General features: G+C 70.0%; 38 protein-coding genes. 27 read left to right on the forward strand and 11 right to left on the reverse strand.

All coding sequences use genetic code 11. The annotated features are described in order from the left end of the window. Positions 1 to 150 precede the first annotated feature (150 nt). From D7W81_RS07430 to trmB, 3 genes are all read right to left on the reverse strand, one after another. Positions 151 to 564: a hypothetical protein gene (locus D7W81_RS07430; RefSeq protein WP_120554630.1), complete on the reverse strand. Its 414-nt coding sequence runs from the start codon at positions 562 to 564 to the stop codon at positions 151 to 153. A 50-nt stretch (positions 565 to 614) separates the two neighbouring features. After that, positions 615 to 1,658, reverse strand: coding sequence for a diguanylate cyclase (locus D7W81_RS07435; protein ID WP_120554631.1), 1,044 nt, complete (start codon positions 1,656 to 1,658; stop codon positions 615 to 617). A 176-nt stretch (positions 1,659 to 1,834) separates the two neighbouring features. Next, the gene (gene trmB, locus D7W81_RS07440) at positions 1,835 to 2,455 is read right to left on the reverse strand and encodes a tRNA (guanine(46)-N(7))-methyltransferase TrmB (protein ID WP_120554632.1); all 621 of its coding nucleotides are present in this window, start codon (positions 2,453 to 2,455) and stop codon (positions 1,835 to 1,837) included. Between the two features lie 79 nt (positions 2,456 to 2,534). Here trmB and D7W81_RS07445 point away from each other — a divergent pair, with 79 nt between their 5' ends. The 6 genes from D7W81_RS07445 (at position 2,535) to D7W81_RS07470 (ending at position 10,887) form a co-directional block, all read left to right on the forward strand. After that, the gene (locus D7W81_RS07445; protein ID WP_120554633.1) at positions 2,535 to 3,461 is read left to right on the forward strand and encodes a bifunctional riboflavin kinase/FAD synthetase; all 927 of its coding nucleotides are present in this window, start codon (positions 2,535 to 2,537) and stop codon (positions 3,459 to 3,461) included. 229 nt (positions 3,462 to 3,690) lie between these two features. After that, positions 3,691 to 5,391 carry a type IV-A pilus assembly ATPase PilB gene (gene pilB, locus D7W81_RS07450; protein ID WP_120527973.1) on the forward strand — a complete coding sequence of 567 codons (1,701 nt, stop codon included), beginning with the start codon at positions 3,691 to 3,693 and terminating at the stop codon, positions 5,389 to 5,391. Positions 5,392 to 5,436: 45 nt separating this feature from the next. Then, complete coding sequence (locus D7W81_RS07455) at positions 5,437 to 6,549, forward strand: type IV pilus twitching motility protein PilT (protein WP_120554634.1); 1,113 nt, start codon at positions 5,437 to 5,439, stop codon at positions 6,547 to 6,549. 54 nt (positions 6,550 to 6,603) lie between these two features. Further along, entirely contained in the window at positions 6,604 to 7,860 is a 1,257-nt protein-coding gene (gene pilC / locus D7W81_RS07460) for a type IV pilus assembly protein PilC (RefSeq protein ID WP_120554635.1), read from the forward strand. Between the two features lie 4 nt (positions 7,861 to 7,864). After that, positions 7,865 to 9,457 carry a two-component system sensor histidine kinase NtrB gene (locus D7W81_RS07465; RefSeq protein ID WP_438503352.1) on the forward strand — a complete coding sequence of 531 codons (1,593 nt, stop codon included), beginning with the start codon at positions 7,865 to 7,867 and terminating at the stop codon, positions 9,455 to 9,457. Continuing rightward, complete coding sequence (locus D7W81_RS07470) at positions 9,454 to 10,887, forward strand: sigma-54-dependent transcriptional regulator (protein WP_120554636.1); 1,434 nt, start codon at positions 9,454 to 9,456, stop codon at positions 10,885 to 10,887. Before D7W81_RS07465 ends, D7W81_RS07470 begins: the two co-directional genes overlap by 4 nt. 24 nt (positions 10,888 to 10,911) lie before the next feature. Here the strand turns inward: D7W81_RS07470 and D7W81_RS07475 are convergent, their stop codons facing one another. The 4 genes from D7W81_RS07475 to D7W81_RS07490 form a co-directional block, all read right to left on the reverse strand. Further along, positions 10,912 to 11,679: an ABC transporter permease gene (locus tag D7W81_RS07475; RefSeq protein ID WP_120554637.1), complete on the reverse strand. Its 768-nt coding sequence runs from the start codon at positions 11,677 to 11,679 to the stop codon at positions 10,912 to 10,914. Further along, positions 11,676 to 12,656 carry an ABC transporter ATP-binding protein gene (locus D7W81_RS07480; RefSeq protein WP_120554638.1) on the reverse strand — a complete coding sequence of 327 codons (981 nt, stop codon included), beginning with the start codon at positions 12,654 to 12,656 and terminating at the stop codon, positions 11,676 to 11,678. The genes D7W81_RS07475 and D7W81_RS07480 overlap by 4 nt, the downstream gene beginning before the upstream one ends. Next, positions 12,653 to 13,558 carry a pilus assembly protein PilG gene (locus D7W81_RS07485; protein ID WP_120554639.1) on the reverse strand — a complete coding sequence of 302 codons (906 nt, stop codon included), beginning with the start codon at positions 13,556 to 13,558 and terminating at the stop codon, positions 12,653 to 12,655. The genes D7W81_RS07480 and D7W81_RS07485 overlap by 4 nt, the downstream gene beginning before the upstream one ends. Positions 13,559 to 13,682: 124 nt before the next feature. After that, the gene (locus tag D7W81_RS07490; protein ID WP_120554640.1) at positions 13,683 to 14,306 is read right to left on the reverse strand and encodes a type IV pilin protein; all 624 of its coding nucleotides are present in this window, start codon (positions 14,304 to 14,306) and stop codon (positions 13,683 to 13,685) included. 229 nt (positions 14,307 to 14,535) lie between these two features. Here D7W81_RS07490 and D7W81_RS07495 point away from each other — a divergent pair, with 229 nt between their 5' ends. The 18 genes from D7W81_RS07495 to D7W81_RS07580 all read left to right on the forward strand — a co-directional run bounded on the left by D7W81_RS07495 (position 14,536) and on the right by D7W81_RS07580 (position 40,081). Beyond that, entirely contained in the window at positions 14,536 to 15,546 is a 1,011-nt protein-coding gene (locus D7W81_RS07495; RefSeq protein WP_120554641.1) for a prepilin peptidase, read from the forward strand. Positions 15,547 to 15,568: 22 nt separating this feature from the next. Further along, positions 15,569 to 16,687 (forward strand): sensor histidine kinase, encoded by a 1,119-nt coding sequence (locus D7W81_RS07500; RefSeq protein WP_120554642.1) that lies wholly within the window; start codon positions 15,569 to 15,571, stop codon positions 16,685 to 16,687. 35 nt (positions 16,688 to 16,722) lie between these two features. Continuing rightward, positions 16,723 to 18,135, forward strand: a complete 1,413-nt coding sequence (locus D7W81_RS07505) for a sigma-54-dependent transcriptional regulator (RefSeq protein WP_120554643.1) — start codon at positions 16,723 to 16,725, stop codon at positions 18,133 to 18,135. Between the two features lie 226 nt (positions 18,136 to 18,361). After that, positions 18,362 to 19,444 (forward strand): type IV pilus assembly protein PilM, encoded by a 1,083-nt coding sequence (pilM, locus tag D7W81_RS07510; protein WP_014399064.1) that lies wholly within the window; start codon positions 18,362 to 18,364, stop codon positions 19,442 to 19,444. 30 nt (positions 19,445 to 19,474) lie between these two features. Next, positions 19,475 to 20,167 carry a PilN domain-containing protein gene (locus D7W81_RS07515; protein ID WP_120554644.1) on the forward strand — a complete coding sequence of 231 codons (693 nt, stop codon included), beginning with the start codon at positions 19,475 to 19,477 and terminating at the stop codon, positions 20,165 to 20,167. Positions 20,168 to 20,189: 22 nt separating this feature from the next. Next, on the forward strand, positions 20,190 to 20,798 hold the full coding sequence (locus D7W81_RS07520) for a type IV pilus inner membrane component PilO (protein WP_120554645.1): 609 nt from the start codon (positions 20,190 to 20,192) through the stop codon (positions 20,796 to 20,798). A 44-nt stretch (positions 20,799 to 20,842) separates the two neighbouring features. Then, positions 20,843 to 21,409, forward strand: coding sequence for a pilus assembly protein PilP (locus D7W81_RS07525; protein ID WP_167508039.1), 567 nt, complete (start codon positions 20,843 to 20,845; stop codon positions 21,407 to 21,409). Positions 21,410 to 21,467: 58 nt separating this feature from the next. Continuing rightward, the gene (locus D7W81_RS07530) at positions 21,468 to 24,260 is read left to right on the forward strand and encodes a type IV pilus secretin PilQ (protein ID WP_120554647.1); all 2,793 of its coding nucleotides are present in this window, start codon (positions 21,468 to 21,470) and stop codon (positions 24,258 to 24,260) included. 32 nt (positions 24,261 to 24,292) lie between these two features. Then, positions 24,293 to 24,988, forward strand: a complete 696-nt coding sequence (locus D7W81_RS07535) for a hypothetical protein (RefSeq protein WP_120554648.1) — start codon at positions 24,293 to 24,295, stop codon at positions 24,986 to 24,988. Beyond that, positions 24,989 to 25,351 carry a roadblock/LC7 domain-containing protein gene (locus D7W81_RS07540; protein WP_120554649.1) on the forward strand — a complete coding sequence of 121 codons (363 nt, stop codon included), beginning with the start codon at positions 24,989 to 24,991 and terminating at the stop codon, positions 25,349 to 25,351. Positions 25,352 to 25,501: 150 nt separating this feature from the next. Further along, a complete protein-coding gene (efp, locus tag D7W81_RS07545; protein WP_120554650.1) occupies positions 25,502 to 26,083 on the forward strand; it encodes an elongation factor P in 582 nt (193 codons plus the stop codon). Positions 26,084 to 26,121: 38 nt separating this feature from the next. Next, positions 26,122 to 26,709, forward strand: a complete 588-nt coding sequence (gene accB, locus D7W81_RS07550) for an acetyl-CoA carboxylase biotin carboxyl carrier protein (protein ID WP_120554651.1) — start codon at positions 26,122 to 26,124, stop codon at positions 26,707 to 26,709. Positions 26,710 to 26,791: 82 nt separating this feature from the next. After that, positions 26,792 to 28,177 (forward strand): acetyl-CoA carboxylase biotin carboxylase subunit, encoded by a 1,386-nt coding sequence (accC, locus tag D7W81_RS07555; RefSeq protein WP_120554652.1) that lies wholly within the window; start codon positions 26,792 to 26,794, stop codon positions 28,175 to 28,177. A 191-nt stretch (positions 28,178 to 28,368) separates the two neighbouring features. Continuing rightward, on the forward strand, positions 28,369 to 31,554 hold the full coding sequence (gene sgmX, locus D7W81_RS07560) for a type IV pili formation protein SgmX (protein ID WP_120554653.1): 3,186 nt from the start codon (positions 28,369 to 28,371) through the stop codon (positions 31,552 to 31,554). 26 nt (positions 31,555 to 31,580) lie between these two features. Continuing rightward, complete coding sequence (locus D7W81_RS07565) at positions 31,581 to 32,522, forward strand: ExeA family protein (RefSeq protein WP_120554654.1); 942 nt, start codon at positions 31,581 to 31,583, stop codon at positions 32,520 to 32,522. Between the two features lie 4 nt (positions 32,523 to 32,526). Beyond that, positions 32,527 to 36,453: a translocation/assembly module TamB domain-containing protein gene (locus D7W81_RS07570; protein WP_120554655.1), complete on the forward strand. Its 3,927-nt coding sequence runs from the start codon at positions 32,527 to 32,529 to the stop codon at positions 36,451 to 36,453. Positions 36,454 to 36,467: 14 nt separating this feature from the next. Next, on the forward strand, positions 36,468 to 39,536 hold the full coding sequence (locus D7W81_RS07575; protein WP_120554665.1) for a POTRA domain-containing protein: 3,069 nt from the start codon (positions 36,468 to 36,470) through the stop codon (positions 39,534 to 39,536). Between the two features lie 14 nt (positions 39,537 to 39,550). Beyond that, the gene (locus D7W81_RS07580) at positions 39,551 to 40,081 is read left to right on the forward strand and encodes a hypothetical protein (protein WP_120554656.1); all 531 of its coding nucleotides are present in this window, start codon (positions 39,551 to 39,553) and stop codon (positions 40,079 to 40,081) included. A 10-nt stretch (positions 40,082 to 40,091) separates the two neighbouring features. On the opposite strand, the gene D7W81_RS07585 is transcribed toward D7W81_RS07580, so the two are convergent. The 3 genes from D7W81_RS07585 to D7W81_RS07595 are packed head-to-tail and all read right to left on the reverse strand — an operon-like array spanning position 40,092 to position 43,218. Then, positions 40,092 to 41,210 carry an Ig domain-containing protein gene (locus D7W81_RS07585; protein ID WP_120554657.1) on the reverse strand — a complete coding sequence of 373 codons (1,119 nt, stop codon included), beginning with the start codon at positions 41,208 to 41,210 and terminating at the stop codon, positions 40,092 to 40,094. Beyond that, positions 41,207 to 41,968 carry a hypothetical protein gene (locus D7W81_RS07590; protein ID WP_120554658.1) on the reverse strand — a complete coding sequence of 254 codons (762 nt, stop codon included), beginning with the start codon at positions 41,966 to 41,968 and terminating at the stop codon, positions 41,207 to 41,209. Before D7W81_RS07590 ends, D7W81_RS07585 begins: the two co-directional genes overlap by 4 nt. Next, complete coding sequence (locus D7W81_RS07595) at positions 41,965 to 43,218, reverse strand: hypothetical protein (RefSeq protein WP_120554659.1); 1,254 nt, start codon at positions 43,216 to 43,218, stop codon at positions 41,965 to 41,967. Before D7W81_RS07595 ends, D7W81_RS07590 begins: the two co-directional genes overlap by 4 nt. A gap of 128 nt (positions 43,219 to 43,346) precedes the next feature. On the opposite strand from D7W81_RS07595, the gene D7W81_RS07600 reads away from it, so the two are divergent. Together D7W81_RS07600 and D7W81_RS07605 are read left to right on the forward strand one after the other, a co-directional pair. Further along, on the forward strand, positions 43,347 to 43,976 hold the full coding sequence (locus tag D7W81_RS07600; RefSeq protein ID WP_120554660.1) for an RNA polymerase sigma factor: 630 nt from the start codon (positions 43,347 to 43,349) through the stop codon (positions 43,974 to 43,976). Further along, positions 43,973 to 44,746, forward strand: coding sequence for an anti-sigma factor (locus D7W81_RS07605; RefSeq protein ID WP_120554661.1), 774 nt, complete (start codon positions 43,973 to 43,975; stop codon positions 44,744 to 44,746). The genes D7W81_RS07600 and D7W81_RS07605 overlap by 4 nt, the downstream gene beginning before the upstream one ends. Before the next feature lie 99 nt (positions 44,747 to 44,845). Here the strand turns inward: D7W81_RS07605 and D7W81_RS07610 are convergent, their stop codons facing one another. Then, positions 44,846 to 46,771: a S8 family serine peptidase gene (locus D7W81_RS07610; RefSeq protein WP_120554662.1), complete on the reverse strand. Its 1,926-nt coding sequence runs from the start codon at positions 46,769 to 46,771 to the stop codon at positions 44,846 to 44,848. 214 nt (positions 46,772 to 46,985) lie between these two features. Between D7W81_RS07610 and D7W81_RS07615 the strand changes: the two genes are divergently transcribed. Beyond that, a partial coding sequence (locus D7W81_RS07615; RefSeq protein WP_120554663.1) for a lysophospholipid acyltransferase family protein occupies positions 46,986 to 48,075 on the forward strand: 1,090 nt, incomplete at its 3' end.

The following is a 48,075-nucleotide window of genomic DNA, read 5'->3' on the forward strand; positions in this document are numbered from 1 at the left end:
GGGGTGGGGGCAGTCGAGGACGGAGTCACCGGGCTGCCGGGCGTCGAGCCCGGTCGCCGGATGACTTCGACTGCGGGGAGCACCCGCCGTGTCTTCCTGTCGTTCACGGTTGTACGTTACCTGATGCGCGGGGTCCGGGCATGCCCGGGCTCACGGCTGGGGGGATGCTGAAAAGTCCACCTTCCACCCGGATGGCTCCCTCACCATCCGGACCTCGCCCGACCTTCCCGCCGAGCGCACGACCAAGGTCGCCACGTCGCCCTCCTGACGGAGCAGCGAAACCTCCTGAACATCCGGCGGCACGGGAACATTCGCGAAGAACAACGCGAGCGGTTCTGGCTTCACCATGCCCCCTGACGCGTCGCTCACCTGCTGAGCCCGCGTCTTCAGGACCTGCTGGGTCGGTTGCGACAACACCGCGTAGGCCTTGGGCAGCTCTCCGCGCTGCACGTGCCGGTGGAACGTCTGGTAGGCCCCCACGGGGGAGTCCGGCTGGAGCCGGCTGCAGCCGCCCAGGGCGAAGAGGGCGAACAGCAGCCAGGTCGTCGTCGCGAGCGGGCGCATGGGGGCTCCGGTTTAGGTCAAACCGCCGCCGTGGGGAAGCGCGAGGTGTGTCACGCCGCGTGCTGGTGGACGCGATTTCGGCCCGTCCCCTTGGCTGAGTACAGGCTCGCGTCCGCCGCGCGCAGCAGCGCCTCCGTGCCGGGCAGGTCGTCCGCGGGCACCGTCGCCACGCCCAGCGACGCGGTCAGCTTCACCTCCTGCGACATTCCGTCCGGCGTCTTCCAGGTCAGCTCCAGCTGCTCGATGGCCTCGCGCACCCGCTCGCACGCCCGGAGCGCGTCCTGGGGGGCGGCCTCCGGCAGCAGGGCGATGAACTCCTCGCCGCCGTAGCGGGCCAGCAGGTCCACCTCCCGGAGCGTCGCGCGCGCCGTCTGCGCCACCGCGCGCAGCACCTCGTCCCCGAAGGGGTGGCCGAACGTGTCGTTGATGCGCTTGAAGTGGTCGATGTCCAGCATCACCAGCGACAGGGGGGAGCGGTACCGGCGCGAGCGCATGAACTCCTCGCCCAGCCGCTCCTCGAAGTAGCGCCGGTTGTACAGCCCCGTGAGCGCGTCCGTGCGGCTGAGCGCGAGCAGCTCCTGCCGGCGGCGGTCCAGCTCCCGGTTGGCCCACTCCAGCTCGCGGTTCTTCTCCAGGAGTGCGTCCTGCAGCGCCTTGAGCCGCAGCATGGACTTCACGCGCGCGCCCAGCTCCAGCATGTCGAAGGGCTTCACCAGGTAGTCGTCCGCGCCCAGCTCCAGCCCCTCCACCTTGCCCGCCGCCTGCCGCGCCGTCATCAGGATGACCGGGATGAAGCCGAAGCCGCCCTCGCCCGCGTTCGCCTTGACGATGCGGCACACCTCCACGCCGCCCAGGCCCGGCATCTCCACGTCCATCACGATGAGGTCCGGCCGGCCCGCGCGGATGGCGGACAGCGCCTGGGCCCCGTCCAGCGCTTCCTTGAACACGTAGCCGTGCGGGGCCAGGCCCTCGCGCACGTGCTTCACCTGCGCCGGATCATCGTCCACGATGAGCACGGTGCGCCCGGAGAAGTCGTTCGCGGGTCCACTCCTGCGCGCGCTCTCCGGCATCCGCTTCCTTTCGGCTTCCGGCATGAAGCGCCCACCCCCAACAGGATGCGGTCGTGGCCCACGTCGCGAGTGTCCCCCGGGTCGGGAACCCCATGGGTGGATTCTCCTCCGGGTGAAGGGGCGCTGCCAAGGGCCCTCGCGGGCACCCGCGGACACCGGGACCGCCGGGCGTCCAGGGCCGAACAGGCGCCGGCCAGCGGCTAGGGCGCGGCTTTCACCAGCCGTGCGCGGTAGACGGGTTCTCCGGACGACAGGTAGCGCCGCTCGCGGGTGGAGGGCACCTCCTCCGGGTCGTACGGGTGGAACACGCCCGCGCCCAGCGGGTTGTGGAAGCCCGCGCCCTCCAGGATCTCCAGCATGGCCAGCGCGCGGTCCTGCACGTCGGTGCGCATGTCGAAGCGGCCGCCGGGCTTGAGCAGCCCCAGCATCAGCTTCGCGAAGTCCGGCTGCACGACGGCCCGCTTGGCGTGCGAGCGCTTCCACCACGGGTCGGGGAACTGCAGGTGGATGACGTCCAGCGACCCGGGCGCGAAGATGCGCGGCACCACGAAGCGCGCGTCGGATTCGATGACGCGCAGGTTCTTCAGGCCCGCCTTCTCCCCGCGCATCTGCGTGTCGCGCGCGTACTTCTTGCGCCACTCGAAGGCCACGAAGCGCACGCCGGGATTCCTGCGGCAGTACTCCAGCGCGTGACCGCCGGCGCCGGAGCCGATCTCCAGCTCCAGCGGTCCCGTGAAGCCGAACTCCGCGTCCCAGTCCGGGGGCGCTTCCAGGGGGACGAACTTGAGGCCGACCGGATCAGGGAGCAGGGCAGGGCGCATGGCGGGAGCGGCGCCTCTAACCATGGAGCCGCGTGGGTTGGCCAGGGCAAAAGCGCGCGGGGTGCTATAGGGAAGGGCCATGAAGGTCTTCCAGTCCGTGTCCGAGGCGGGCCGCCAGCTTCAGGGGCAGGCCCTCGCGTTGGGCAACTTCGACGGCGTGCACGTGGGCCACCAGGCCCTCTTCGCCGAAGCGCTGCGCCACGCCCCCGCGAACGCGCTCACCTTCCAGCCCCACCCGGGCAAGGTGCTCCAGCCGGACCTGGCCCCCAAGCTCATCACCCTCCTGCCGCGCAAGCTGGAGCTGCTCTCCGCCTGCGGCCTCGCCCACGCGGTGGTGCAGCCCTTCAGCCGCGACTACGCGCGCTCCACCCCCCAGGACTTCGAGGCCGCCCTCTTCGACAGCCTGGGCGTGGGCCACGTCGTCGTGGGCAGCGACTTCACCTATGGCGCCCAGCGCGCCGGCACCGTCACCTCGCTGCGCGAGGCCGCGGGCAGGCGGGGCGCCCAGGTGCACGTCGTGCAGCCGGTGCACGTGGACGGCGTCGTCGCGTCCTCGTCGCGGATCCGTGAATACATCCTGGAAGGCAGGGTGGGCGCGGCCAGGCGTCTGCTCGGCCGCCCGTTCGACCTGGACGGCACCGTCGTTTCCGGCGCGGGCCGGGGGCGCACCATCGGCTTTCCCACCGCCAACGTGGACACGCAGAACGAGCTGCGGCCCGCACCCGGCGTGTACGCCATCCGCGTGCGCCTCCAGGCGGAAGCGGGCGGCCCGTGGCGGCCGGGGGCGGCGAACATCGGCGTCAAGCCCACCTTTGGCGGCACGGAGGTCACCATCGAGGCGCACCTCCTGGACTTCACCGGCGATCTCTACGGCCAGGAGCTGCGGGTGCAGTTCCTGGAGCGGCTGCGGCCCGAGCAGCGCTTCGGCTCCGCCGCGGAGCTGGTGGGTCAAATCAAACGCGACGTGGAGGCCGCCCGCACCGTGGTGGCCCGCGGCGACGGGTAGGACCCCAAGGCTCCGGCGCCGCCCTGGCGGCCTCGGATGCAAAGGCGGCGCCGGACAGCAAGGGAGCACGCCAGGGCGCCTTGACAGGCCGCGCATCGGTTTCCTCTAATCCGGGAGGATCCGTGCCAGGGCTTCAGGCCCCTGTCGCACGGTCTCTTCCCCCCGCGGGTCCCGCTGACAGCCGGGGCTCTGGCTGTTCCCTCCTCACGCTCAAAGAGGCATCCCAGAAATGTCCGGTCGACTCGGTGAATTGCTGGTGCGCGAGAACCTCATCTCCGTCCAGCAACTCCGCAAGGCGCAGGAGGAGCAGCAGAAGAGTGGTGCGCGCATCGGTACGGCGCTCATCAAGACGGGCGCCATCGAGGAGTCGAAGCTCACCGACTTCCTGTCGAAGCAGTACGGCGTGCCGGCCATCAACCTGAAGGACTTCGACATTGATCCGGACATCATCAAGCTCGTGCCCAAGGAAGTGGCCGAGAAGCACCTGGTGATCCCGGTCAACCGCGCAGGGCCCTCCCTCATCGTGGCCATGTGCGACCCGTCCAACATCTTCGCCGTGGACGACCTGAAGTTCCTCACCGGCTACAACATCGAAGCCGTCGTCGCGTCCGAAATCTCCATCCGCGAATCCATCGAGCGCTACTACGCGGAGAAGGGCCCCTCGCTGGAGGACATCGTCGGCGACGTGGGCGACGACATCGAGGTCGCCAAGGAGGAGCAGGAGAACGTGGATGAGATGGCCAAGGCCGCGGATGACGCGCCCGTGGTCAAGCTGGTGAACCTCATCCTCATGGACGCCATCAAGAAGCGCGCGTCCGACATCCACATCGAACCGTACGAGAAGGACTTCCGGGTCCGCTTCCGCATCGACGGCGTGATGTACGAGGTGATGCGCCCGCCCATGAAGCTGCGCAACGCCATCACCAGCCGTCTGAAGATCATGGCGTCGCTGGACATCTCCGAACGGCGCCTGCCGCAGGACGGCCGCATCAAGATCAAGATCGGCGGCGGCAAGGAGATGGACTTCCGCGTGAGCGTGTGCCCCACGCTCTTCGGCGAGAAGGTCGTGATGCGCTTGCTCGACAAGAGCAACCTGCAGCTGGACATGACCAAGCTGGGCTTCGACGCGACGCCCCTGGCCTGGTTCAAGGAGGCCATCGACCGGCCCTACGGCATGGTGCTGGTGACGGGCCCCACGGGCTCCGGCAAGACGACGACGCTGTACTCGGCGCTCTCCAGCCTCAACGACGTGGGCACCAACATCTGCACCGCGGAGGACCCGGTCGAGTTCAACTTCGCCGGCATCAACCAGGTGCAGATGCACGAGGACATCGGCCTGAACTTCGCGGCCGGCCTGCGCTCCTTCCTCCGCCAGGACCCGGACATCATCATGATCGGTGAGATCCGCGACTTCGAGACGGCGGAAATCGGCGTGAAGGCGGCGCTCACGGGCCACCTGGTGCTCTCCACGCTGCACACCAACGACGCCCCGGGCACGGTCAGCCGTCTGCTCAACATGGGCATCGAGCCGTTCCTCGTGACGGCGTCGCTCAACCTCATCCTCGCCCAGCGTCTGGCGCGCCGGCTGTGCCCCGCGTGCAAGCGCCCCGCGGAGAAGGTGGACGAGCAGGCCCTCATCGACGCGGGCATCCCGCCGGACAAGATGGGCACCTTCACCATGTACGAGAAGGTCGGCTGCCGCGACTGCAACGACCGCGGCTACCGAGGCCGCGTGGCCATCTACGAGGTCATGCCCTTCTGGGACGGCCTCAAGGAGCTGGTCATCAACGGCGCCTCCGCCGCGGAGCTCAAGCAGGAGGCCATCCGCCTGGGCATGAGCAGCCTGCGCATGAGCGCGCTCAAGAAGCTCATGGACGGAATGACGACGCTCGAAGAGGTCGTGGGCAACACCGCGCCGGACCGCTTCTAGTCACCCCCTTCCTCCACCACTTTTCCCCCGACAGGACACGCATCCGTGGCCAACCTGCACCAGCTCCTCAAGGCGATGGTCGAGAAGGGCTCTTCCGACCTCCACATCACCACCGGTTCGCCGCCGCAGCTGCGCGTGGACGGTGAGCTCGTCCCGCTCAAGACGGCGCCGCTCACGCCCGTGGAGACCAAGCAGCTCTGCTACTCCATCCTCACGGACGCCCAGAAGCACAAGTTCGAGGAGGAGAACGAGCTGGACCTGTCGTTCGGCGTGAAGGGCCTGTCGCGCTTCCGCGCGAACATCTTCATGCAGCGCGGCGCCGTCGCCGGCGCGTTCCGCACCATTCCGTTCAAGATCCTGACGTTCCAGGAGCTGGGCCTGCCGCCGGTGGTGGCGGAGCTGGTGAAGAAGCCGCGCGGCCTCATCCTGGTGACGGGCCCCACGGGCTCCGGCAAGTCCACCACGCTGGCCTCGATGATCGACAAGATCAACACCGAGCGTCATGAGCACATCATGACCATCGAGGACCCCATCGAGTACCTGCACCCGCACAAGAACTGCCTGGTCAACCAGCGCGAGGTCGGTGCGGACACGCGCAACTTCAAGACGGCCCTCAAGTACATCCTGCGCCAGGACCCGGACGTGGTGCTCGTCGGCGAGTTGCGCGACCTGGAGACCATCGAAGCGGCGCTCACCATCGCGGAGACGGGCCACATCTGCTACGCGACGCTGCACACCAACAGCGCGGTGCAGACCATCAACCGCATCCTGGACGTGTTCCCGCCGTACCAGCAGCCCCAGGTGCGCGCCCAGATGTCCTTCGTGCTGGAGGGCGTGATGAGCCAGTCGCTGGTCGCCAAGGCCGGTGGGCCGGGCCGTGTGCTGGCCCTGGAGGTCATGGTGCCCAACCCCGCCATCCGGAACCTCATCCGCGAGGACAAGGTCCACCAGATCTACTCCTCCATGCAGGTGGGCCAGGCGAAGTACGGCATGCAGACGTTCAACCAGGCGCTGGCCGCGCTTCTGGCGCGCCGGCTCATCTCCCAGGATGAGGCCTTCGGCCGTTCTTCCGACCCGGAAGAGCTGCGCAACATCCTCGCGACGGGCGCCGGGCAGGGTGGAGCCCAGCGGCCGGCCGGGGGAGCGGGTGCCCGTTAGTTTTCCGTCGTGAATTTCGCGGGTTAGACTCGCGCCCTCCCCGGAGGTCCAGGTATGGCAGCACCGGCAGTGCAGCAGAAGGCGACAGCGTCCAAGAAGAACACGGCCCAGTTCCTCTGGGAGGCGAAGACCAAGAGCGGGGAGAACAAGAAGGGCGAGATGGAGGCCTCGGACATCGAGGCCGTCAACGCGCGCCTGAAATCCCTGGGCCTCAACCCGACGAAGGTGCGCAAGAAGAGCGCCCTCGACGGGGAGATCACCCTGCCCGGCATGGGCGGCGTGACGGGCAAGGACATCCTCATCTTCACCCGCCAGTTCGCGACGATGATCGACGCGGGCCTGCCGCTGGTGCAGTGCTTGGACATCCTCGCCAGCCAGATGGACAACCCCGCCTTCAAGAAGGTGGTGTTCGCCATCAAGGGCAAGGTGGAGCAGGGCAGCACCTTCGCGGACGCGCTGAAGGAGCACCCCAAGGTCTTCGACGAGCTCTACGTGCAGCTGTGCGCCGCGGGCGAGGTGGGCGGTATCCTCGACACCATCCTCAACCGGCTCGCGGCCTACCGTGAGAAGAACGAGAAGCTCAAGGCCAAGGTCAAGGGCGCCATGACCTACCCGTCGGTGGTCATCCTGGTGGCCATCGGCGTGACGGCGCTGCTGCTCCTCAAGGTGACGCCCGTCTTCGAGAAGATGTTCGCGGACTTCGGTTCGCAGCTGCCTGGCCCCACGCAGGTCGTCGTGGACATGTCGAAGTTCGCCCAGGCGTACTTCCTCCACTCGGTCGTCGGCATCGCCGCGCTGGTCTTCTCCTTCACCTGGACCTACCGCCAGCCCAAGGGCCGCAAGTTCTGGGACAAGACGTTCCTCAAGCTGCCCCTGTTCGGCGACGTCTTGCGCAAGGTGGCCGTGGCGCGCTTCACGCGCACGCTGGGCACGATGATCTCCTCCGGCGTGCCCATCCTGGACGCGCTCGACGTGACGGCGAAGACGGCCGGCAACCGCACGGTGGAAGAGGCCATCTACTACGTGCGCGGGAAGATCTCCGAAGGCAAGAACATCGCGGGCCCCCTGCTGGAGACCAAGGTGTTCCCCTCCATGGTGGTGCAGATGATTGGCGTCGGTGAAGCGACGGGCGCCATGGACACCATGCTCAACAAGATCGCCGACTTCTACGACGACGAAGTGGACGCGGCCATCGGCAACCTGACGTCGATGATTGAACCCATCCTGATGGTGTTCCTCGGCGGCGTGGTCGGCGGCTTCCTCATCGCCATGTACCTGCCCATCTTCTCGCTTGCCGGCGCGATCAAGTAACGCGGTGTCGGGAAGCACGGCGCGAAGCGTGGCCCCGGGGCTGCGCTCGCGCCTGGTGTGGCTGGTGTTGTTCCGCACCGTCGCGGCGAGTCTGTCGCTCGTCGTGACGGTGGTGCGGTTGATGACCCAGCCCGCGCAGGAGCCCAGCCGCGCGGATTCGCTGTCGTTCGCGGTCATCGCGGGCGCCTACCTCCTCACCGTGGTGACGGGCCTGCGGCTGCGCCGGGGCACGGCCGGGCGCCTGGACGCCACGGTGCAGGTGGTGGGCGACGTGCTCATCGCCACCGGGCTCGTCTACCTGAGCGGCGGCGCGGACTCCCCGCTCACGTTCCTCTACAGCCTGGCCGTCATCGGCGCGGCGGTGGTGCTGGACTGGCGTGGCGCGCTGGTGGCCGCGGCCGTGTCCACGTTCGCCTTCACCGCGCTCATGCTGGTGATGCGGCTCACTACGCCCGCGGGCAGCATCATGGTGTCGCCCTCGCGGGTGCTCTTCGTGCTGGGCAGCAACGCGCTGGCGCTGGTGCTCATCGCCGTCCTGTCCGGCTACCTGTCGCGCCAGCTGTCCGCCACCGGCGGCGCGCTGTCCCAGAGCGAGGCGGACCTGCGCCGGCTGGGGCGGCTCCAGCAGCTCATCCTGTCCTCCATGCCGTCGGGGCTCGTCACCTGCGACGTCCACGGGCGCGTCACCTTCCTCAACACCGCGGGCAGCGGCATCCTCCAGGAGGACGCCCTCGCGTGCGTGGGGCAGCCCCTGGAGAAGCTGCTGCCGGGCGTGTCCGCGCTGGCGCCGCGCTCCATCCGGGGCGAGCTGCGAGTGCAGACGCCGGGCGGCAAGCGGGTGCTGGGCCTGTCGGTGTCACCCCTGGAGGGTGAAGCGGGCGCGCTGCTCATCGTCTTCCAGGACCTCACCGACCTGCGGCGCATGGAGGAAGACCTCAAGCGCACGGACCGGCTGGCCAGCCTGGGCACGCTCTCCGCGCAGCTCGCGCACGAGCTGCGCAACCCGCTGGCCTCCATGCGCGGCTCCGCGCAGCTGCTGGCCCAGGAGCAGTCGCAGGACGCGGTGGTGCAGCGGCTCACCGGCATCCTCACGCGCGAGTCGGACCGGCTGGCGCGGCTGGTGGAGGACTTCCTGCGCTTCGCCCGCCCGCCCCAGCCGCAGCGCCGCCCGGTGGCGCTGGACACGCTGGTGTCGGAGACGGTGGACATGCTGCGCGCGGACCCCCTCACGCGCGAGGTGACCCTGGAGGTGCGGGTGCCCCAGCCGCTGACGGCGCCGGTGGATCCGGATCAGCTGCGCCAGGTGCTCATCAACCTGGTGCGCAACGGCTGTCAGGCGGCGGGGGCGCGGGGCACGGTGCGCGTGGCCCTGGCACGGGCGGACGATGAAGCGCAGATTCGGGTCTGGGACTCGGCCGGCAGCATCACGGAGGAGATGATGGGACACCTGTTCGAACCGTTCTTCACCACGCGGAGCGGTGGCACCGGGCTGGGCCTGTCCACCGCGCACTCCCTCATCCACGCGCACGGCGGCACCATCCGCGTGACGTCGCACCCGGCCGAAGGCACCGAATTCCGGGTGGGGCTGCCGCTGTGAGCGCGCTCCATGAGGGCAGCCCGCGCGGCCATGTGCTGGTGGTGGACGACGAGCTGTCCATGCGCGAGTACCTCGAAATCCTGCTCGTGCGGGACGGCTACGCGGTGACGAGCGTGCCCGCGGTGGCGGCCGCTTGCGAGGTGCTGGCCCGGGACTCCGTGGACCTGGTCATCTCCGACATGAAGCTGGGCCCCGGCGGCAGCGGGCTGGACGTGCTGCGGGCGGCCCGCTCGCGCAAGGAGCCGCCGGAGGTGGTGCTCATCACCGCCTTCGGCACCCCCACCTCCGCGGTGGAGGCCATGCGCGAGGGCGCCTACGACTACATCTGCAAGCCCTTCGACAACGAGGAGCTGCGGCAGCTGGTGCACAAGGCGCTGGAGAAGCGCGCGCTGCGCCAGGAGAACAGCACGCTGAAGGAGCGGCTGCTGCCCGGCATGGGCGGGCTGATGGTGGGAAACAGCCCCCGCATGCGCGCGCTGTGGCACCTGGTGGAGAAGGTGGCCCCGGGGCGCAGCACGGTGCTGGTGACGGGGGAGAGCGGCACCGGCAAGGAGCTGGTGGCCCGGGCCATCCACCTGCGCGGCCAGCGCGCCGCCCAGCCCTTCCTGCCCTTCAACTGCGGCGCCCTCAACGAGGGCGTGCTGGAGAGCGAGCTGTTCGGCCACATGAAGGGCTCCTTCACCGGCGCCACGCACGAGCGTCCGGGCCTGCTGGTGTCCGCGGGCGAGGGCACGGTGATGCTGGACGAAGTGGGGGAGATGCCCCTGTCCACGCAGGTGAAGCTCTTGCGCGTGTTGCAGGAGCGCAAGGTGAAGCCCGTGGGCAGCGCGGCGGAGATTCCCTTCCACGCGCGCGTCATCGCCGCCACCAACCGCCGGCTGGAGGCGGAGGTGAAGGCGGGGCGCTTCCGCGAGGACCTCTTCTACCGGCTCAACGTCATCACCCTGGAGCTGCCCGCCCTGCGCGAGCGCCCGGACGACATCCCCCCGCTGGCCACCCACTTCCTGGCGCGCCTGTCGGAGGAGCTGGGCCGCCCGGCGCTGCGCTTCGCCCCGGAGACGCTGGCCCTGATGGAGCGCTACGCGTTCCCGGGCAACGTGCGCCAGCTGCAGAACATGGTGGAGCGCGCGGCCACGCTGTCGGACTCGGACCTGCTGGGGCCCACGACGCTGCCGCCCACGGTGCGCGGCGAGGCGGAGCCCCAGGCCCGCTCCGGCGAGGCCGGCGAGCCCGCGATGGGGCCGGGCTTCAACCTGGAGCGCTACCTGGACGACAGCGAGCGGCGCCACCTGCTGGCCGCGCTCAAGCAGGCGCAAGGGGTGAAGACGCGCGCTGCTGAGCTGCTGGGGCTGTCCTTCCGCTCCTTCCGCTACCGGCTGGCCAAGCACGGCCTCACCGACGAGCTGGACGAGCCGACGCCCCGGGCCTGAAGCCCGGGGCCGCCGTGCTTCACGTCAGCGGAAGTCGCGCCGCTCGAAGATGACCGTCGCCAGGGCGATGAGCACGCCCGCCCAGGCGACGCTGTAGGCCGCGCCGGACAGGAAGGTGCTGGCCTCCACCGGCAGCGCGTACGTGGCCTGCGGCCGGAAGTTGACCCGCTCCAGGTTGGGCAGCACGTAATAGAGCGTCTTGCCCACGACCTGGACGAACGCGCTCTCCGAGCGGCTGGCGATGGCGTACAGGTCGTTCGTCAGGTGGCCGGTGAAGTACATGCCAGTGGTGGCGATGGCCGACACCGCGGGGCCCGCGAAGCTGGAGAAGAGGAGGCCCACGCTGCTGATGACGAGCAGCTCGAACCACAGGCCCGCGCTCGCCAGCAGCTGCGTGGAGGTAATGTCCGCGCCGAACATCACCAGCTGAAGCAGGAAGACGAGCGTCATCGCCACCAGCAGCACGCCCAGCGTCAGCATGGTGCCCGCAAGCCGCGCCAGCAGGAACTGGGTGCGCGAGACAGGCTTGCTCACCACCAGGAAGATGGTGCGCCGCTCGATTTCACGGCTGAGCAGGCTGCTGGACAGGAACACCGCCAGGAAGACGAGGATGAGGCTCATCATCCCCAGGCCGAAGTCCGTCAGCACGCGGTCGAACGTGGTGACCGTGACCTCCGTCACCAGCGTGGAGGAGAAGAGCACCACCGCGGCGAACACACCCACCACCACCGTCACCCGGTTGCGGCGCGCCTCGCGAAAGCCATTCCACATCATCGCGCTGAAGGCGCTCATGTATTGATCTCCCCGCCCACGGTGGACGCGCGCCCGGACTCCTTGAGCGCGTTCATGAACAGCTGCTCCAGCGAGAACCGCGCCGGCTGCACCTGGTTCACCCGGCCCCCGGCCCCCAGCACGCCGCTCAAGAGCCGCTGGGTGTCCACGTCCGACACCTGCAAGAGCACGCGCCCGTCGAGCGCCTGGAGCGACTCCAGCGGGATGCCCAGGCCCTTCACCGCGTCCGGCGCCAGCCCCTCCACCACGACCTCCACGGTGGGCACCTGCGCGGACACCAGCTCCCGCACGCTGCCCTCGCGCACCAGCCGTCCGCCCACCAGCACCGCCAGCCGGTCACACAGGGACTCGACGTCCGGGATGATGTGGCTGCAGAAGAGGACCGTGGTGCCCTTCTCCCGCTCCGCGAGGATCAGGTCGCGCATCTGCCGGCGGCCCAGCGGATCCAGGCCGCTCGTCGGCTCGTCCAGGATGAGCAGCTTCGGCCGGCTCACCAGCGCCTGGGCCAGCGCCACGCGCTGCACCATGCCCTTGGAGTAGCGGCGGATCTGCAGCTTCTCCGCGCCCGCCATCTCCACCGCGCCCAGGACCTCCTTGACGCGCACGTCCAGCTCCTGGCCGCTCAGGCCCGAGAGCTGTCCGGCCAGCGTCACGAACTCCCGGCCGGTGAGGTACTCGTACGGGGCGGGGTTCTCCGGCAGGAAGCCCACCAGCCGCCGGGTGGAGGCCTCATCCACCGGCTGGCCGAAGATGCGCGCGACCCCGCTGCTGGGGCGCACCAGGTTCATCAGGATCTTGATGGTGGTGGACTTGCCAGCGCCGTTGGGGCCGAGCAGGCCGTAGATCTGCCCGGCACCCACCTGGAGGTCCAGCGACTGCAGGGCGCGCACGGTGCGGTTGAACCAGAAGCCGACCTTGTACGTCTTGGCGAGCCCCTGGGCCAGGATGGGGGGAGCGTCAGGGTTGGGAGTCGTCATGGGCTCTTCGTCGTTCGGGGCTTGGGCACGATGCGCTTTCCGGCTTCGTCATGCTCATCCTGGATGAGCTCCAGACGGAACCGGGCGGCATTGGAATAGGCGCGGCCGTCCTCACCCAGGAAGAACTCCCCGCCCAGCGGATCCGCGGGAAGCTGGCGCAGGTCGCCCGCGGTCACCAGCGCGCCCAGCGTGTCGGGCAGACGGCCCTCACGGGCCTGGTAGCGGGCAATGGCCGCGTCGATGCCCCGGAGCATGCGCTCCTGCTGGATCTCCTGGATGCGCTGCTCGTAGAAGGCGCGCGTCTCTTCGTCCTCCGCGCTGTCGCGCAGGGCGACAGTCAACGACATGCTCGCGTCGAAGTCACCGGACTGCGCGTACAGCCGCGTCGCGAGCGCGGCGAAATAGGCAGGGGCACCCTCCCAGCGGGACATCTCCTGGACCAGGTCTGCGGCTTCCTTGTACTTCCGCTCGAAGAACATCAGGTTGTAGGCGAGCTGGAAGGTGAGGGGCTGGTCGTGGGGGACGTTCGCCACCCCCTTGCGCAAGAGGGCGGTCGACTCCTCGGTGTTGAGGTAGCGGCCCTTGCCCGCGTGGACGGGAATCGTGATTCCTCCGTAGAGGTACGCCTGCCGGAACCGTGGATCCAGGGTCGTGACCAGCTCCGCGTAGTCGGAGATGTAGCGGTACTCCTCCGGCCTCACCGCGGTCCCGATGCGGTTGAGCATGAGGATCCAGAAGTAGTCCGTCACCAGCCCCTTCTGCGCCGTGAAGAGCACCTTGAGCAGGTCGGGGCGGGGGAGCAGGGGCCCTCCGCCCTGCCTGCGGGCGGGGATGGGAGGAGCTGACAGGAGGGCTACCAGCAGCAGTCCCGGAACGAATCGCAAAAGGGGCAGCTTTCGCATGGCCTCACGAAACGACAACGGGACGCCCGAAATGCCCGGGCGTCCCGTCGATTGTGCCATGTCGCGCTTGCTTCCGTGAATCAAATGAAGCGAGCGGGACCGGCTCGAAACAATGTGCCGCGAACTAACCGCCGCAGCTCACGTCGTTGAACGCGTTGGTCGGCTCACCCGCCGAGACATTGTCGGCCAGGGTGGTGGTCGTGTCGACGCCGCAGGTCCCGGCGAGCGTCACGTCCGTGGCGACAGGAGAAGAGGTGATGCCCCACGTGTCACCTTCGGGATCGTTGTCGACGTTGCCGATCGCCGAGGCGTTGAAGAAGCAGCTCGGGCAGTCCGACACGTCCGGCAGCACGCCGACTTCGGACAGGGCCGCAACACCCGTCGGGGCCGTGGTGAACTTGGCCAGGTCCTGGCCGATGCAGCCGGTGACCGCGTTGGTCTTGCGGTCAGCCACGTTGACGGCTTCGTTGCACGTGGCAACGAGACCGTAGCTGTAGCGATTGCCGGCCTCGGGGTCGAAACCGATGACCGTGAAGTCGACCTGATACTTGTCCTTCTCACCGAAGTACGCCTTCTGGGCCGTGAAGATGGCCTTCAGGTTCGTCTTCGCCTCCGACTGCTTGGACTTCGCCTGGAAGCGGATGAAGTTCGGGATGGCGATGGCGGCCAGGATGCCGATGATGGCGACCACGATCATCAGCTCGATGAGGGTGAAGCCACCCTTCTTCCGGAAGAGACGGTTCATCATTTTTGGGGACTCCGCAGCAGGCAGAGGGGGGTTGAACGACGTGCGAACTCTTAGCATGAAGAGTGCCAGGCCGAACACTTCGCCCAACCGCTGGGATTCCCAGGGCAGGCGGCCCAGGCAGGGGATGGCGCACCCGTGAGCCTGCCAATTTTTGTCACTGACGCTGACGGTTTTCGTCCCCAATGCGAAGTCGCCAGCGCCAGAAGCGGTAGGTAGGATTCCGGGCTCCGTGACGTTCACCTACGCGCCGGGCTGGGCCGAGCCCCTCTTTGTCCTCTTCCTGTTCGTCCTCGGCCTCTGTTTCGGCTCCTTCCTCAATGTCGTCATCGCGCGGGTGCCCGAAGGGCTGAGCATCGTGCGGCCCGGCTCCCGCTGCCCGAAGTGCGGGCACGTGCTCTCCTGGTACGAGAACATCCCCGTGCTGTCGTGGCTGGGCCTGCGCGGGAAGTGCCGGGGCTGCGGCATGCCCATCTCCCCGCGCTACGTCCTGGTGGAGCTGCTCACGGGCCTGCTGTTCCTCGCGTGCCTCAAGCGCTTTGACTGGACGTACGCGCTCGTGCCCGCGCTGGTGCTCGTCTTCCTGCTGGTGCCGCTCACCTTCATCGACCTGGAACATTGGATCCTCCCGTTCTCGCTGACGCTGCCGGGCATCGCCGCGGGCGTGCTGCTGGCCATCCCCCAGGGCGCGGACGCCGTGGGGCAGGCGGCGCTGGGCGCGGCGGTGGGGTTCCTGAGCTTCCGGCTGATGGAGTACGTGGGCTGGCGCGCGTTCAAGCGCGAGGCGCTGGGCGGCGGGGACAAGTTCCTCGTCGCGCTCCTGGGCGCGTTCCTGGGCTGGCAGTCGCTCCTGGGCATCCTCTTCTTCGCGTCGCTGCAGGGCTCCATCGTGGGGGTGACGCTGCTGGCGCTCACCGGAAGGGCGGGGCCGCGCGGCGCTCCGGAAGCGGAGGCCCCGGACGAGGCGGAGGAGCCCGAGTCCACGATGACGTGGGACTTCACGAAGCCCGGCCTGCCGCTGTGGAAGCGGGCGGTGCTCGTCCCCTGGTGCCTGCTGTTCCAGCCCATCCCGGACTCGCCGCTGGACGAAACAGGCGAGGAGGAGGAGTGGGTCCCCGGACCCACCAACATCCCCTTCGGCCCGTGGCTGGCGCTGGCGGGGCTGGAGCTGATGCTCCTGGGGCCGGTGATCGCGCACGTGCTGCCGCCGGAGGTGGCGATGATGCTCGGGGCGAGCCGGTGAAGGCCCCGGCGCCGGTGTCCGCTTGAAGTGGCGCATCGCCAGCGTGGCCTTCCTCCTGGGCTCGCTGTCCACGGGCCTGTCGTGGCTGACGCTGCAACCGGTGTTGATCCGGCTGCTGGACACGGCGCGCCGGCTGGCCCTGCCGGGGTCGCTGGACATGGAGGGCCTGTCGCGGATCCGCGCCTTCCTGCCCCTGGCGCTGGGGTTGGACCTGCTGGTGCTGACCCTCCTGGCCTACGGGGTGCTGGACCTGGCGGTGGGCCGTCCCCTGCGCGCCATGGAGAAGTCCGTGGAGCTGCTGGGCCGCCTGCAACTGGACGTCCCGCTCTCCGGGCAGGGAGGGCCGTTCCTGTCGCGCATCCAGCGCGAGCTCAAGCGCATGGCGGAGGCGCTGCGCCAGGAGCAGGCCCTCACGCGCGCGCAGCTGGAGGCGCTGCGCGAGGCGAACGCCCGGCTCGCGCGGGCGCAGACGGAGCTGGTCGCCTCCGAGCGGCTGGCCACCGTGGGGAAGCTGGCCGCGGGCGTGGCGCACGAGGTGGGCAACCCGCTGGCGGGCATCCTGGGCTACCTCTCCCTGGCGCGCACGCGGGCGGAGGGGCCGGAGCTGAAGGACTTCCTGGAGCGCATCGACCACGAGGTCCTGCGCATCGACCGCATCGTGCGGGGGCTGTTGGACCTGGGCCGCCCGGCCAGTCCCCAGCCCGGGCCGGTGGACGTGGGGCAGGTGGTGGAGACGTGCGTGCGGCTGGTGCGCGCCGGGCCGGAATTGGACCGGGTGGACGTCACCCTGGAGGTGGCGCCCGGCCTGCTGGCCCGCGCGGATCCAGGCCCCCTGTCGCAGATCCTCATCAACCTGCTGCTCAACGCCTCGCAGGCCATGGGGGGCGAGGGCCGCGTGCGCGTCTCCACCCGGCGCGAGGACGCGCTCGTCGTGGTGGAGGTGCGGGACAGCGGCCCGGGGCTGTCACCGGAGGTGCGCGCGCACCTCTTCGAGCCGTTCTTCACCACCAAGGGGCGGCAGGGGACAGGGCTGGGACTCGCGGTGTCGCTGAACCTGGCCCAGGGCATGGGGGGCCGCCTGGACGCGCTCGAAGGCACGGGCGGCGGCGCGTGCTTCCGGTTGTCGCTGCCAGCGGCCTGACGGCGGGGCCGGACGGCATATGATGGGCATCCCCCATGCCCCTCTTCCGCACCGTCCTCGTCGCCGACGACGAGCCGTCCATCCGCCACATCCTCACCCTGGTGCTCACCGACAAGGGCTACGAGGTGCGCGCCGTCGCGGACGGGGATGAAGCCCTGCGCGAGCTGTCCACGCGCACCTACGACGTCCTGGTGACGGACGTGCGCATGCCCAAGCGCGACGGGCTGTCGGTGCTCAAGGCCGCGCTCGCGGAGCAGCCCGGCCTCACCGTGGTGGTGATGAGCGCGTACGGCTCCCAGGAGCAGGCGCTGGAGGCGGTGCAGGCGGGCGCCTACGACTACGTCCAGAAGCCCTTCAAGCCGGAGGAGCTCGTCCTCGTCCTGCGCAAGGCGGAGGAGCGCGAGCGGCTGGTCCGTGAGAACCGCCGGCTGCATGAAGCGCAGCTGCCCGGCGCGTCCGGGGGGCACATCCTGGGGCAGAGCGCCGCGCTCCAGGCGGTGCTCAAGCAGGTGGCGCGCGTGGCGCCCGTGGACACCACGGTGCTCATCTCCGGGGAGAGCGGCACCGGCAAGGAGCTCATCGCGCGCGAGCTGCACGGCCAGAGCCGCCGCGCCGCCATGCCCTTCGTCGCCGTCAACTGCGGCGCCATCCCCCACGGCCTGCTGGAGAGCGAGCTGTTCGGCCACGCGAAGGGCGCCTTCACCGACGCGCGCACCGCCAGACGGGGCCTGTTCGCGGAGGCCGACGGCGGCACGCTCTTCCTGGACGAGGTGGGGGAGCTGCCCCTGGGCGCGCAGGTGAAGCTCTTGCGCGTGCTGCAGGAGGGGGAGATCCGCCCGGTGGGCGAAAGCCGCGTGGAGCGCGTGGACGTGCGCGTGGTGGCCGCCACGCTGCGCGACCTGGGCAAGCTGGTGGAGAAGGGCGACTTCCGCGAGGACCTCTACTACCGCCTCAACGTGGTGAACCTCACCCTGCCGCCCCTGCGGGAGCGCCGCGAGGACATCCCGCTGCTCGCCCGGACCTTCCTCCACCGCTTCAACCGCGAGCTCAACCGTGATCCACCGGTGGAGGGCTTCACCCCGGAAGCGGAGGCCCTGATGACGGCCTACGCCTGGCCCGGCAACGTGCGCGAGCTGGAGAACGCCATGGAGCGCGCGGTGCTGCTCGCGGAGGGCACGCACATCGCGCCCGGCAGCCTGCCGGAGAAGCTGTGGGCGGCTTCCGCACCCGCTCCGGCCGGGATGGCCCCGCCGCTACAGGCTGGTGGTGACCTGTCGCTCAAGCGAGCCATCCGGGAACTGGAGGAGTCCTACATCCGGGCGGCGCTGCGGCGCACGAAGGGCAACCGCACCCGGGCTGCGGAGGTGCTGGACATCAGCCACCGGGCGCTCCTGTACAAGATCAAGGAGTACGGCATCGACCCGGACGCGGAGGGCGCCCGGACCTGAGGGCAGGGGAGACGCCCAGCTGCCGACCCTTCAGGAATCCTCCGGCGCCATTTGACGGAACGCCGCCGGGGCCGGAAAATCGGGCCTCCGCGAAGGTGGGTCGGGGGCGCGGTCGTGGCTGGCTTTCACGGTGCCCTCCCGTCCGCAGGGCGGCCGGGCGCCACGCACTTTTTAGGAGGGGCATAAAGCCGGTGCTACGCTGGCCGCCTCTCCGATGGAGTTACGCATGGCGAAGGGCAAACTGGCACTCGGGCTGGATATCGGGTCGACGTCGATCAAGATGATCATGCTCAAGGAGCAGCGCAAGCGCGGCGAGGTCGGCTACGCGCTCCAGAGCTTCGGAATGAAGCCGCTGCCTCCTGAAGCCATCGTGGACGGCGCGCTGATGAACTCCACGGCCATCGTCCAGGCCGTCCAGGAGCTGATGTCCGAACTGAAGGTCAAGGGCAAGGACGTCGCCATCGGCGTGTCCGGCCACTCGGTCATCATCAAGAAGATCCAGATGCCCCGCATGAGCCAGGAAGAGCTCGAGGAGAGCATCCAGTGGGAGGCGGAGCAGTACATCCCCTTCGACGTGAAGGACGTGAACATCGACACGCAGATCCTCGACGGCGGCGGCAACGACGCCACCGGTCAGATGGACGTGCTCCTGGTCGCCGCCAAGAAGGACATGATCAACGACTACACCACCGTGGTCTCCGAGGCGGGCCTCGCGCCGGTGGTGGTGGACGTGGACGCGTTCGCCGTCCAGAACATGTTCTCCACGAACTACGAGCTGCCGGACAAGGAGACCGTCGTCCTCATCAACGCCGGCGCCTCCGTGGTGAACATCAACATCATCGCCAACGGCGTCACCGTCTTCACCCGTGACGTGACCATCGGCGGCAACCAGTTCACCGAAGAGATCCAGAAGCAGCTCAACGTCTCCTACGAGGAGGCGGAGGCGCTGAAGATCGGCGGCAACCGCGCGGACGCGGACGCCGTCGTTCCCCAGGACGTGGAGCGCGTGCTCTCCAGCGTCGCGGAGCAGGTGGCAGGTGAAATCCAGCGCTCGCTGGACTTCTACGCGGGCACCGCCGCGGACTCGAACTTCACCAAGGTCTACCTGTCCGGCGGCACCGCGAAGATTCCCGCCCTGTTCAAGACCATCGAGGCTCGGACCGGCGTGCCGGTGGAGATCCTCAACCCGTTCCGGAAGATTGAAGTGGACAACCGCAAGTTCGACCCCGCGTTCATCATGGACGTGGCGCCCATGGCCGCGGTGGCAGTGGGACTGGCGCTCCGGCGCCCGGGCGACAAGCTGGGTTGATACCGCTCTGGCCACGAGGAACTCACGCACATGATGATTCGAATCAACCTGCTGCCCGTCCGGGCGGTGAAGAAGCGGGAGATGGGCCGGCAGATCCTGGCCCTCTACGCCGCGGTCCTGATCGCCGCGGTGGTGGGTAACTACTTCTGGTACGCGGACCGCGACGGCGAACTGCAGAAGGCCAACCAGGGCATCGTCCAGACGCGCGCGAAGATCGCGGAGCTGGAGAAGGTCATCGGCGAGGTGACCAACATCAACGCCCGCAAGACGGAAGTAGAGAAGAAGCTCGCGGTGCTGGACACGCTGCGCAAGGGGCGCAGCGGCCCGGTGCGCATGCTGGACGCGCTGTCCTCGGCCACGCCCAAGAAGGTCTGGCTGAAGAACTTCGTGGAGGCCGCCAACAAGGTCACCATCGACGGCTCGGCCGTCAGCCACGACGAGGTCGCGGAGCTGATGCGCGGCCTGGGCGGAATGGTGTGGACGCCCAAGGGCATGGGGCGCCTGGTGGACCAGGGCCGCAACACCAAGACGTCGCGCGTGGAGCTCTTCAACACGGAGACCGCCAGCGTGGAGGAGTTCTCCGCGAGCGAGATCAAGCCGTTCTTCGGCAACATCGAGCTGACCAACGCCGTGCAGACCAAGCCGTCGGGCCCGGGCTCGACCGCGGGCGCGGCGTCGTTCGTCGAATTCAAGCTCACCCTCACCGCCAACTACGCCATCTGATTGGCGGCGAAGGACCCCTGTCATGGAAAAATACCTGGATCAACTGGCGAAGGCCCCTCCCGCGGCGAAGTTCGGCGGGCTCGCGGCGCTCGTCGTCATGCTAACGGTGGCCAACTTCTTCATGGCCATCCAGCCCACGGAAGAGAACATCGCCCGCCGCAACGCGGACCGCCGGAAGCTGGACCTGGAGCTCGCGGAGAAGAGCGAGATCGCCCAGAACCTCAACGAGCGCCGGCGTGAGATGGACGTGCTGGAGCAGAAGCTGGCGGAGGCCCTCACGGAGCTGCCGGAGCGGCGCGACATGGAGGAACTGCTCGCGCAGATCAACGACATCGGCAAGAAGTCCGGCCTGGAGATCGCCCGCGTGGAGCCCGGCAAGGAGTTCATCAACGGGACCGAGTTCTTCGCGCGCATCCCCATCAAGATGACGGTGAGCGGCAACTACCACGAGATCGCCATGTTCCTGCAGGAGATGGCGAACATGCGCCGCATCGTGAACGTCAACAACATCAAGCTCGATGGCGCGACCCTGAAGAACGAGAAGGTCGTCCTTCAGAGCAGCTTCTTGGCGACGACGTTCCGGTTCGTCGAGAAGAAGAGCGTCGAGTCGCCCCCGAAGAAGCGCAAATAGAAACTTGATCCGCCCTGCATCTGGGGCGACAAGGGATGACGCGGATGAAGACGTTCAAGTCCACGATGACTGCTGCGGTGATGGCGCTGACCCTGTCTGCTTGTGGGGACACGCCCAAGGCTCCGCCCCCCGCTCCTCGCAAGGCCGCCGCCCCCGCGCCGGCCCCGGTGGAGCAGAAGACCGAGGCGTCGGCGACGCCGGCGAATGCCTTCGTCTACACATACAGTCCAGTGGGCAAGCGGGATCCGTTCCGCAGTCCGCTGGAGGAGCTCGGGCCGGTGGCGCGTGACGCACCGGAACGGGCCTGCAACGAACCCCTGTGCGTGTTCGACCTCGACCAGCTCAAGCTGGTGGCGGTCGTCACGGGGGACGCCAGCCCGCTGGCGATGGTCGAGGACCCCCTGGGGCGCGGCCACATCGTCCGGCGCAACACCCGCGTGGGGCGCCAGGGCGGCAAGGTGACACAGATTCTCAGGGACTCGGTCACCGTCACCGAGGTCTTCACGGGGGCCAAGGGCGAGCTCATCAGCAATCCGGTGAGTCTCCAGCTCAAGGCAGATGGCGCCAAGGACCCCGCCTACAACCTGATGACGGGCAAGAACTGGGAGTAGCGCCCCACGGCGCGCCCGCGGGCAGTCGTCGCCCGCATCCAACTTGTTGAGGGGACGCATGCTCGAGCAGAGCGCTGTGACGAGGGGCAAGTGGATCATGGCGGCCGCATGGGCGGTCGTCCTGGCAAGCGCCAAGGTGTACGGCGCGGATCTCAATACGCTGAGGGACCTGCAGGTGTCCCGGACGGGAGCCGGTGCCCAGGTCGTGGTGACCGGGACCCGGCCGCCCACCTTCACCGTCTTCCGGCTCAGCGGGCCGGAGCGGCTGGTGGTGGACCTGTCGTCCGCGGACGCCACCGGCATCAAGGGGCACCACGACGGCACCGGTCCGGTGTCCGGCGTGGTGGCCGCCCAGTTCTCCGACGCGCGCGCCAGTGTGGGCCGCGTGCTGGTGGCGCTCGACCAGGCCTCCCAGTACGACGTCCGCGCGGAGGGCAACCGCGTGGTCATCTCCGTGGACGGCTCGCCGGTGGCCCCCGCCGCCGCGACCGCCCAGGCTCCCCAGGCCCCGGCGGAGGCGAAGCCGGTGGCTCCCGCCGCCGCGCCGAAGCCCGCTCCCGCGCAGGTGGCCGCCGCCGAGCCGGTGAAGCCCGCGCCGGTGGTGGAGGCGATGGTGGCGGTGGTGCCGGAGGAGGGGACCTCCTCCAGGTCCGCCCCGTCCCAGGCGCCGGGCCGTGAGAACGTCGTCGCCACGGAAGCGGATGAGCGCGAGGTGGCCCACCCGGCCCAGCGCATCACCCGGCTGTCCATGGAAGGTGACGCGCTGCGCGTCGCCGCCGACGGCGACATCGCCCGCTACGAGGTCCTGGAGCTCGTGGACCCGCCGCGCCTGGCCGTGGACGTGTACGGCGTGGGCCTCAGCGCGAAGGCGCCCAAGGTGAAGGGCGCCCTGCTCAAGGACGTGCGCGTGGGCGCGCACGAGGACAAGGTTCGCCTGGTCCTCGTGGCCAAGGGCGACATGCCCGCCTACCGCGTGGACCGCGCGGAGCGTGGCCTGGAGGTGGTGCTGGGAAGCGCGGTGGCGCGCAAGCCCAAGCCGTCCCAGCCCCGCGACGCGGTGGCGGAGACGGAGCCCCTGCGCCCGCAGCCCCTGCCTGTGCAGGAGGCGGCGAAGCCGCAGCCCGCGGTGGCGCAGGCCGCGCCGCAGCCGGCGGTGGTGGAGGTCAAGGACCTGTCCTTCGACGAGAGCCCCACGGGCGGCCGCGTGCAGCTGAAGCTGTCCGGCGCGACGGCGTGGAAGGTGGACCGGCCGGATCCGCGCAGCGCGGTGCTGACGCTGGAGAACGCGCGCCTGCCCAAGAAGCTGGAGCGCAGCCTGGACACCAGCGCGCTGGACACGCCGGTGAAGATGATCAGCGCCTTCAGCGTGCCGGGTGAGGGCCGCAAGGTGCGCCTGGTGGTCGCCGCGGACGGCGCCATCGAGGAGAACGTCACCCAGGGCGCCAACAGCCTGAGCTGGCGGCTGGACGTGCAGGGCGTGAAGACGGAGGAGGTGGCCGTCACCCAGCGCACCGCCGGCTTCACGGCGGAGGCCCCGGCGTACGCGGCGGAGGGCGCGCCCCAGCAGGCGCGCTACCGTGGCAAGCGCGTGTCCTTCGAGTTCAAGGACATCGACATCCAGAACCTGCTGCGCGTCATCGCGGAGATCTCCAAGCGCAACATCGTCGTGGCCGACGACGTGTCGGGCCGCGTGACCATCCGCCTGCGCAACGTGCCCTGGGACCAGGCGCTGGACCTCATCCTGCGCACCAAGCAGCTGGGCCAGGAGCAGGTGGGCAACATCATCCGCATCGCGCCGCTGAAGACCCTGGAAGAGGAGGCGCGGCTGCGCCAAGAGCGCAAGAAGTCGCTGCAGCAGCAGGAGGACCTGCTGGTCAGCCTGGTGCCGGTGAACTACGCGGTGGCCGGTGACATGTCGTCGCGGGTGAAGGACGTGCTCAGCGACCGCGGCTCGGTGACGGTGGACACGCGCACCAACGTGCTCATCATCAAGGACATCCGCTCCAACACGGAGAAGGCGCGCGCCCTGGTGCGCAGCCTGGACACGCAGACGCCGCAGGTCCTCATCGAAAGCCGCATCGTGGAGGCGAGCACCACCTTCAGCCGCGCCCTGGGCGTGCAGTGGGGCGGTCAGACGCGTCTGTCGGCCGCGTCCGGCAACCCGACCGGCCTCATCTTCCCCAGCAACGTCGGCATCACGGGCGGCGCGGGTGGCGCGGCGCCGGGCCTCCCGGCCCAGCCCAACTTCGCCGTGAACCTGCCGGCGGCGGTGGGTCAGGGCCTCGGTGGCGCCATGGGCTTCGCCTTCGGTTCCGCGGGCGGCGCCGTGCAGCTCAACCTGCGCCTGTCCGCGGCGGAGACCGAGGGCACGGTGAAGACCATCTCGTCGCCCAAGGTCACCACGCTGGACAACAACACGGCCCGCATCAGCCAGGGTCTGTCCATCCCGTTCAGCCAGACGTCGGCGGGCGGCGTGAACACGACCTTCGTGGAAGCGCGCCTGTCGCTGGAAGTCACGCCGCACATCACCCAGGACGGCAGCATCCTCATGTCCATCGCGGCGCAGAACAACCAGCCGGACCCGTCCAACACCGGCGCCAACGGCCAGCCGTCCATCCAGCGCAAGGAAGCCAACACCCAGGTCCTGGTGAAGGATGGCGACACCACCGTCATCGGCGGCATCTACGTGCGCCGGGGCAGCACCTCACGTGACTCGGTGCCCTTCCTGTCCCGCATCCCCGTGCTCGGCTTCTTCTTCCGGAGCACCTCGGAGACGGACGAGCGGCAGGAACTGCTCATCTTCATCACGCCACGCATCCTCAACCGGCAGACCATCGCGCAGAGCCTCTAAGGCCTCGCGCCCTGATTGGGAGAGACATTCCAATGAAGCCCTTCTTCCTCGCGGCGGCCCTGTCGCTCGGGCTCTGCTCGTGCTCCGAAAGCCCCCCCGTCATCCAGATCCTCCAGGTCATCCAGCCGGACGACAGCTGCGACTTCGGCTCCGACGATACCGGCTCGGCCAGTGGCTCGCTCGACCTGGCCTACCGGAACAGCTACCTGCTGGGACTCATCGTCCGGTCGGCCTACACGACCACGCCCATCGAGGTGAACGGCGCTCCGCTGGAGCCGGAGTCCGACGTCGGCGGTTCGGGCACGGCCTTCGTGGACACGCTGAAGCTGTCGTACGCCTCGACGCCGAACATCAACATCCCCGACGGGTCGGTCCCCTACACGGCGGTCCTCAACCCCGCGTCGAATGAGAACAAGCTGGTGGTCAACCTGATGACCGCGGAAGCCACGACGGCCCTGCGGGCGGCCCTGTCGGGGACCGCGGTGGCCCAGCTGCGTGTCACCATGCAGCTCACGGGGAAGTTCGCGGCGGGCGGCAAGAAGTTCGAGTCCAACGAGATCGTCTTCGGCATGGACGTCGCCAACGGCGCCGTGACGCTTCGCAACTGCGTGGGGACCGAGGCGCCGAACGTCCCCGCGGGCCCGTGCGGTTCGGGGCCTGGCCAGGACGGCATGTACGCTTCATGCAAGCCCGCCCCGGTCACCACGCCGCCCGGCAGCGAGGGCTAGATGGCCTTCCGCACGCACCTTGAAGCGGTGGTGAACCAGGTGGACGGGGCCCTCGCGTGCAGCGTGATGGGCTTCGACGGCATCTCCGTGGACACGTTCCAGAAGGACGAGGCCACGGAGCTGGACGTGTCCGGCACCTGGGTGGAGTACGCCAACCTGCTCACGCAGTTGAAGAACGCGGCCGAGTCGTTGAAGACGGGCACCGTCACCGAGGTGTCCGTCAACAGTGACAAGGTCCTCACCGTGATGCGCCTGCTGACGCCGGAGTACTTCCTGGTGCTGGCCCTGCGCGCGGACGGGAATTTCGGCAAGGGGCGCTATGTCCTGCGCGTCACCGCGCCGCAGGTGAAGGCGGAGCTGTAGCCGCGCACGTCCGCCCGGGCAGGGGCTTGTCGAGCCTGCCCGGCGACGCAGCGTGCCGCCGCTTTCCCCTTTGCAGGAAACAGGGCATGGGCTAGACACCCCCGGCTTTCGTCTTTACGTCAGTCTGGCAGGCTGAAGGAGTCGGTCCCCATGGCCGGTTTTGTCGACACGTCCGAGTTCCGCAATGGTTTGAAGATCGAGATCGACGGCGAGCCGTTCGTGATCGAGTACTTCCAGCACGTCAAGCCGGGCAAGGGCTCCGCGTTCGTGCGGACCAAGATTCGCAGCCTGCTCAGCGGTCGCATGCTGGAGCCCACCATGAAGTCCGGCGACAAGGTGGGCATCCCCGACATCGAGCAGAAGGACATGGAGTACCTCTACTCGTCCGGTGACGAGTACTACTTCATGGAGAAGAAGACCTTCGAGCAGACCTTCATCACGGAGAAGGTGCTGGGCGAGGCGAAGAACTTCCTGAAGGAGAACACCCCGGTGGAGGTCCTCTACTGGAACGGCAAGGCCATCTCCGTCGGCCTGCCGAACTCCGTGGACCTCAAGGTCGTCAAGTGCGACCCCGGCGTGCGCGGCGACACCGTCTCCGGCGCGATGAAGCCCGCGACGCTGGAGACCGGCTTCACCGTCAACGTGCCCCTGTTCATCAACGAGGGTGACGTGCTGAAGATCGACACGCGTGAAGGTGGCAAGTACCTCACCCGCGTGGCGACCGCGGGCTAGGGCGTCTTCCCTTCACCTGGCGACCCGGAGGGGTCTGAATGGCAACGAAGCGCAAGGCAACCCGGCCGGCCACGTCCTCGGGCGCGGCTTCCGGGCGGGATGCGGGCACCACGTCCCTGGACGTGGAAGCCCTCCGGCAGATTGTCGAAATCCTGGAGGCCTCCGACGTCACCCGGCTGGTGTGGACGCGGGGTCCGGAGAAGCTCTACATCCGCCGCGGTCACGCGCCGGAGACGACCATCGTCCACCACGCGGCGCCGTCGGGCCCCGGGGTGACGGTGTCGCAGCCGGTGGAGTACGCCGCCCCGGCCGCGCCCCGTGCGGCTCCTGCCGCGCCCGCGGCTTCTGCCGCCGCCCTGGCGCCGGAGAAGCCCGCGGAGAAGCCGGGCCACCAGGTGACCAGCCCCTTCGTGGGGACGTTCTACCGGACCCCCGCGCCGGATCAGCCTCCGTTCGTGGACGTGGGCACGGTGGTGCGCAAGGGCCAGGTGCTCTGCATCGTCGAAGCGATGAAGTTGATGAACGAAATCGAGTCCGAGGTCTCCGGCCGCATCGCCGAGGTCCTCGTGGAGAACGGTCGCCCGGTGGAGTTCGGCCAGGCGCTGTTCCGCATCGAGCCGGCCTGAGTTTGCTGACCTGTCAGGCGCGTCCAGCCCCTTCCGGGCGGGACGCGCCTCGCCTCAAGGCCCTCGCGTTAGGAGCACGGCCGTGTTCAAGAAGGTCCTGGTCGCCAACCGCGGGGAAATTGCCCTGCGGGTCATCCGCGCATGCCGTGAGCTGGGCATCGCCACCGTGGCGGTGCACTCCACCGCCGACGCCCACGCGCTGCACGTGCGCTTCGCGGACGAGGCCGTCTGCATCGGGCCGCCTCCGTCCAAGGAGAGCTACCTCAACGTGCCGCAGCTGCTCTCCGCCGCGGAGATCACCCGCGCGGACGCCATCCACCCGGGCTACGGCTTCCTGTCGGAGAACGCCGAGTTCGCGGAGGTCTGCGAGAACTGCAAGATCCGCTTCATTGGCCCGCGCCCGGAGATGCTGCGGCTGATGGGCAACAAGGTGCGCGCGCGCGCCGCGGCCCGCGAGGCCGGCCTGCCGCTGCTCCCGGGCAGCCCCGGCGTGGTGAAGGATCCGCGCGAGGCGGAGGCCTTCGCGAAGGAGATTGGCTTCCCGGTCATCCTGAAGGCGGCGGCGGGCGGTGGCGGCAAGGGCATGAAGATCGTCCGCGAGCCGGGCGTGCTCGCGCAGGCGTTCTCCACCGCGCAGGCGGAGGCCCTGGCCTCCTTCAACAACGGCGACCTCTACATCGAGCGGTACGTGGAGAAGCCGCGCCACATCGAGATTCAAATCATCGCGGATGAGCACGGGAACGTCATCCACCTCAACGAGCGTGAGTGCTCCGTGCAGCGGCGGCACCAGAAGCTCATTGAAGAGGCCCCGTCGCCCGCGCTCACGCCGGAGCTGCGCCAGCGCATGGGCGAGGTGTCCGTCGCCGCGATGCGGAAGATCCGCTACAACAACGTGGGCACCATCGAGTACCTGCTCGACGAGCGCGGCGAGTTCTACTTCATGGAGATGAACACGCGCATCCAGGTGGAGCACCCCGTGACGGAGCTGGTCATGGGCGTGGACCTGGTGCGTGAGCAGATCCGCATGGCCTACGGGCACCCCCTGCGCTTCAAGCAGGAGGACGTGCAGATCCGCGGGCACGCCATCGAGTGCCGCGTGAACGCGGAGGACCCCGTCACGTTCGCGCCGTGGCCGGGCAAGATCACGGGCTACAGCGTGCCGGGCGGCTACGGCGTGCGCGTGGACTCCGCCGCGTACGAGAACTACACGGTGCTGCCGCACTACGACAGCCTGCTGTCCAAGCTCATCGTGCACGCGGAGGACCGCGAGACGGCCATCCGCCGCATGCAGCGCGCGCTCTCCGAGTACGTCGTGGAGGGCATCCGCACCAACATCCCGTTCCACCGGGCCGCACTGGCGGAGGAGTCCTTCCAGGAGGGCAACTACGACACCCGCTTCGTGGAGCGCCTGCTGGCGAGCGAGACGGGTTCGCGCCGGCTCAAGAAGGCCGTGGAAGAGACGCCGTAGCGCTCACCGTGAAGACGCGGAAAACCCGCCGGGCGGACGAGCGTCCAGGCGGGTGATCCAGCCCCGGGGGATGGCAGGCTGTTTCTTGACCCGCGTCGGAGGATTCCGTTAGCCTCCAACGCTCCCCCCCAGAAAAGGACTGAAACCCGCGAAGTTCCTCGGGGTTTCTGCCTGCCGGAAGCGCACGCTCGATGGACAAGAACAAGATCATCGAAGCCGCCGCGAAGCTGGTCGCGAAGGGCGCGTACGACAAAGCCATCAAGGAGTACCAGAAGGTCCTGGAGGTCGACCCGAAGGACATCCGGGTCCTCCAGAAGATGGGGGAGCTGTACCAGAAGAAGAACGACAACGCGCAGGCGGCGCACTTCTTCACCAAGGTCGCGGAGAGCTACTCCTCGGACGGCTTCTTCCTCAAGGCCGTCGCCCTCTACAAGCAGGTCCTCAAGCTCAACCCGAACCTGCTGGAGGTGAACCTCAAGCTGGCGGAGCTGCACCAGCAGCTGGGGTTGATGTCGGAGGCGATGGCGTACTTCCAGATCGTCGCCAACCACTACGACAAGGCGGGCGACACCAAGTCGAGCCTCGACACCCTCAAGAAGATGGTGGATCTCGACCCGGAGAACGTCGCGTCGAAGATCAAGCTCGCGGAGCTGTACGCGCGCGAGAACATGACGAAGGAAGCGGCGCAGGAGTTCAAGCGCGCCGCGGAGTACCTCAAGCGCAACGCCCGCGCGGATGACTGGCTTCGCGTCGCGGAGCGCCTCTCCTCGCTGGAGCCGGACAACCTCCCGCTCGCGAAGGAGCTGGCCGCGTCGTACCTGCAGCGCGGCGACCAGAAGCGCGCGCTCGCCAAGCTCCAGGTCTGCTTCAAGGCGGATGGCCGCGACGTGGAGACGCTGACGCTGCTGGCCCAGGCGTTCCAGGGGCTGGGCCAGGTCTCCAAGACGGTGTCCGTCTACAAGGAGCTCGCGAAGATCCACCAGGAGCGCGGCCGCACCGCCGAGTCCGATGGCGTGTGGACGCAGATTGAGCTGCTGGATCCGAACGACCCGGATCTGCTCGCGCGCCGGGGGCCTGTCGCGGAACCCGAGCCGGAGCCCGCGCTCGCCGCCGCGCATTCGCACGTCGAGGAGCCCGCGCCCGCGTGGAGCGCGCCCGTCGGCGCGGCGCCCCCGTCCCGTCCCGCGCCCGCCCCGCAGCCTGTGGCCGTGGTGCCGCCTCCGCCCGCGGGGATGAGCCGCGAGCAGCTGGCCAAGCTGCTGACGGAGACGGACGTCTACGTGAAGTACGGGCTCCACGACAAAGCGCTGGAGCACCTGCGCAAGGTCTTCTCCGTGGATCCGGAGAACCTGGACGCGCACGAAAAGGCGTACCACATCTACGTGGCGGCCAATAACGGCGCGCAGGCGTCGGAGCAGCTGCTCAACGTGCTGCGCCTGTGCACGCGCCGCGCGGACGTGCTGCGCGCGCAGCCGTACCTGGCGACCATCCTCCAGGAGAACCCGGCCCACCCGGAGGTGCCCGCCTTCCTGTCCGTGCTTCGCTCGGAAGGGGGCATCGTGGCGCCCGTGGCGGCGCCGGGCGTGGAGTCGCTGGAAGAGGACGCCATCCTGGTGGACTCCAACGAGGACGAGATCCTCGTCGCGGATCCGCCGGATGACGCGCTCGCGCAGCCGGAAGGTGACGAGCTGGCGCTCGCGGCGCTGAGCCACGGTTCGGACTCGGATGAAATCGTCGACGACGAGGTCGCGGAGACCACGTTGAGCGGCGAGGAAGCGGTGATGGGCGAGCCCATCAGCTCCGCCGAGAACGCCGTCTACGACCTGCCGCCGCAGGACGACCTGGTGATGGGGTCCGACGAGGACTCGCTGGTGCTCGCGGACGAGCCGGGCCTGAGCGGCGCCGACGCTTCCGACGACGAGCCGCTGGTCGCTCCGGACGACGCGCTGGCGTACGCGGAGGACTCCTTCGCGGACGTGGGCGGCGACGAGCCCATGGTGCTCGCGGACGACGCGGGCGGCATGTCGCTGGGCGACGAGGAGGAAGCGCCGCCCACGCGCATCCTGTCCCCGTCGCGCGCGCTGCTGGAGGAGGCCGCTCCGGACACCTACCAGCTGCCGACGCTGGACGACGGCGGCGACGAAGCGCTGGTCGAGCCCGGCATGTCGCTGGGCGAGGACGACGATGCGCCCACGCGCGTGGGACTCGCGCCCCTGGACGCGTCCGCGCTGGACGACGCCGGCCTGGACGAGAGCTTCACCGCGCCCGCGGAAGAGCCCGCCTACACGGGCGGCATGTCGCTGGGCGACGAGGAGGACGAGGAGCCCACGGCCGCGCACATGGTGCTGCCGTCGATGGACAGCCTGTCCTACGACGAGCCCGCGCCCGAGGAGCTCGCGGACACGCCGGAGCCCGAACCGGAGCCCGAGGCCCTGGCGGATGCTCCGGAACCGGAGCCCGAGCCGGAAGCCGAGCCCGAGGAGGAGCCTGCCTCCGAGGAGTGCGACGAGGCGTCGTTCTTCCTCGACCAGGGCCTGCTGGAAGAGGCGCGCGAGATTCTGGAGACGGTGGGCATCGCGTTCCCGGGCCACGTGCGCGCCGGGGAGCTGATGGCGCGGCTGGAGGAGATGGAGGCCGGCGGTGGCGCGGCCCCTGAGGACGACGCTCCCTCCGAGCCCCTGCATGTGCCCTCCGTGCAGCCGGTGACGGAGGCGTCGCTCGACGACGGCGCCGGTGGCGGTGACGCGTTCGACCTGGCGGCGCAGCTGGCCGGCGAGCTGGACGACCTGGGCGGTGAGTCGCTGGCGGCGGTGCCTCCGGCGGACGAGGACTTCCAGTACTCGGTGGATGAGGTCTTCGCCGAGTTCAAGAAGGGCCTGGCCAAGGTGGTGAAGCCCGAGGACGTGGACACGCACTACGACCTGGGCATCGCCTACAAGGAAATGGGCCTGCTGGACGACGCCGTCCACGAGTTCGAAGTGGCCCGCCAGGGCTGCGTGGGCACCCCGCGCGAGCTGGACTGCCTGACGATGATTGGCATGCTCCACACGCTGCGCGGCCGTCCGGACGAGTCCGTGCAGGTGTTCAAGGAAGGCCTTTCCAACGTGCTCGCGACGGGCGAGGTGGCCAAGGCGCTGGGCTTCGAGCTGGCGAGCGCCTACGACGCGCTCAACGAGCCGGGCAAGGCGCTCTTCCACTTCCAGCGCGTGGCCGCGATGGACGCGAAGTACCGCGACGTGGGGTCGCAGGTGACGCGGCTGTCGGCGGTGACCGCGCCGGAGGAGGACCCGCTGCCTCGCGCCAGCAAGGGCCCCGCGACTCCGGCACCGGTTCCCGCCGCGGGCGCGCCGAAGGCTCGTAAAGTAGGGTACGTGTAGCGCGTCCCCACGAGGCCCGGCGAGCGATGACGACCTACCTCGATTTCTTCGAACTCACCCAGGAGCCGTTCTCCAACGCTCCGGTGAGCCGCTTCTATTACAACTCCGCGCAGCACTCGCAGGCCCTCACCCGGCTGATGCACGCCGTGGGCTACATGAAGGGCTTGTCCATCCTCGTGGGCGATATCGGCGCGGGCAAGACGACGCTCGCCCGGCGCATGCTCGACTCGCTTCCGGAGTCCGAGTACGAGGCCGCGCTGCTGGTCATCATCCACTCGGGCATCACCGCCCAGTGGCTGCTGCGCCGCATCGCGCTCCAGCTGGGCGTGGAGAACCCCGCGCAGGAGAAGCTGGCGCTCCTGTCGCAGCTCTACCAGCGCCTCCTGCAAATCTACGAGTCCGGCAAGAAGGCCGTCGTCCTCATCGACGAGGCGCAGATGCTGGAGACGCGGGAGATCATGGAGGAGTTCCGGGGGCTGCTGAACCTGGAAGTGCCGGAGCGCAAGCTCATCTCCTTCGTCTTCTTCGGCCTGCCGGAGATTGAGAAGAACCTGAAGCTGGACCCGCCGCTCGCCCAGCGCGTGGCGCTCCGCTACAAGCTGGAGCCCTTCACTGCGGAGTCCACCGAGGCGTACGTGAAGCACCGGCTGCGGCTCGCCGGCTGCCCGCGCATGCCCTTCACGCCGGAGGCGCTGCTCGCCGTGCACGAGCACTCCGGCGGCACCCCGCGCGTCATCAACACCTTGTGCGACAACGCGCTCTTCGAGGCGTTCCTCGTGCGCTCGGAGAGCATCAGCGCGGAGCTGGTGCACCGCATCGGGACGAACCTGGGACTCCAGGGCGGCTCGGCTGCTGCCCAGGCAGGCGAGCGAGCGAGCGCGCCCGCCTCGTCGCTGCCCCGGACGGCGAACACGAAGATCGACCTGGCGGAGATCGACCGCTACCTCGAGGGACTCGGTAAGCTCTAGCGGCTTGTCCCTCCCCAGCCGCAACAGTGCAGCGCGCAAGGCGCTCTTGTGGGTGCTCCTCCTGGTGTCGGGGAGCATCCTGCTGCTGCGTCAGCCGTTCACCTGGGACGCCGCCTGCACCGTGGCGCGCAGGCACCTGCCGGACCTGCTGGGCGTGGACGTGGGCATCGGCCGGTGCGAGCTGGATCCGCTGGGCTCGCGCGTGGTGCTGCATGGCGTGTCGGTGTTCGCGCCGGGCACGGACACGCCGTTGTTCGCCGCGGACGAGGCGGAGGTGACGCTGGGCTTCCTGTCGCCCCTGTCCCGCCGCCTCATGCTGGGCCACGTGCGCGTGCGCCATCCGCGCGTGGCGTTGGATTTGTCCCGGCCCTCCTCAGGTCCTCCTTCCTCCGACGGCACGTGTCCGCTCACGCCGCTGACGCGCGTGGGCGTGGGACGCCTGGACATCACCGGCGCGGAGGTGCGCCTCGCGCTGCCCGGCGGGCGGGGCGTGGAGGTGGAGAGCCTGGACGTGGGGTGGGTGGAGCACTGGGGCGTGATGGAGCTGGAGGTCGGCGCCCGGCGGGGCCTGGTGCGCCTGGGCCCGGGCGGCGGTGAGCTGACGCTGGGACAGTTGGGCTTCACCGGCGCGTTGGATCCGGACGAAGGCCTGCTGGACGTGGAGCGCGCGGAGGTGACGCTCGACGACATCACCGCCACGGTGTCCGGCCGCGTGGAGACGCTGTGTCATCCGGTGCTCGCGCTGGACGCGCAGGTGTTCCTGCCGCTGCGCACGCTGTCCCAGGCGAAGCTGCTGCCCCGTCCGGCCACCGGCCACCTGTGGACGCGCCTGTCCATCACCGGGAAGCCGTCCGCGCTCGTGGTGGGCGCGGACCTGTCCGCGAGCAACCTGGCCTATGAGCAGTACGGTCCGGTGAGCCTCAACGCGCGCCTGTCGTACTCGGGTGACCGCGTGCGCGTGGAGTCGCTGGAGGCCCCGCTGGGCTCCGGCAAGGTGAAGCTGTCCGGCGCCCTGCGGCTCACGCCGGAGCTGCCGGTGGACGTGACGCTCCAGACGGAGGACGCGTCGTTCGGGCGCATCCTGGAGCGCGCGGGCGTGGCGGGCTCGTGGGTGGACTTCCCCGCGACGGCGAACGCGCACCTCACCGGGACGCTCCTGCCCCGGCCGTCGCTGTCCGGGCCGTTGGATTTGCGCACCGGCCGCTTCGTGCTGGCCACGCGCGCGTTCGATGCCCCGGTCACCGCGGGCAAGACGCTGCTCACCTTCGAGCGGGGCCGCGCGCAGACGGCGGTGAAGCTTTCGGGCGACCGCGTGTCGTTCAGCCGCCTCACGGTGGAGTCCGGGCGCTCGCGCGTGCACGGCGACGTGACGCTCTACTTCGACACCGTGCGCGGCCTGGACATCCAGGGCAACGGCGAGCTGGAGCTGTCGGACTTCGGCCACATCGCGGAGCTGCCGTGGTCCGGGAAGGGCTCCGCGAACTACTCCATCGTGGGGCCGTACTCGGACGTGAAGGTGGACGCGAGCCTGTCCCTGCGCGACTTCACCTTCTGGGGCTTCGGCCTGGGCGTGACGCAGGCGAAGCTGTCGTACTCGAACGGGTTGCTGTCGTTCCCGTCGCTCACCGGCCAGAAGGGACGCACGCAGTACTTCGGCAAGGCGGCGCTCACCTTCGCGCGCCTCCTGCACCTGCGCCTGGACGTCACGGTGCCGCAGGGCCGCACCGAGGACCTGGTGGACCTGGTGGCGGGCCTGAGTCCGTCCATCGCCGTGATTCAAGGCCAGTTCGCGGGCGCGGCTTCCGGACGCGTCGAAATCGACAGCCCCCTGGAGAAGCTGGAGGGGCTGGTGGCCTTCGACTTGCGCGACACCACGTACCTGGGGCGCCGGCTGGGGGCGGGCTCCGCGCGGCTTCGCTTCGTGGACGGCAAGGAGATGGTGCTGGAGCGCACCGTGCTGGACGGCCGGCTGGGGCGCACCTGGGTGGAGGGCTCCTTCGGCTTCACGGCGGGCGCGCTGGACTACCGCTTCGGCGGTGAGAACCTGTCGCTGTCGGAGGCCGTGGGCCCGGAGACCGCGGAGGAGATGGGCATCCAGGGCACGCTCGCGCTCGCGGGCACCGTCGCGGGCACGGCGGACAAGCCGGACATCCAGGCCACGCTGAAGGGGCCGCGCATCACCTTCGCGTCGCGCGACCTGGGCGCCATGGACCTCGCGCTGCACCAGGAGGGCAAGCAGCTGCGCATCACCGGCCGCCCCTTCCGCGACGCGCAGGGCTCCCTGTCCATGACGGTGAAGGAGCCCTACCTCTTCGACTCCACGGTCGACCTGCTGCTGCCGGAAATCAAGCCGCTGTTGCCCCAGGTGCCCGCGCTGGCCGGCGTCACCGGCATGCTCGCGGGGCGGGTGACGCTGCAGGGCCCGCTGTTGCAGCCGGAGGGCTACCAGGTGGCGGCCACGGTGCGGGAGCTGTCGCTCGCGCGGGGCGACCTGCGCGGCCGCAACCAGGGGCCGCTGGTGCTGAGCTACGTCAACGGCCGGTTGGACGTGCAGCCCTTCCGCTTCAGCGGCGCGTCGGTGGACGTCACGCTGGGCGGCTGGATGAGCAAGCGCGCCATGAACATGAGCCTGCGCGAGGGGCGCATGGACGTGCGGCTCCTGGAGCCGCTCCTGCCCGGCATGGAGCGCGTGGGCGGCCAGCTGCGCGTGGACGCGGAGGCGACGGGTTCGCTGGACGCGCCGTCGGTGGTGGGCACCGCGGAGCTGTCCGACGTGCGGCTGTCCATGCGCGACCTGCCGCTCACCGTGCGCGGCATGTCCGGCCGCCTGGAGATGACCGGCCAGCGCGTGCTGCTGGAGCACCTGCAGGCCCAGGTGAACGAGGGCCAGGTGTCCGCTCGCGGTGACATCCGGCTGGAGCGCTTCGTGCCCAAGCGGCTGGCGCTGACGCTGCAACTGGATGCCGTCCCGTACCGGATGACGGAGGACCTGCCGCTCACCGTGTCCGGCCTGTTGCAGGTGGTGGGTCCTCCCACGGGGCCCACCGTCACGGGTGGGCTGGACATCATCAAGCTGCGCTACCAGAAGCCGCTCGACATCGAAGCGCTGCTCAAGACGATGCAGAAGAAGCCGCAGCTGGCCATGGGCGGCGGGGGCGAGCGCGCGCGGGATGCCTTCTTCACCTGGGACGTCAACGTGCACTTTGGCGACGTGCGCGTGGACAACAACCTGGCCAAGGCGCGGCTGCTGGGCGACGTGCGGCTCACCGGCACGGACGTGAAGCCGGGGCTCCTGGGCCGCGTGGAGGCGGCCGAGGGCAGCCAGGCGTTCTTCCGCAACAACCTCTTCACCATCGAGCAGGGGCAGCTGGAGTTCCGCGACGCGTCCGGCATCGACCCGGTGTTCGAGGTGCAGGCGCAGACGTCGGTGCGCGAGTTCGTGGTGAAGCTGCACGCGTTCGGGCGGCCGGCCAACCCTCTGGTCGTGCTCTCGTCGGAGCCGGTGCTCACGGAAGGGGACATCCTGTCGCTGCTGACACTGGGGGTGACGAGCGCGGACAAGGACACGGCGGCGTCGGCAAGCTACGGTCTGGCGGCGGAGGCCCTCTTCAACGTGTCAGGATTGGACCGGCAGGTGCGCCGGTTCCTTCCCAGCAACCCCGTCCTTCGGGACTTGTCCCTTCAAATCTCCACCACCTACAACGACGCCACCCGGCAGGCGGAGCCCACCGCACAACTGGAGTCGAAGTTCCTGTCCGAGCAGCTTAAAATCGGGATGACCCAGCCCGTGAGTGGGCGAGGTACCCGGGCACGCGCTGAGTACCGCTTCGACGACCGTCTTTCCGCACAGGCCCAGTGGGACAACGAGAACAGCCAGGCGTCGTTCGGAAACCTCGGGCTCGAGCTGAAGCTGGGCTGGGAGGTCGAGTAGCCGCGTTGACCGCGGTGCTCCTCCTCGTGTGCGCGCGGCCCGCCTTCGCCGCGCCCTCCCTCCACGACGACGAAGCCCCCGCGGTGGTGGCCGTGGAGCTGCACCTGCCGGAGGGCATGGCCGCGGACGGGCTGTCGGGGCTCGTCACGCTGCGCAAGGGCCAGGCGCTGACACCCGGCGCGGTGCGCAAGTCGGTGGAGCAGCTGTTCGCCACGGGGCGCTTCGCGGACGTGGTGGCGCTGACGCAGGACGTGCCGGGTGGGGTGCGGCTGGTGTTCCAGCTCACGCCGCTGCCCTTGCTGTCGCACGTGGCGGTGCGGGGCAACCACGTCCTCACGTCCGGGGAGCTGCTGGAGGCGAGCGGACTGCTCCAGGGCGGGCCGTTGGACCCGGAGGAGCTGGACACGGCGGCGGCCGCGGTGCGCGAGGCCTACCAGCGCAAGGGCTACGACGCCGTCGGCATCCAGGTGGAGGAGCGGCCGGTGCCCGCGGGCGGCGTGGCGGTGACGCTGGTGGTGGTGGAGGGCAAGCCCACCCGCGTGCGGCGGGTGACCTTCTCCGGCAGTCCCGCGCTGCCCCTGCCGCGCCTGGTGGAGGCGCTGGGGATGAAGCCGGGAGAGGTGTTCGACCGGGCGAAGCTGGACTTCGGCCTGGAGCGGCTGCGGGCGCTGCTGCGCGAGGGCCAGCACTGGCGGGCCTGGGTGGGCGCTCCCGTGGTCGTGGTGGAGGACAGCGAGGCGTCCGTGGCGGTGCCGGTGTCGGCGGGCCCCGCGTTCCACCTGCGCTTCATGGGCAACCGCCGCTTCCCCAGCACCCTGCTGGCGCGCGTGGTGGCCTACGACGGCGAGGAGGCCATGGACGAGTCCGTGGCGGCGCGGCTCGCCCGGCGGCTGGAGGCGTTCTACCGGCGGCGCGGCTTCCACGACGCGCGCGTGCGGGCGCTGGAGGTCATCCGGCCGGACGGGGACGCGGCGGTGCTGGGCTTCCAGGTGGAGGAGGGCGCCCCGCTGCGCGTGACGGACGTGCGCTTCCACGGCAACGCGGCGCTGTCGTCGTCCGTGCTGCGCTCCATGCTCACCAACCAGGTGGCGGCGCTGGAGACGTGGCCGGAGCTGGACCTGCCCATGCGCGAGGACCCGCTGGAGACGGAGGGACGCGAGCGGCGCTACGACACGAGCGTGATGTCCCCGCCGGACCCGTCCACGGTCTACGTGGAGACCGCGTGGCTGGAGGCCGCGGACGCGATGACGACGGCCTACCGCGAGCAGGGCTTCGCGTCCGCGCAGGTGACCTTCCGGGGCCTCACGATGGACGTGGCCCGCCACACGGCGGAGGCGGACTTCGACGTGGAGGAGGGGCCCCAGGCGCTGATCCGCGCGCCCATCTTCCTGGGCATGCCGCTGGAGGTGGACCCGGTCTGGGTGACGCTGCTGCTGCCCAATGGCACGCCGCTGAGCTTCGAGAAGGTGGAGCAGGCGCAGGCGGCGCTGGAGCGGGGACTGGGCCGCGAGGGCTACCTCTTCGCGCACGTGACCCACTCCGTGTCGGTGGAGGAGAACGGCACCTCCGCGCAGGTGACCTACCGCACGGACCCGGGGCCTCGCGTGCGGGTGGGGCAGGTGCTGCTCCAGGGACTGAGGCGCTCGGATCCGGACGTGGTGCTGGCGCAGCTGGACTTGAAGCCCGGACAGCCGCTGTCGGTGGAGGCGCTGGCGGAGGCGCAGCGCCGGCTGTCGCGGCTGGGGCTGTTCCGTCAGGCGGAGGTGTCGCTGGCGGACCCCAACCGCCGTGAGGCCTCCAAGGACGTGCTGGTGACGGTGCAGGAGCGCCCGCGCATCGACGGCGAGGTGTCCGGCGGCTACTTCCTGGTGGACGGTCCGCGCATCACGCTGGACACGGCGTGGCGCAACCTGGACGGCCGGGGGCTGAACCTGCTGGCGCGCGGCAAGGTGAACTACGCGGGCGCGAGCGCGGAGGCGCTGTCGTCGTCGCGGCGTCCGGCCGGGTGCTCCACGGGTGAGCTGTCCGGCGAGGCGTGCGACACCGACCTGGACGGCTTCAGCGGCCTGGGCGGACGCGGCAACCTGGCGCTGTCCCAGCCCCGGCTGTCCTTCCTGGCGCCGCAGGAGATTGGCGCGCGGTTGGACCTGATTGGCGAGCGCGTGCACCGGCCTTCGTACCTGTCCACGCGGTTCGCGGCGGTGCTGGGCGCGGACTGGGCGCTGGCGTCGTGGGTGAACGTGTCGCTCCAGTACGAACTGGAGAACAACCGGCTGCGCTCGCGCGCGGGAGTACTGGAGCTGGTCAACCGCGCGGACCAGGAGCGCCTGCGCTACCCGTACGGCGACTTCGCGCTGCACTCGCTGCGCCCGTCCGTGACGTTGGACTTCCGCGACGACCCGGCGAACCCCCGGCGGGGCATGGTGCTCAGCAGCAGCGTGGAGTTCATGCGCGGCATCAGCGTCCACCCCACGGACGTCGCGGGCAACCGCGTGCCGGAGTTCCCCATCGACGGCGTGAAGCTGTCCGGCAGCGTGAGCGCGTACGCGCCGCTGGGCCGCCGCGCGAGCGTGGCGGTGAGCGCACGCGCGGGCACCATCGTGCCGCTGACGCAGGGGTCGCAGAACATCGGGTCCAAGCTGTTCTACCTGGGCGGTTCCTCCAGCCTCCGGGGCTTCCGCGAGGACGGCGTGCTGCCGCAGGACGTGCGCGAGGGGCTGCACCAGCGGCTGGCCGCGTGCCGCGCGGTCATCTCGCCCGCGGGCTGCCCGGATGAATTGAAGGCGGTGCTCGCCGGACAGGTGCCCGCGAGCCAGGGCGGCGAGCTCTTCACGCTGGCCAAGGCGGAGCTGCGCGTGCCGGCCATCGCCGCGGTGGACCTGGGGCTGTTCTTCGAGGCGGGCAACCTGTGGCAGGACCGCACGCTGTTCGACCCGGGCGTGCTGCGCTACGCGGCGGGCGTGGGCCTGCGCTACGTGACGCCCGTGGGCCCGCTGGCCTTCGACGTGGGCTTCAACCTGGACCGCGACGAAGCGCTCAACGAGGCGCCCACGCAGTTCCACTTCAGCATCGGGACGTTCTGACCGGAGGCCTTCGCTTGCGACCCGACCGTGCGCGCCGTGGAGTGGTTGGGGGCCTGGCCCTGCTGGGATTGTTCGCGCTCGCGTGTCAGCACGGGCCGGACGCCGCCGCGAAGGTGCCGCGTCCCGCGTGGATGCCCCCGGAGGGCAGCTGTCCTCGCGGCGCGCAGCTCCAGATGGAGCGGCTGGGGCTGAAGGTGGGGGACCGCATCCCCGTCATCGTGGACAGCATCCAGGACCACCCGGGGCCGGCCCGCTACAACTACAGCTTCGTCATCGCGCTGCCGCAGGCGGAAGGGGAGGCGAGGCTGCCGGGGGCGCGCATCGGCGGGCGGCTCTACGTGACGAAGCACCGCGTGTTCGGCCGGTATGACCGCATCTTCACGCCGGAGAGCGGCGCCACGTCCGTGCCCTTCTGCGGCGTGCTGCTGGACACGCGCTGGGACCGGGACGGCGAGGGCCTCATCGCGTACCCCAGCCCGATGAAGGGCTTCTCCGTGGTGCAGGACAACACCGGCGTCATCCAGGTGGTGGACCGCTACCCGTGAGGCCCCGGCGTCAGTGGATGTGCAGGGAGTAGGACTGCTTGTCGTTGGCCAGCAGGTCCACGACGCTGATCTCGAAGGTGAAGTCCGTCCCGCTCGTGGGCTTGCCGTAGAGGATGCCTTCCTTCGTGTCCAGGAGGATGCCCGGCGGCAGCGCTCCGTCCTTCACGCTCCAGTTGAACAACGCCCCGGAGCCGCCGGTCGTCCGGAGGGTGTAGCTGTAGTCGGAGCCCACGCGTCCGGTGGGCACCGCGCGCGACAACAGCTTCACGTTGCCGGTGGAGTTGGTGAGGGTGATGGAGAGCGTGCCGGTGACGGACTGGGGCGGCGTGTCGCTGTCCGTCACGACCACGGTGAACGTCTTCGTCCCGGCCTGGGTCGTGTTGCCGGTGATGACGCCGTCCGCCGCGAGCGTCAGGCCCGAGGGCAGCGACTGCTCCGGCGCGAGGGCGAAGCTGTACGGCCCCTTGCCTCCGGTGGCGGAGATGCGCTCGGTATAGGCGCGGTTGCTGGGGGCGTCCGCGAGCGGCTCGGGCCCCGCGACCCGCAGCAGCGGACGGACGTACAGGGTCAGGTTTCCACTGGCGCTCTTCGTCGGGGTGCTCCGGTCGGTCACCTTCACCCGGATGTCCAGCTGCCCCGCGCGCGTGGGCTTGCCGGTGAGGAGGCCCTCGGTGCCGAGCGTGATGCCCGGGGGCAGCTGCCCGGTGGTGTCGAACGTGTACGGCGGCGTGCCGCCTCGGGCCTGGAGTTGGGCCGAGTAGGCGACGGTCTCGACGGCCTCCGGCAGGCTGGACTCCAGCGAGAGCGCGGAGGGGTCGGGGTCGTTGCTGCCCGCGTCCACTTCGCCCGCGTCCGTCACGCCGGCGTCCACGTCCGTGCCGGCGTCCACGTCCGTGCCCGCATCCACCTGCGTGCCCGCGTCCGGACCGTCCACGGGGCCAGGCCCGTCACAGGACCCGCCTTCGCCACAGTCCGGCAGACAGCGATTCTCCGGCGTGAGGCACCAGGTGCCGGAAGGGCAGCTCCCGGCCGCATCGCACGCGGCGAAGCGGGACAGGTCCGGCGCGAACGTGCACGCCCCCACCACCAGGACGACGGCGCCCGTCAGCGCGGCAAGCAGCTTCCTCATGGCAGCTCCCAGACGAATGACACCGCGCCCCCGAGGCCGAGCAGCGCGCCCACGCCCAGCAGCACGTTGGACGTCCTGGCCTGACGGCGGCCCGCATCCAGCCGCGATGCGAAGCAGTCCGCGAAGGCCTCACCGGCCGTGGCGCACTCACCACCGTTCTTCGACAGCTTCGACTCCGTGCTCCGCGCCGCCACCCCGAAGCCCACGCCCGCGAGGAGCGCCACGCCGCCCGCGCCCCACAACACCTTGGGCAGCACGCGCGAGCCCCGAGGCTCCCGGGACTCCCGCACCGCCTGCGTCGTCACCAGCGGCGACCACACCTGCTGGAGCGCCTGCCGTGCCCGCGCGTCCGCTTCGCCCGGCGTCGTGGCCGGCGCCTCGAACTGCGCTCGCGTCTCCGGGCCTCGCGCGTCCGTCACCGTGAGCGCCACGCTGCGCTTGCCTCCCACGCCCAGCGCCACGCCCCGCACCAGCCTGCGCACGCCCAGCGCCGAGGCCTGCGCGCTCCGGCACTCCGCGTCACCACACGCCGCCAGCGCCGCGCCCGAACCGCGCAGCCGCGCCACCGTGTCCTCACGCGACTCCAGACACGCATCCGGCAGCGCGGCCACCGCGCGCCGGGTGGCGTCCTCCAGCTCGCGCGCGTCCTCGGACGGCAGGGCCAGCCTTTCGAAGGGCAGGAGCGCCACGCGCGTCTGCGCATCGCAGGGGGCCGACACTCGCAGCAGCATGAGCAGCAGGGACGCGGAGGGGCTCATGGCACCAGGACCGCGTCGGCCTCGTCCGACGACGGCGTGATGCCGAGGCTCGCCATGTAGCCCCGGTAGAAGCGCGGCCCGAAGGGCACGGAGAAGAGCTTGTCGCGCATCGCGTCCTGCACCGCGCCCCGGGCCGCCACGGTGGCGTCGCTCCAGCGCAGGCCGCCCACGTCCACCACCTCCGACGCGCGCGTGATGGCGAACGACGCCTCCCGGCCGCTGGCCCGGAGGTAGTAGCCGCGGCCCACGGGCAGCGACACCACCAGCGGACGCTCGCGCTCCTTGTGCAGCTCCACCACGCGGATGCCTCGCGCGTCCTCCACCCACAGCCGGCCCGCCACGCCCGTGGGCACCAGCAGGTAGCCCAGCGACGCGGCGTCACCCAGGTTCGTCAGCGCGAACGCCCGGTCCAGCGCGGGCGGCTGGATGAACACGCGCGGCTGTCCCCGCACGTCGGCCATGCCCTGGCTGGCGGCGGCCACGAAGGCCCGCAGCTCCGCGTAGTCCACCCGGCCGTCCCCGTTCACGTCCCCCGCGCCCGACAGCGCCGAGCGCACCATGTGGCTGAAGACGCCGGAGCGGATGGCGCTCCACTCGTGGCTCTCCTGCTCGGACGACGTGGACAGCACCACGCCCACCTGCGGGAAGCGCTCCAGCTCGCGGTTGCCCAAGAGCCCCTTCACCGCGTCCGCGTACGCCGGGCCCACCGGCAGCGCGCCGCGCGAGTGGACGAAGAAGTACGAATCACACGCGTCCACGATGAGCTGGAGGAAGGACGCCTTGTTGGGCGCGAGCACCTTCGCGTACAGCTCCGTGCGCGTCAGCGGCCCGTCCAGCAGGCTGACCGAACCCTCGCCAGCGGCGCCGCGCTTGCCGTGGCCCACGAAGACGAACGACAGCACCGGGACCGCGCCCTTCGCCCGGTCCTCCGCCATGCGGCCGTTCAGCCGGGCGAGCGCCTCCCACAGCGCGGCGTGGGTGGGGGCCCGCGTCTTCGCGGCGAGCCCCGGGTGCAGGGCCTGCGTCTCCGCGTCCAGCACGCTCAGCAGCACCACCTCGCGCGAGCGGGGGGCGAACAGCTCGTAGTACCGGGCGCCGTCGTCGTCCGCGTAGCGCAGGGGGGCCTGGGACGGCTCGGTGCCGGTGTTGCTGGCCACGATGAGGGCGTAGTGCACCTGCTCGGGCGCGGCGCTCGCGGCGGTCCCCGCCAGCAGGAGCGCGCTCAGGGCCAGGGTCCTGTGAGAGGGCATTCGCATCAGGGATTGCGCGGTGCGCTGTGCGAAAGAATGCCACGGGGCGCAACCGACAATCCACCGGAGGCCGCTCGCGACAACATGCGGATGACGGGACCGCGACGGTCGCGGTAAGCCCTTGAGGGATGGAGTGGGATGACGACACGCTGCGCCGTTTTCGCGAAGGCACCCCGGAGGTGCTGGCGGAGGTGTATCGCGCGCACGCGGAGCCGTTCGCTCGCCTGCTCAAGTCGGCCGCATGGCGGGGAGCCTTCACCCGCCTGAGGAACGCGATGGAGTTGGAGAACACGCTGCTGGAGACCTTCGCCCGCGCCTTCGAGCCGCGCACGCGCGCTGCCTACAACGGCACGCGCCCGTATGCCCACTTCCTGATGGGCATCGCGCGCAACGTGCTGCTGGAGCAGTCGCGCGAGCGCGAGCTGGTGGGCCGGGACGAGCCCTTCGAGGGGCTCACCGAGTCCTCTCCCGAGGACGGTGGGCTGGCGGAGCTGTTGGAGGACCGCGAGGTGGAGGCGCTGCTCGCGGCGTTCAAGGACGGGCTGTCGCGTCAGGAACAGCGGCTGTTCGAGCTGCGCTTCAGCGAGGGCGTGGCCCAGGAAGAGGCGGCCACGGCGCTGGGCCTCACGCGCATCCAGGTGCGGCGGCGCGAGTTCGGGTTGAAGTCCAGGCTCTTGGGGTTCCTCCAGTCGAAGGGATACCTCGAGGACCTGGAGACGCAGGGCTGGAGCTTCTTCAAGCGGCGGAGTGCGCGATGAGTGGATGTGACGACCGCCGGGCGAAGCAGACGATGGCCGCCCTCTTCGAGAAGGGCCGCGACGGGCTGGACGCGGAAGGCTTCGCGCTCCTGCGCACGCACCTGGCCACGTGCTCCGGCTGTCAGGAGACGTACACGCGGCTGTCTCGCGTGGAGTCGGTGCTGGAGCAGCGGGCGCTGCCCCAGGCCCGGAGCGCGCTCCTGGAGCAGGCCCTGTTCGCCAGGCTCCAGCCCGCCCCCGCGCGGCCGGTGGTGGCGCCCGAGCGCAAGAAGTGGTTCGCGTCCCCGCTCTTCATGCCCCTGGCACTGAGTGCCGCCGCGGCGTCCGTGGCGCTGCTCGCCGTGGCGCCCACACTGGAGCGCCAGGAACAGGGCGCGCCGGAGTGGCAGGCGCGTGCGTCGGCTCCGGGCGAAGGGGCCTGGGGCGTGCGCGCCTTCTGCATCGCGCCCACGGGCTCGGTGCTGGCGGAGGCCCGGCCCGGTGGGACGCTGACGTGCGCGGAGGGCAACGCGGTGCAGTTCAGCTACACCGCGCCGGAGCGCGTGCACCTGTCGCTGGAGGGGTTGCCCCAGGCCGGCGGTGAAGCGCTGCGCTTCTTCCCGAGCGAGGGCGCGGCCCCGGAGGTCGCCGCGGGCGTGGACGTCCCGCTTCCCTTCAGCACGCCCGTGCAGGGCGGATGGCTGACGGGCCCCGTGCCGGTGCGCGCGCGCTTCACGGACGCGCAGGGCCGCACCTTCGCGGACACGCAGGTGACGCTAAAGCCGCGCTGAGCGGTTTCGCATCGCTTCGCTCCACAACGAACAACCCCCCTCCCGTGCGAACACTGGAGGGGGGCGGGGACTGCCGTGCCTTGTGGGGTCCGTGAGTGACTACGGACGCGGGACGCGGCGGTCCACTTCCGCGGTGCCGGTGTACTGCGTGGCCACGTTCAGGAAGCCCTTGAGCTGAACGCGCCACGTCCCGGCGGGAGGGTTCGTGAGGGTGACGGCCTCACCGGTGGAGGTGCCCTCGGCGCTGGTGGCGACGAGCTCCCCGTTGGGGCCATAGACATACAAATCCAGGTCGTAGGCCGGGTTGCCCCAGTCCGTCTTGATGCGCAGGGCGTTGGCGCCCGCGGGCACGGTGAGCGTGTGCTCGTGCTGCGCGGCCCGCAGGGACAGGTCCAGCACGGGGAGGTTGATGGCGGTCTTCACCGTGCCCGTCCAGCCGGGCAAGGCGGTGGTCTGCGTGGTGTAGCGGGTGCCCACGGCGTCATTCACCAGCTTCGTCGCCGCGTAGACGTCCGCGTAGCCCGCGCCCACCTCCCACGTCTCCAGCTGGCGCGTGTTGCCCGCCGCGTCCGTCGTGAACATGGGCCGCGCCGTGGCCTGCACCGCCGCGAGCACGCCGTCCATGTTGAGGGCGGGGTTCACCTCCAGCAGCAGCGCGGCGACACCGGACATGTGCGGCGCGGCCATGGAGGTGCCGGAGTTGGCCGCGTAGAAGGGCTCCGGGTGCAGCAGGTCCAGGCCCAGGTACGGCTGCATGATGGCGCCGGTGATGGCGCGCGCCGCCACGATGTTCACGCCCGGCAGCGTGATGTCCGGGTGGTGGAACGCGTCGCCCGGGATGCCCCGGCTGGAGAAGGACGCCAGCTCACCGGCCTTGTCCTGGCTGAGCAGCGGGTTGGTGGCCGCGGTGGTGTCGCGCGACGTGCCGGCCGCGACGGAGATGGCGCACGGCGAGGCGCTGTAGGGGTTGAGCGTGTCCGGGTCGGAGCCCTCGTTGCCCGCCGCGAACACCACCACCATGCCCAGGTCGTACGCGCGCTTCGTCGCGATGGAGATGGGATCCAACGGCGCGAAGTGGCTGCCGCTGGTGCCCCACGAGTTGGAGATGACGCGCACGTTGTGCGTCTCGCGGACATCGGGGTCCAGCAGGAAGTCGAAGCCCTCCAGCGCGAACAGGATGCTCAGCGCGTCGCCGGTGCCCACGCCCACGAGCTTCGCGCCGGGGGCCACGCCCTGGTGCCGCCCGCCCGAGCGCGCGCCCGAGCCGCCGATGATGCTGGCGCAGTGCGTGCCGTGGCCGCTGGTCAGGTCGCTGTTCGGCGTGTCGATGTACAGCGCGCCGCCCACGCCCAGGTCCAGCGGGGACGCCACGACCTTCACGTTGCGCGCCACGTTGGGGAAGTCGCCGTGCGTGCCGTCCAGGCCGGAGTCGATGACGCCCACGCCGATGCCCGCGCCCGTCGTCTCATACGCGGTGCGCGCCGTGTCCGCGTGGATGTACGGCACGCTGGTGTCCAGGAAGTACTGGAGCGGCTTGTCCTCGTAGATGGAGAGCAGGCCCAGCGGCTGGAGCTCCTGGCGCAGGGAGGCGATGAGCTTCGGCGTCACCGGGACCTTCAGCGCCACCATGGGCAGCGACTTGAGCGCCAGGACGTTGCCCAGGCCCAGGCCCTGCGTCAGCCCGCCCAGCGTGCGCGTCAGCCCGCCGAGCACGGCGTCCAGGTTCAGCACTCCGCCCGTCGCGTTGGCGGTGTTGAAGGAGAGGATGAGCGTGCGGACCGAGCCGTCCATGTGCAGCGCCGGATCCACCACCGCCTGGCTGAGCGCCGCCTGCGTCGCGCTGGACGCATAGAGCGCGTTGCAGGCACTGGGAGTCGCTGCCGTGGCCGTGACGATGGACCGCGAGGCCGACGTGATGGCGGGCTGTGTCTCCGCCTTCGAGCCCTCGTCCTGCGAGGGACTTCCCCCACAGCCCAGGACGGCGGCGGTGGCCGCGGCCCAGCCCAGCGACATCAAACGCTTCATGAAGTGCTCCCCCAGGTGTGCGGCGGCCTTCCAGGGGCCGCGCGCAAAAAAGGTGTGACCCGGGAGTCCGCGCGTGGATCGCCGCCTCATCGGACTGTTCTGTAGTGACTGAACCCGGAGGGCTGTCGGGGAAGAGGGTCTTTCCGGCCCCTGCGGTGACAGTGTCTGGAGCGGGGGCAGGCCCGGGGTGGGGCGCCGGTATACAGTCCGTCGCGTGTTCTACGCATGTGTGCGGGCGGTGGTGGCGCTGGCGCTGCGGCTCTTCTACCGGGTGAAGGTGAATGCCCCGGGCGAGGCGCCCTCCGGGCCGGTGCTCTTCGTGGGCAACCATCCGAACGGGCTCATCGACCCGGCGCTGGTGTTCATCCTCACGCGGCGCCAGGTGACGTTCATGGCCAAGGCGCCGCTGTTCAAGCTGCCCGTCATCGGCTGGCTGCTCAAGGGGCTGAACGCGCTGCCGGTGTACCGCAAGCAGGATGATCCGGCGCAGATGGGGCGCAACGAGGGCACCCTGGACGCGGCGAAGGGCGCGCTCGTGCAGGGGCGGGCCATCACCATCTTCCCGGAGGGCAAGAGCCACTCGGAGCCGGAGCTCGCGGAGCTGAAGACGGGCGCGGCGCGCATCGCGCTCAACGCCGCGCGCGAGGGCGCTCCGGTGCGCATCGTCCCGGTGGGGCTCACCTACGCGGCGAAGAACCTCTTCCGCAGCGAGGTGCTCATCGAGCAGGGGGCGCCCATCGACGTGCAGGCCTTCCTGCCGAAGGACACGGCGACCTCGGAGCAGGACGCGGTGCGCGCGCTGACGGAGCGGGTGGCGGAGGGCCTGCGCGCGGTGACGCTCAACCTGGAGCAGTGGGCGGACCTTCCAGTGGTGCAGGTGGCGGAGCAGCTCTACGCCTTCCGCCAGAAGGGCGCGCTGGACGCGGAGCGGCTGCGGCTGTGGGCGCGCGGGGTGCGGCTGTTCCGGACGCAGGAGCCGGAGCGCTATGAGCGCCTGCGCCAGCACCTGTCCTCGTTCGGCCACCGGATGTCGCTGGTGCAGGCCACGCGTCCGGAGGAGCTGTCCGTGGAGTACCGCCCGGGCAACGTGGTGCCGTTCGCGGTGAAGACGCTCTTGCGGCTGGTGTTCGGGCTGCCGCTGTTCGCGCTGGGGCTGGCGATGTTCGGCCTTCCGTATCCGCTGCCCCGGATGGCGGCGAAGCGCGCGGAGCTGGACATCCAGGCCACGGTGAAGTTCCTCACCGCGGTGGTGGTGTCCGTCGTGTGGTGGTGGGGCCTGACGGCGGTCGCGGCGGTGTGGGGCG

The sequence above is a fragment of the Corallococcus aberystwythensis genome (genome assembly GCF_003612165.1).
Taxonomy (GTDB): Bacteria; Myxococcota; Myxococcia; order Myxococcales; family Myxococcaceae; genus Corallococcus; species Corallococcus aberystwythensis.

What these genes read in the sequence shown, in the direction of transcription:
- D7W81_RS07430 (WP_120554630.1), bottom strand. Translation starts at nt 564, where the DNA reads ATGCGCCCGCTCGCGACGACGACCTGGCTGCTGTTCGCCCTCTTCGCC.
- D7W81_RS07435 (WP_120554631.1), bottom strand. Translation starts at nt 1,658, where the DNA reads ATGCCGGAAGCCGAAAGGAAGCGGATGCCGGAGAGCGCGCGCAGGAGT.
- trmB (WP_120554632.1), bottom strand. Translation starts at nt 2,455, where the DNA reads ATGCGCCCTGCCCTGCTCCCTGATCCGGTCGGCCTCAAGTTCGTCCCC.
- D7W81_RS07445 (WP_120554633.1), top strand. Translation starts at nt 2,535, where the DNA reads ATGAAGGTCTTCCAGTCCGTGTCCGAGGCGGGCCGCCAGCTTCAGGGG.
- pilB (WP_120527973.1), top strand. Translation starts at nt 3,691, where the DNA reads ATGTCCGGTCGACTCGGTGAATTGCTGGTGCGCGAGAACCTCATCTCC.
- pilC (WP_120554635.1), top strand. Translation starts at nt 6,604, where the DNA reads ATGGCAGCACCGGCAGTGCAGCAGAAGGCGACAGCGTCCAAGAAGAAC.
- D7W81_RS07475 (WP_120554637.1), bottom strand. Translation starts at nt 11,679, where the DNA reads ATGAGCGCCTTCAGCGCGATGATGTGGAATGGCTTTCGCGAGGCGCGC.
- D7W81_RS07480 (WP_120554638.1), bottom strand. Translation starts at nt 12,656, where the DNA reads ATGACGACTCCCAACCCTGACGCTCCCCCCATCCTGGCCCAGGGGCTC.
- D7W81_RS07485 (WP_120554639.1), bottom strand. Translation starts at nt 13,558, where the DNA reads ATGCGAAAGCTGCCCCTTTTGCGATTCGTTCCGGGACTGCTGCTGGTA.
- D7W81_RS07490 (WP_120554640.1), bottom strand. Translation starts at nt 14,306, where the DNA reads ATGATGAACCGTCTCTTCCGGAAGAAGGGTGGCTTCACCCTCATCGAG.
- D7W81_RS07505 (WP_120554643.1), top strand. Translation starts at nt 16,723, where the DNA reads ATGCCCCTCTTCCGCACCGTCCTCGTCGCCGACGACGAGCCGTCCATC.
- pilM (WP_014399064.1), top strand. Translation starts at nt 18,362, where the DNA reads ATGGCGAAGGGCAAACTGGCACTCGGGCTGGATATCGGGTCGACGTCG.
- D7W81_RS07515 (WP_120554644.1), top strand. Translation starts at nt 19,475, where the DNA reads ATGATGATTCGAATCAACCTGCTGCCCGTCCGGGCGGTGAAGAAGCGG.
- D7W81_RS07520 (WP_120554645.1), top strand. Translation starts at nt 20,190, where the DNA reads ATGGAAAAATACCTGGATCAACTGGCGAAGGCCCCTCCCGCGGCGAAG.
- D7W81_RS07525 (WP_167508039.1), top strand. Translation starts at nt 20,843, where the DNA reads ATGAAGACGTTCAAGTCCACGATGACTGCTGCGGTGATGGCGCTGACC.
- D7W81_RS07530 (WP_120554647.1), top strand. Translation starts at nt 21,468, where the DNA reads ATGCTCGAGCAGAGCGCTGTGACGAGGGGCAAGTGGATCATGGCGGCC.
- D7W81_RS07535 (WP_120554648.1), top strand. Translation starts at nt 24,293, where the DNA reads ATGAAGCCCTTCTTCCTCGCGGCGGCCCTGTCGCTCGGGCTCTGCTCG.
- D7W81_RS07540 (WP_120554649.1), top strand. Translation starts at nt 24,989, where the DNA reads ATGGCCTTCCGCACGCACCTTGAAGCGGTGGTGAACCAGGTGGACGGG.
- efp (WP_120554650.1), top strand. Translation starts at nt 25,502, where the DNA reads ATGGCCGGTTTTGTCGACACGTCCGAGTTCCGCAATGGTTTGAAGATC.
- accB (WP_120554651.1), top strand. Translation starts at nt 26,122, where the DNA reads ATGGCAACGAAGCGCAAGGCAACCCGGCCGGCCACGTCCTCGGGCGCG.
- sgmX (WP_120554653.1), top strand. Translation starts at nt 28,369, where the DNA reads ATGGACAAGAACAAGATCATCGAAGCCGCCGCGAAGCTGGTCGCGAAG.
- D7W81_RS07565 (WP_120554654.1), top strand. Translation starts at nt 31,581, where the DNA reads ATGACGACCTACCTCGATTTCTTCGAACTCACCCAGGAGCCGTTCTCC.
- D7W81_RS07585 (WP_120554657.1), bottom strand. Translation starts at nt 41,210, where the DNA reads ATGAGGAAGCTGCTTGCCGCGCTGACGGGCGCCGTCGTCCTGGTGGTG.
- D7W81_RS07590 (WP_120554658.1), bottom strand. Translation starts at nt 41,968, where the DNA reads ATGAGCCCCTCCGCGTCCCTGCTGCTCATGCTGCTGCGAGTGTCGGCC.
- D7W81_RS07595 (WP_120554659.1), bottom strand. Translation starts at nt 43,218, where the DNA reads ATGCCCTCTCACAGGACCCTGGCCCTGAGCGCGCTCCTGCTGGCGGGG.
- D7W81_RS07600 (WP_120554660.1), top strand. Translation starts at nt 43,347, where the DNA reads ATGGAGTGGGATGACGACACGCTGCGCCGTTTTCGCGAAGGCACCCCG.
- D7W81_RS07605 (WP_120554661.1), top strand. Translation starts at nt 43,973, where the DNA reads ATGAGTGGATGTGACGACCGCCGGGCGAAGCAGACGATGGCCGCCCTC.
- D7W81_RS07610 (WP_120554662.1), bottom strand. Translation starts at nt 46,771, where the DNA reads ATGAAGCGTTTGATGTCGCTGGGCTGGGCCGCGGCCACCGCCGCCGTC.